General features: G+C 44.7%; 47 protein-coding genes, 2 tRNA genes and 1 riboswitch (1 of these 50 only partly in view). Of the genes, 34 read left to right on the top strand and 15 right to left on the bottom strand.

The window, feature by feature from the left end; all coding sequences use genetic code 11:
• Positions 1 to 23 precede the first annotated feature (23 nt).
• Entirely contained in the window at positions 24 to 113 is a 90-nt protein-coding gene (locus HXT59_RS00495; RefSeq protein WP_004268639.1) for a 30S ribosomal protein bS22, read from the top strand.
• A 719-nt stretch (positions 114 to 832) separates the two neighbouring features.
• On the opposite strand, the gene rpiA is transcribed toward HXT59_RS00495, so the two are convergent.
• The 4 genes from rpiA to HXT59_RS00475 all read right to left on the bottom strand — a co-directional run bounded on the left by rpiA (position 833) and on the right by HXT59_RS00475 (position 5,817).
• Positions 833 to 1,531: a ribose-5-phosphate isomerase RpiA gene (rpiA, locus tag HXT59_RS00490; protein WP_004105437.1), complete on the bottom strand. Its 699-nt coding sequence runs from the start codon at positions 1,529 to 1,531 to the stop codon at positions 833 to 835.
• Between the two features lie 346 nt (positions 1,532 to 1,877).
• Positions 1,878 to 2,948, bottom strand: coding sequence for a ribonuclease H family protein (locus HXT59_RS00485; protein ID WP_102155432.1), 1,071 nt, complete (start codon positions 2,946 to 2,948; stop codon positions 1,878 to 1,880).
• 35 nt (positions 2,949 to 2,983) lie between these two features.
• The gene (gene pgm / locus HXT59_RS00480) at positions 2,984 to 4,657 is read right to left on the bottom strand and encodes a phosphoglucomutase (alpha-D-glucose-1,6-bisphosphate-dependent) (RefSeq protein ID WP_012913843.1); all 1,674 of its coding nucleotides are present in this window, start codon (positions 4,655 to 4,657) and stop codon (positions 2,984 to 2,986) included.
• Between the two features lie 35 nt (positions 4,658 to 4,692).
• Positions 4,693 to 5,817 (bottom strand): diacylglycerol/lipid kinase family protein, encoded by a 1,125-nt coding sequence (locus HXT59_RS00475; RefSeq protein ID WP_004110202.1) that lies wholly within the window; start codon positions 5,815 to 5,817, stop codon positions 4,693 to 4,695.
• A 381-nt stretch (positions 5,818 to 6,198) separates the two neighbouring features.
• Here HXT59_RS00475 and HXT59_RS00470 point away from each other — a divergent pair, with 381 nt between their 5' ends.
• The 5 genes from HXT59_RS00470 (at position 6,199) to HXT59_RS00450 (ending at position 15,327) form a co-directional block, all read left to right on the top strand.
• Positions 6,199 to 8,016 carry a L,D-transpeptidase gene (locus HXT59_RS00470; protein ID WP_004110203.1) on the top strand — a complete coding sequence of 606 codons (1,818 nt, stop codon included), beginning with the start codon at positions 6,199 to 6,201 and terminating at the stop codon, positions 8,014 to 8,016.
• Entirely contained in the window at positions 8,013 to 9,497 is a 1,485-nt protein-coding gene (locus tag HXT59_RS00465; RefSeq protein WP_064622129.1) for an App1 family protein, read from the top strand. Before HXT59_RS00470 ends, HXT59_RS00465 begins: the two co-directional genes overlap by 4 nt.
• An 89-nt stretch (positions 9,498 to 9,586) precedes the next feature.
• Positions 9,587 to 12,067, top strand: coding sequence for a S9 family peptidase (locus HXT59_RS00460; protein WP_116431918.1), 2,481 nt, complete (start codon positions 9,587 to 9,589; stop codon positions 12,065 to 12,067).
• 169 nt (positions 12,068 to 12,236) lie between these two features.
• Positions 12,237 to 12,947: a Crp/Fnr family transcriptional regulator gene (locus HXT59_RS00455; protein ID WP_004110206.1), complete on the top strand. Its 711-nt coding sequence runs from the start codon at positions 12,237 to 12,239 to the stop codon at positions 12,945 to 12,947.
• 58 nt (positions 12,948 to 13,005) lie between these two features.
• Positions 13,006 to 15,327: a transglycosylase domain-containing protein gene (locus HXT59_RS00450; protein ID WP_421783902.1), complete on the top strand. Its 2,322-nt coding sequence runs from the start codon at positions 13,006 to 13,008 to the stop codon at positions 15,325 to 15,327.
• A gap of 143 nt (positions 15,328 to 15,470) precedes the next feature.
• Here HXT59_RS00450 and HXT59_RS00445 read toward each other — a convergent pair whose 3' ends face one another.
• A complete protein-coding gene (locus HXT59_RS00445; protein WP_102703361.1) occupies positions 15,471 to 16,625 on the bottom strand; it encodes a quinone-dependent dihydroorotate dehydrogenase in 1,155 nt (384 codons plus the stop codon).
• Positions 16,626 to 16,828: 203 nt separating this feature from the next.
• On the opposite strand from HXT59_RS00445, the gene HXT59_RS00440 reads away from it, so the two are divergent.
• The 15 genes from HXT59_RS00440 to rsmD all read left to right on the top strand — a co-directional run bounded on the left by HXT59_RS00440 (position 16,829) and on the right by rsmD (position 34,128).
• On the top strand, positions 16,829 to 17,686 hold the full coding sequence (locus HXT59_RS00440; protein ID WP_064621441.1) for a DeoR/GlpR family DNA-binding transcription regulator: 858 nt from the start codon (positions 16,829 to 16,831) through the stop codon (positions 17,684 to 17,686).
• Between the two features lie 529 nt (positions 17,687 to 18,215).
• Positions 18,216 to 18,860 (top strand): peptidase, encoded by a 645-nt coding sequence (locus HXT59_RS00435; protein WP_421783899.1) that lies wholly within the window; start codon positions 18,216 to 18,218, stop codon positions 18,858 to 18,860.
• A 413-nt stretch (positions 18,861 to 19,273) separates the two neighbouring features.
• The gene (rpsF, locus tag HXT59_RS00430; protein ID WP_004574062.1) at positions 19,274 to 19,570 is read left to right on the top strand and encodes a 30S ribosomal protein S6; all 297 of its coding nucleotides are present in this window, start codon (positions 19,274 to 19,276) and stop codon (positions 19,568 to 19,570) included.
• A gap of 150 nt (positions 19,571 to 19,720) precedes the next feature.
• Positions 19,721 to 20,302 carry a single-stranded DNA-binding protein gene (locus HXT59_RS00425; protein WP_119504582.1) on the top strand — a complete coding sequence of 194 codons (582 nt, stop codon included), beginning with the start codon at positions 19,721 to 19,723 and terminating at the stop codon, positions 20,300 to 20,302.
• 135 nt (positions 20,303 to 20,437) lie between these two features.
• Positions 20,438 to 20,686 carry a 30S ribosomal protein S18 gene (gene rpsR, locus HXT59_RS00420; protein ID WP_004105399.1) on the top strand — a complete coding sequence of 83 codons (249 nt, stop codon included), beginning with the start codon at positions 20,438 to 20,440 and terminating at the stop codon, positions 20,684 to 20,686.
• 16 nt (positions 20,687 to 20,702) lie between these two features.
• Positions 20,703 to 21,149, top strand: a complete 447-nt coding sequence (rplI, locus tag HXT59_RS00415; protein ID WP_004110231.1) for a 50S ribosomal protein L9 — start codon at positions 20,703 to 20,705, stop codon at positions 21,147 to 21,149.
• A 334-nt stretch (positions 21,150 to 21,483) separates the two neighbouring features.
• Positions 21,484 to 22,632 (top strand): mevalonate kinase, encoded by a 1,149-nt coding sequence (gene mvk / locus HXT59_RS00410; RefSeq protein WP_421784328.1) that lies wholly within the window; start codon positions 21,484 to 21,486, stop codon positions 22,630 to 22,632.
• Positions 22,633 to 22,767: 135 nt separating this feature from the next.
• Positions 22,768 to 23,865 (top strand): diphosphomevalonate decarboxylase, encoded by a 1,098-nt coding sequence (mvaD, locus tag HXT59_RS00405; RefSeq protein ID WP_119522406.1) that lies wholly within the window; start codon positions 22,768 to 22,770, stop codon positions 23,863 to 23,865.
• A gap of 9 nt (positions 23,866 to 23,874) precedes the next feature.
• Entirely contained in the window at positions 23,875 to 26,214 is a 2,340-nt protein-coding gene (fni, locus tag HXT59_RS00400) for a type 2 isopentenyl-diphosphate Delta-isomerase (RefSeq protein ID WP_421783897.1), read from the top strand.
• A 128-nt stretch (positions 26,215 to 26,342) separates the two neighbouring features.
• Complete coding sequence (gene rpmB, locus HXT59_RS00395) at positions 26,343 to 26,537, top strand: 50S ribosomal protein L28 (protein ID WP_012913853.1); 195 nt, start codon at positions 26,343 to 26,345, stop codon at positions 26,535 to 26,537.
• A 103-nt stretch (positions 26,538 to 26,640) separates the two neighbouring features.
• Positions 26,641 to 29,049, top strand: a complete 2,409-nt coding sequence (locus HXT59_RS00390; protein WP_421783895.1) for an ATP-dependent DNA helicase RecG — start codon at positions 26,641 to 26,643, stop codon at positions 29,047 to 29,049.
• 289 nt (positions 29,050 to 29,338) lie between these two features.
• Positions 29,339 to 30,487: a PfkB family carbohydrate kinase gene (locus HXT59_RS00385; protein ID WP_421783893.1), complete on the top strand. Its 1,149-nt coding sequence runs from the start codon at positions 29,339 to 29,341 to the stop codon at positions 30,485 to 30,487.
• 320 nt (positions 30,488 to 30,807) lie between these two features.
• Positions 30,808 to 31,746 (top strand): nucleoside hydrolase, encoded by a 939-nt coding sequence (locus HXT59_RS00380; protein WP_033888576.1) that lies wholly within the window; start codon positions 30,808 to 30,810, stop codon positions 31,744 to 31,746.
• A 118-nt stretch (positions 31,747 to 31,864) separates the two neighbouring features.
• Positions 31,865 to 33,289 (top strand): MFS transporter, encoded by a 1,425-nt coding sequence (locus HXT59_RS00375; RefSeq protein WP_004110247.1) that lies wholly within the window; start codon positions 31,865 to 31,867, stop codon positions 33,287 to 33,289.
• Between the two features lie 254 nt (positions 33,290 to 33,543).
• The gene (gene rsmD, locus HXT59_RS00370; protein ID WP_012913858.1) at positions 33,544 to 34,128 is read left to right on the top strand and encodes a 16S rRNA (guanine(966)-N(2))-methyltransferase RsmD; all 585 of its coding nucleotides are present in this window, start codon (positions 33,544 to 33,546) and stop codon (positions 34,126 to 34,128) included.
• 715 nt (positions 34,129 to 34,843) lie between these two features.
• Here the strand turns inward: rsmD and trmD are convergent.
• From trmD to cysS, 7 genes are all read right to left on the bottom strand, one after another.
• Entirely contained in the window at positions 34,844 to 35,710 is an 867-nt protein-coding gene (gene trmD / locus HXT59_RS00365) for a tRNA (guanosine(37)-N1)-methyltransferase TrmD (RefSeq protein ID WP_012913860.1), read from the bottom strand.
• Positions 35,711 to 35,751: 41 nt separating this feature from the next.
• The gene (gene rimM / locus HXT59_RS00360) at positions 35,752 to 36,351 is read right to left on the bottom strand and encodes a ribosome maturation factor RimM (RefSeq protein ID WP_012913861.1); all 600 of its coding nucleotides are present in this window, start codon (positions 36,349 to 36,351) and stop codon (positions 35,752 to 35,754) included.
• 1 nt (position 36,352) lies between these two features.
• Positions 36,353 to 36,586: an RNA-binding protein gene (locus tag HXT59_RS00355; protein WP_004105376.1), complete on the bottom strand. Its 234-nt coding sequence runs from the start codon at positions 36,584 to 36,586 to the stop codon at positions 36,353 to 36,355.
• A 2-nt stretch (positions 36,587 to 36,588) separates the two neighbouring features.
• Positions 36,589 to 37,059, bottom strand: a complete 471-nt coding sequence (gene rpsP / locus HXT59_RS00350; protein ID WP_033888579.1) for a 30S ribosomal protein S16 — start codon at positions 37,057 to 37,059, stop codon at positions 36,589 to 36,591.
• Positions 37,060 to 37,175: 116 nt separating this feature from the next.
• Entirely contained in the window at positions 37,176 to 38,351 is a 1,176-nt protein-coding gene (locus HXT59_RS00345; RefSeq protein ID WP_102703369.1) for an endonuclease/exonuclease/phosphatase family protein, read from the bottom strand.
• Positions 38,348 to 40,018, bottom strand: coding sequence for a signal recognition particle protein (ffh, locus tag HXT59_RS00340; RefSeq protein ID WP_004110266.1), 1,671 nt, complete (start codon positions 40,016 to 40,018; stop codon positions 38,348 to 38,350). Before ffh ends, HXT59_RS00345 begins: the two co-directional genes overlap by 4 nt.
• Before the next feature lie 106 nt (positions 40,019 to 40,124).
• Entirely contained in the window at positions 40,125 to 41,762 is a 1,638-nt protein-coding gene (gene cysS, locus HXT59_RS00335; protein WP_421783891.1) for a cysteine--tRNA ligase, read from the bottom strand.
• Positions 41,763 to 41,955: 193 nt separating this feature from the next.
• On the opposite strand from cysS, the gene HXT59_RS00330 reads away from it, so the two are divergent.
• The 6 genes from HXT59_RS00330 (at position 41,956) to rpmF (ending at position 46,654) form a co-directional block, all read left to right on the top strand.
• Entirely contained in the window at positions 41,956 to 43,293 is a 1,338-nt protein-coding gene (locus tag HXT59_RS00330; RefSeq protein WP_004110271.1) for a nicotinate phosphoribosyltransferase, read from the top strand.
• 234 nt (positions 43,294 to 43,527) lie between these two features.
• On the top strand, positions 43,528 to 43,857 hold the full coding sequence (locus HXT59_RS00325; RefSeq protein WP_004110275.1) for a DUF3039 domain-containing protein: 330 nt from the start codon (positions 43,528 to 43,530) through the stop codon (positions 43,855 to 43,857).
• 127 nt (positions 43,858 to 43,984) lie between these two features.
• The gene (gene coaD, locus HXT59_RS00320) at positions 43,985 to 44,533 is read left to right on the top strand and encodes a pantetheine-phosphate adenylyltransferase (RefSeq protein WP_012913867.1); all 549 of its coding nucleotides are present in this window, start codon (positions 43,985 to 43,987) and stop codon (positions 44,531 to 44,533) included.
• 15 nt (positions 44,534 to 44,548) lie between these two features.
• Positions 44,549 to 45,586: a hypothetical protein gene (locus HXT59_RS00315; protein ID WP_004110279.1), complete on the top strand. Its 1,038-nt coding sequence runs from the start codon at positions 44,549 to 44,551 to the stop codon at positions 45,584 to 45,586.
• A 2-nt stretch (positions 45,587 to 45,588) separates the two neighbouring features.
• A complete protein-coding gene (locus tag HXT59_RS00310; protein WP_004110281.1) occupies positions 45,589 to 46,275 on the top strand; it encodes a YceD family protein in 687 nt (228 codons plus the stop codon).
• Positions 46,276 to 46,459: 184 nt separating this feature from the next.
• On the top strand, positions 46,460 to 46,654 hold the full coding sequence (rpmF, locus tag HXT59_RS00305; protein WP_004574042.1) for a 50S ribosomal protein L32: 195 nt from the start codon (positions 46,460 to 46,462) through the stop codon (positions 46,652 to 46,654).
• Positions 46,655 to 47,358: 704 nt separating this feature from the next.
• On the opposite strand, the gene rnc is transcribed toward rpmF, so the two are convergent.
• Positions 47,359 to 48,189 (bottom strand): ribonuclease III, encoded by an 831-nt coding sequence (gene rnc / locus HXT59_RS00300; RefSeq protein WP_285089465.1) that lies wholly within the window; start codon positions 48,187 to 48,189, stop codon positions 47,359 to 47,361.
• Between the two features lie 127 nt (positions 48,190 to 48,316).
• Here rnc and HXT59_RS00295 point away from each other — a divergent pair, with 127 nt between their 5' ends.
• From HXT59_RS00295 to HXT59_RS00285, 3 genes are all read left to right on the top strand, one after another.
• Complete coding sequence (locus HXT59_RS00295; RefSeq protein ID WP_410310212.1) at positions 48,317 to 50,431, top strand: ABC-F family ATP-binding cassette domain-containing protein; 2,115 nt, start codon at positions 48,317 to 48,319, stop codon at positions 50,429 to 50,431.
• Positions 50,432 to 50,497: 66 nt separating this feature from the next.
• Positions 50,498 to 51,259 (top strand): ribonuclease PH, encoded by a 762-nt coding sequence (gene rph / locus HXT59_RS00290; protein ID WP_012913873.1) that lies wholly within the window; start codon positions 50,498 to 50,500, stop codon positions 51,257 to 51,259.
• A 22-nt stretch (positions 51,260 to 51,281) separates the two neighbouring features.
• Entirely contained in the window at positions 51,282 to 51,968 is a 687-nt protein-coding gene (locus HXT59_RS00285; RefSeq protein WP_012913874.1) for a non-canonical purine NTP pyrophosphatase, read from the top strand.
• Between the two features lie 13 nt (positions 51,969 to 51,981).
• Here the strand turns inward: HXT59_RS00285 and HXT59_RS00280 are convergent.
• Together HXT59_RS00280 and HXT59_RS00275 are read right to left on the bottom strand one after the other, a co-directional pair.
• Positions 51,982 to 52,062: transfer RNA gene (locus HXT59_RS00280), tRNA-Leu, on the bottom strand.
• Positions 52,063 to 52,132: 70 nt separating this feature from the next.
• Positions 52,133 to 52,205 (bottom strand) — tRNA-Thr (locus tag HXT59_RS00275).
• Positions 52,206 to 52,558: 353 nt separating this feature from the next.
• On the opposite strand from HXT59_RS00275, the gene pgi reads away from it, so the two are divergent.
• From pgi to HXT59_RS00255, 4 genes are all read left to right on the top strand, one after another.
• Entirely contained in the window at positions 52,559 to 54,253 is a 1,695-nt protein-coding gene (pgi, locus tag HXT59_RS00270; protein ID WP_248893131.1) for a glucose-6-phosphate isomerase, read from the top strand.
• Between the two features lie 171 nt (positions 54,254 to 54,424).
• Positions 54,425 to 54,585: riboswitch (M-box (ykoK) riboswitch) on the top strand.
• A gap of 104 nt (positions 54,586 to 54,689) precedes the next feature.
• Complete coding sequence (locus tag HXT59_RS00265; RefSeq protein ID WP_004110294.1) at positions 54,690 to 54,836, top strand: hypothetical protein; 147 nt, start codon at positions 54,690 to 54,692, stop codon at positions 54,834 to 54,836.
• A gap of 259 nt (positions 54,837 to 55,095) precedes the next feature.
• Positions 55,096 to 56,844, top strand: a complete 1,749-nt coding sequence (locus tag HXT59_RS00260; RefSeq protein ID WP_102703374.1) for an ABC transporter permease — start codon at positions 55,096 to 55,098, stop codon at positions 56,842 to 56,844.
• Positions 56,845 to 56,924: 80 nt separating this feature from the next.
• On the top strand, positions 56,925 to 57,671 hold the start of the coding sequence (locus tag HXT59_RS00255; RefSeq protein ID WP_421783888.1) for a nitrate/sulfonate/bicarbonate ABC transporter ATP-binding protein. Its footprint extends 768 nt past the window's final position; only the first 747 of its 1,515 coding nucleotides appear in the window; it begins with the start codon at positions 56,925 to 56,927; the stop codon falls past the right edge of the window.

Genomic DNA, 57,671 nt, shown 5'->3' with positions numbered 1-57,671 from the left:
TTACATAGGAATGGAGGCTTCAGATGGGTTCTGTCATCAAGAAGCGCCGCAAGCGGATGAGCAAGAAGAAGCACCGCAAACTGCTGCGTAAGACTCGTCACCAGCGCAAGTAATTTTCTTGCTATGCGTTGATGCGTGTCTGAACGTTTAGGCACGTAAGACTTTTTTTGAAGCGTCGGTTTTCCGGCGCTTTTTATTTATTTATATATTTCGCGGATTGTCTTGCAAATATTCGTGTGGTAGAGATTTGAGATTTTTCGCACTGAGCGCGGCGAACGTCAGAGCCGCAGGCTGCTGATTCGCCAATCGAAGAAGAAAAATCGAAAAATCTCTGCGATAAGGCACGGTTATTAACGAATTAGCATGCAGAGTTTGGGGGATTTCTTTACGAGCACTAAAAGAGGACTGGGCGCATTGACTTGCCGGAGCGCTTAAAGCGTAGCGCGCGGAGGCACTTCAATGCGGAAACTCGCTTAAGTTGGAAGTCCAGTGGACTTCCAACGCGAGTTTCGCAAGCGAGCGTAATAAAACGCGAGCGTATCGTTAAAAAACGTTTAAGAATAAAGCGCCCGAAGGAACGCTCGCGCGGTCTAGGTGCGCTCGCTACTGAGCTTGCGTTGAAAGCACACCGTGCTTTCAACTTGAGCAAGCTCACGCTCCGAGTTGCTTTCGCGCGCACAATGCTGCGCTCAAGCAGGTCGTAGCGCATGCGAGGAGAGAAATCCCCCAAAACTCGCGCCACACCAAACAAAAACTCGCGCAACAGTAATAAAAAAGTAGAGCCCGCGTTTGCGGACTCTACTTTCGTTTTATTTAGTTGCGATTAGTTTCGCTACTTATTTGGGTTGGTAAGCGTGCGAGGACCGTTAGGGTCGCCGACGATCACAGTGTCAACCATGTTCAAGAACAAGCCGTGTTCCACAACGCCAACAGTTTCAATCAAATCTTTCGCCAACTCCTGTGGATGCTCAATGCGCTCCATATGCAAATCAACCACAAAGTTGTTCTCGTCAGTGCGTACTTCCTTGCCGTCAGCATCGAGACGCAAAACTGGCTTATATCCGCGCTTTTCGAACTTACGAATCACCTGAGCAGATCCAAACGGAATCACCTCAACAGGAAGTGGGAACTTGCCAATCGTGTCGACTACCTTGCTTGCGTCAACAATCCACACAATGCGATCGGAATTAATAGCTACAATCTTTTCCCAAAGAAGAGCTGCGCCGCCGCCTTTAATACCGTTGAAATTCTTGTCAACTTCGTCAGAACCATCGATTGTAACGTCAATGTGATCCACTTCGTTAATGTCGAGAATCTTAATTCCGTAGCCTTCTGCTTGCTCTTGTGTGCGACGAGAAGTGGTGACTCCTGTGAAGCTCAAGCCTTCTTCCTTAACTCTGCGACCAAGCTCGTCAACCAAGAAGCGCACTGTAGAGCCGGTGCCAAGACCAACCATCATTCCATTCTTTACAATCTTTGCGGCTTCAATGCCTGCTGCTTTTTTAAGCGCATCTTGTTGTGCTTTATCCATTATCCCTGCTTTCTTGTTTTTGTTATTCCCGAGTTCGCCGATGAACTTCCATCGCTATTTGCGGGAGAGGCGCTTATGCTTTTATGCGTGCCTCGTTTTCGTACATTTCCATATTAGTCTGCGTGCAGATTTTTTGAACGGAGCTGGGCGCTCGCACCCTCCAAACGCGGGCGTGACGACCTGCTTTCGCGCTCAAAGTGTAACGCGCGAAAGCAACTCGGAGCGTGAGCTTGCTCAAGTTGAAAGCACGGTGTGCTTTCAACGCAAGCTCAGTAGCGAGCGCGCCTAGACCGCGCGAGCGATCTACTACGTTTGGAGCTCAACGCCGAGCAAATTCCAAAGTAACCTATGAAAGGTAGAAGGCGGTTGGAGATAAATGCAAGGTGCCGTCTGGTTCTACGTAGCCGTTTACGTTGATTGTGCCGGAAATAAAGCGCGCTTCGCCGTTAAAACTTGGGCTTGTGTTTGGTGGTGGAGTAAATTGCAGCACGCCAGAAACACTTAATCCTTGAACTGGTTTAGATGCAGTTTGCGTAACATTTTGCTTTGTTTTTGGAACTTCTTGAACAATAGTTATAGCGTCTTGCTGGTGTGCATCTTGTTCATTTTCTATTGATAGTGCATCTTTTTCGCTATTTTCTAACGTTTCACGCTTTGTTTCACGCGCTTGTTCGCGCGCTGATTCATTTGCAGATTCAGTTAGATCACTAGTGTTTTTACTATTTTGTGCAGAAAAATCAGGATTAATATCTTCGCCAACTGTGCGTTCAAGATGGTATTTTGCATGAGAAATTTTGCCGTCTAAAAGCATTTTCGCATCACTTGGCACATTCGTACCTTTTGCATATTCAGAAGCAAGAAGCGACTTCCAGCCTTCTAAAGGCAAGTATCCGTCCTTCAAACCATTTCGGCAATCTTCCGCATATCCGCGCGCTAATGTATCAACTTTTTCGTTTCCTTCGTTTCCTGCGTGACCCTTAACCCACACGAATTTTACGGCGCCTTCGCGCTTAGTAATTTCCGCGTCGATTGCTCGAATCAGCTCGGCATTTTTAACAGGTTCATTTTTAGAGTTTTTCCAACCGTTCTTTTTCCATCCGTGAATCCACGTAGTTGCGCAGTTTATAGCGTATTGTGAATCACTTTCGATTGTGAGCGGCTCTCTTCCAGGATGTGCTCGTAAAGCTTCCAAAACCGCGCATAATTCGCCAATTTGATTTGTGCCATTAGTTGCGCCTCCAGCATCTGCATTGCCTGTGTGATGATGTTCGTTAGAGCTACCAGACTCGTCAATGTGATCTGCCCACGCCCAACCCATTGAACCATTTGGGTTTCCGAGCGCGGAACCGTCTGTTGAAACAACAATCATGACAAAACCTTTCAAAAATGCGCCGGCTGCAGACTGCAACCAGCGCAATTAGTAGATTTCTTTATTTACGCAAGATTATTACGTTACGCTAAAGCCTTGTCGACTACAGCAGTAGCTTCCTCAAGCACCTTGTCAAGTGCTTCTGGAGAAACGAAGGATTCTGCGTAAACCTTGTAAATATTCTCGGTACCAGATGGGCGAGCAGCGAACCAGTTGTTCTTCGTCGTCACCTTCAAGCCACCAATCTTTGCGCCGTTTCCAGGAGCTTCTGTAAGCTTTGCGGTAATATCTTCGCCGGCAAGCTTGGTTGCTTCCACGTCGTTGCCGCTCAAAGCTGCGAACTTCTGCTTCTGCTCAAGCGTGGTTGGGGTATCAACGCGCTTATACCAGCTTTCGCCAAAGCGCGCAACCTGATCCTGGTGAAGCTGAGCTGGGTTCTTGCCAGTCTTTGCAGTAATTTCCGCAGCGAGTAAATCAGGAATCAAACCATCCTTATCGGTGGTCCACACGCGACCATCTTTGCGCAAGAAGCTCATGCCGGAGCTTTCCTCGCCGCCGAAAGCAACTTCGCCGCTAAAGAGTGGGTCAACGAACCACTTGAATCCAACAGGAACTTCCACAAGCTTTGCGTTAATAGAAGCAGCTACGCGGTCAATCAAGGAAGAAGACACAAGCGTCTTGCCGATTGCAGTATTCTTTGGCCAATCTGGGCGAGCGCCGCCGAACAAGTACTCAACGCACACTGCAATGTAGTGGTTCGGGTTCATAACACCCCAGTTAGGGCACACAATTCCGTGGCGGTCAGCATCTGGATCAGTGCCGCCAACCAAATCGTACTTATCCCAAGCGCCAGCGTTAAGCTGATCAACTAAGCCCTTCATTGCGTAAGGGGAGCTTGGGTCCATACGAATCTTGCCATCGTGGTCAATAGTCATGAATCGCCAAGTTGGGTCAACTTCTGGACGCACAACGCCAATGTTCAGGCCGTACTTTTCGTTCATAAGTGGCCAGTAGTTTACGCTTGCGCCGCCGAGTGGGTCAATTCCCAAACGTACGCCGCTGGAACGAATCACGTCGAAGTCGATTACGTTTGCCAAGTCGCTTACGTAATGTTCGCGGTAATCGAAGCCTTCAACCAAATCAGACTTGATTGCTTCCTCGAAAGGCACGCGCTTTACGGACTTGTAGTTGTCGAGCAATTCGTTTGCGCGGTTTGCAATCGCATTAGTTACGTCTGCAGGTGCAGGGCCGCCGGTTACAGGATCGTACTTAAAACCACCGTCGGTTGGAGGATTGTGCGAAGGAGTGACAACAATGCCATCAGCCAAGCCGTCTCCGCTAAAACGCTGAGTGCCGTCGGCTGCGCGATTATGAGTCAAAATAGCTTGGGACACAACAGGAGTTGGCACGAAGTCGCCGCGAGAATCCACGCGAACGTGAACTCCGTTAGCAACCAAAACCTCAATAGCGGTTTTTTGAGCAGGCTCAGAAAGAGCGTGCGTATCGCGACCAATATAAAGAGGGCCAGTTACGCCAGCGCTCTTGCGATATTCAGCAATAGCTTGCGTAATAGCCACAATATGAGCTTCGTTAAACGAAGTTTTCAAAGCGGAACCACGATGACCGGACGTGCCGAAAATCACGCGCTGTTCTGGAATGTTGGAATTTGGAACTTCATCATAGTAAGCGCCAACCAAAGCGTCGACGTCGACTAGATCTTCTGGGGTGGCGGGCATTCCCGCATTTTTTGCTACCATAATTTTTTATTTTGCCACGGCGCTTGTATTTTATATTATTCACTCACAGTAACGCTGGTTTTTACGCTTGCTGGCACGCGCACGCACAGGGCTTGTTTGTCAACAGTGAAGCGCAAATGCTTTGTGTAACCCAAAATGTCGCCGTCCACCTGCACTGGCGCCGCTTTTTCCAACTGCACTTCCGCGCTAAATCCTTGCGTTTGGTCAATTCTGGAGCCTGCGGATAGCGACTCCTGCTGCAGAGCGTGACCGGTTACGGTTTGGTGTACTACTCCGCGGAATAAATTAGCCCAGCCGATTAATCCGCCCGAAGTGTCAATAATTTCAAAGTCGAGCACGCCGTCGTCGTAAGCGGCTTCTGGCATTAGCGAGAACATAGGAATTTGCCCGCAGTTTCCTGCCATAAGGGTTCGGAAGGTGAGTCCTTTTAGTACGCTTTCGTCGCCGTTTGATCTTTGTAAGGTAACGGTTGCACGATACTTCGGCATAAACAAATGTTTAACTCCGGCCACAAAATAAGCAAGCCAACTAATGTTTTTCTTTAGCTTCGGGTCTGTGTCGTCAATCATAAGCGCATCAAAGCCAATTCCGGCAATAATCAAAAACGCATGGCCGTGGTCCTCTTTCGGATTGTCCAGAATCGTTACTCGCCCAACATCAACCTGCCTAGATCCATGCGAAGTAGCCACGCGCAATGCAGCTTCCACATCGTTTACAGGTATGCCCATGTTTCTTGCAAAAAGATTTCCGGTGCCAATAGGAATAATTCCCATAGCGTGTCCTTTGCCGCTTACTGCGCTCGCAACTGTTCTAACTGTGCCGTCTCCGCCAACTGCCACAACAACGTTCGCTCCGTTGGAAAGTGCTTCTTGTGCGCATTCACGTCCGTCTTTATCTAACTGAGTGTCTATTATTTCGTAAGTTAGTTTGCGCTTGTCGCAATAATTTTGAATACTTTCGCGGTAAGATTCTGCCTGCGGCTTTGAAGGATTTAGAATAAACGCGTAATGTACAGAGTCGCCGTGTCGTTTTGCGAGTTTTTTCGCTAAATGATGCCGTTTCATGGCGCGCGTAACAATCATGATGACGAATGGAGCGAGTACAAGCGCGAATACAATCATCATAAGAGCAATAGTCGCTTGAATAGGCATAATTGGCATACCCTCTATTCTTGCACATTATTTCTATTGCTACGATAAATTTTGCTTAATACTGTGAATATTTACGTTTTTTACACATTTGTATAGTATGTATTGTTTTTATAAATATCGTTTATTGCTTGTATTAGATGTTTATTAGTTACTCATCAGGTGTCGGCTAGTTGCTAGTTAATTGTGCATTTTGCTGCTTTTGCTTGTTCTTTGCTCGTTTTTCACGTGTATTATTCGCATTAATTCTGTACTAAATATTTAGTTAGTTATATAGCTAGTTATGTAACCAGTTATGCTCTCCTGCTTCGCTAATACTAATTTCGTGCGTCGCTAGTGGTAAACTATGCAAGCGTGTCTGTCGCATATAATTATTAAGCAGAGGTTTTGAATATGGCTGAATTACAGCAAAATTTTGAGGGAGATGAATCCCTCAATATTACACCTAGTAATATGCCTGATGATGCTAGTGACGATACTGTTGCTTTTATGCAGGTTCCTCAAAGTCATGTAGAAGATCAAATAGCTGATAATTCTGTTAATTATGAGGGAACTCTTGCTGATAATTTAGGCGAAGTCGCCGATGAAGAAGATACTTCTGGAGACATTGTTGACGATATCGTTGAAGATATTGCGGGTAATAAGAAGAATGTGTTTGGTAATAATGCTGCATCTTATGGCATGTATGCAAATGCAACTCCTGCCGATTCAACTGCAACCGATTCATTTAGAGTAGTAGAGCCGAAAGCAAAGAAACATCGTACGAATCGTTCCGCACTGGCGTTGATGTATTCGCTTCTTATCTTTGTTATTTTGTTAGCAGCAGCATTTTTTGCACTTCATTTGTATTTCAACAATCGAGTTGCTCCAGGTGTTGATTTTGGTGATGCTTCTATTACGCGCAATCTCACTGGCTATCAGGAAGATTCTGTAAGCAAGACTGTTCAGAATGCTGTGGATCATAGCGAATTAGAAATTAGTGACGATCAAGGAAATAGTATTGATGCAGATTTGAGTCAGCTTGGTGTCAAGATTGATAAGAACGCAACTGTAAAAGCTATTATGAATGCTAAGCGAGATAATTTATTTACTCGTATTATGCCTTGGGTTCATCAAACTGTGAGCTTGAAAGCTGTACGTGATGATTCTGCTTTGGATTCGTACTTATTGCATAAGTTTATTCGTGAGAAGGATCGTGCTGTACCTTATAGTGCAGTTTTCGACAAGGATTCTGAATCTTACAAGGTAGAGGATGGCATACCTGGTCGCACTATAGAAACTATGTCTGTTCGTGAAGCAGTAAAAAAGTTAATTGCTTACCCTGGTAAAACAGTAAAAGTTTCTGTTACATCTCGACGCACTGACGCTCCTATTAAGCTTGATGCAGCGCAGAAACTTGTAAATGATTTAAATAAACTTCTTGAGAAAAAAATCACGTTTAATAACGGTGACGGTAAAGATTTTACGGTTCCAAAAGAAGCGATTGCGTCTTGGATCAGTATAAAAGCAGATACGACTCGCCGTAAGCTTTCTTACACAATTGATGCAGATAAAGCAGATTATTATTTGTCTCAAGTTCTTCCAAAAGAACTTAATCAGCAAAAAATTAATCAAGAAGATGCAATTGATAAAGAAGGTAGGTTTATTTTCACAACGCTTAAAGGTTCTAATGGTGTTGAAATTAACTATTCCAATAGTGTTGCGAAAAAGGCTGTAGAATCTTTGCGCAATGGCAATGATTTCAAGATGGCTGTTCCTGCGAAAATCACTAAGTTTACCGTTGAAAAGAAGCTTGTTGAAATGCGCATTGTTGTTGACAAAACAACCCAAACGGCTTCTGTTTATAAGAATGATGAACTTGTAAAAACATTCCCTGTTTGCACAGGTAAGCGCGGTGCTGATGATTCAGCTTCCGGCACATTCTTTATTTACTTGCGTTATGCTTCACAAGATATGCGCGGTAGGAACGGCGATGGCTCTCCTTACTTCTCTCCTGGAGTGCGTTGGGTTAGCTATTACCATGGTGGAGAAGGCTTCCACACTGCTTCTTGGAATTATAAGGGTATTGCAACTGGCGATGCTGCAAATCACGGCTCTCATGGTTGCATAAACATGTATGAGCAGGATGCTCGCTGGATTTTTGAAAATTGCCCACGTGGCACTATTGTACAAATTGTTGGCACGACTCCAGATGGTCCGGTACGCGAATGAGCGAATCTGTGGGTAACTCACTTAACAAAGATGAACGCGCCGAAGAACTTTTGCTTTCTGCGCGTTCTAATCTTGAGTGTGTGCAAAGTCCACAATCTACTCCGAAGTTAGCTGCGTCTAGACGAATTAGCAGCGCGCCAATTCCTGTGCATGTTACTGCGACATTGTTTGACACTCCGTCTAAAGCTGAGTGTATTGACAATAAGCCATTGCTTGTGCGTTTTGGTCGCAGGCTCGTTACGTCTATTGTCGGCATGTGGATGCGTCTTGCTGGTCGTGTTGCTCGTCGTCTTGGCTGGTTTCCAAGTGTTGAGCCATATATTGGGTATGGAACGCATAGATATGCTCGCTTGATTTGCAGAACTGTGTATGCTCCAAAGCTTGGTCATCATTCTGCTCTAAAACGCGGAATTTACGCGATGCTTGTTGTTCCTGCTGTGCGTGTGCGCGTGGCTTTGTCTATTGACGGTATTCCTGTAGAAACAGCTCAAATTGGCGATTCTGAAATATACGATAAGCCTGAAGGTTCGCGCGATGGTAGTGCAGAGTATTGTATTTCTGACCGTGCAGGGTATTTAGATTTAATTACTGAGCGCGCTTTAGAGCCTGGTCGTCACGTTGTTTCGTATTCTGTTAGTGACCGTGAGCCTGTAAAAGCGAGCTTGTTTGCTATTGACGCAAATGTTCCTGTTGGTGTTATTTCGGACGTTGACGACACTATTATGGTAACTCAAGCGCCTTCGCCAATTCGTGCTGCTTATAACTTGCTTATTATGAATCCTGCTCATCGTTCGCCAGTTACTGGAATGTCTGAGTTTTTCCAGTCTTTAGAGCGTTTACGTGACGATATTCCATTTTTCTATCTTTCTACTTCTCCGTGGAATGTTGAGGCTTCAATTCGTCACTTTATTGATCGCGAAAAGTTTCCTGAGGGTCCTCTTCTTCTTCGTGATTTGGATCCACGTCCTAAAACTTTTATCCCAAACGGACCGCAGCATAAATTAGAATTTGCAACTCAGCTTATGGATGATTTTCCGGGTATGCGTTTTGTGCTTATTGGCGATGATGGTCAAAAGGATCCTTTAACGTATGCGAATATTATTCGTAAGCATCCAGGTCGTGTGCTTGCAGTAGGTATTAGGCAATTGCGTAAGCATGCTACTGTTGAGGATTTTCGTCGTAAATTATCTCGTGATTTTGCGGTTGCTTTAAGTGCGTCTAAGCGTGCATATGTTTTTTCGGATGCTCTTGATACTACGTGTGAAGCTGCGCAAGAAATTCCTACTATGGCGATCGAAAAATTACATAATGCTAACGAGTTTTCTGGTGATATTGATGATTTTGATGATGCTCAAATGCGCATAATTGAAGCAGAAGGTGCTGTTGGTACTTTGCAAGGCGTGCCATTTTTTGCAGCTCCTCAAGGCAAAGATTTAGCTAAAGCAATGCTTCCGTTTATAGAGGAAGCGATTGCGAAATAGTATAAAATAATTGCAAAATAATTTTGTAATATTAAAGAATTGCAGAAAATATTTCGTTACTAATATATAAAAGCTGAAGAAAATACTTAATGAAAATTAAAAGAGGTGTAGCTATGAATAATCAAGATTTTGCAAAGCCAAAAGCGGCAGAACGCATACCGTCGACGCGTGAATTCCATGGCGACACTTATATAGACGAATATGCTTGGATGAAAGATCGCAATAATCCTAAGCTTATGGAATACATCAATAGTCAAAATGCTTATACTGAACAGCGTGTAAAGCACTTAGAAAACTTGCGTTCTACATTATTTGACGAGTTGCGCTCAAGAGTTCAAGAAACAGACATGTCTGTTCCTGTGCGCATGAATAATTACTGGTATTACGTGCGCACTGAAAAAGGCAAACAATACGCTGTGCAATGCCGTATGAAAGTCAAAAATAGTGACGATTGGAATCCGCCAACTATCGACAATTCTGCAAAACCTGGCACAACTGATGGTGAAGAAATTTTATTTGATGCAAACCTTGAATCTGAGCACTCTGGTGGCAAGTTCTTTAGAGTCGGTGGAATGGATTTGAGTACCGACGGTTTGAGAATGCTGTACGGTGTCGACACTCAAGGCGATGAACGCTTTAACTATTTTATTCGTGACTTTTCTACAAAAACATGTTCTTGGTTGCAGTTAGAAGAATCGTGGGAAAATCTTGCTTCTGCTTCACTTTCTCCAGATGGAAAATGGGTGTTTTATGTAAAGCTTGATGATGCTTGGCGTCCTTATCAAGTTTGGAGGCATAAGGTTGGCACTAGCGTTTCTAATGATGTAAAAGTTTTTGAAGAAACTGACGAGCGATTTTTTGTTGACGTGTATGAAAGTTTTGACGAACGATACATGATGATCAGCAGTAGTTCAAAGACTACGTCGCGCGTGCTTATGCTTCCTTTGAGCAATCCTGAAGGCGAATTCCGTATGGTTATTGAGCCGGTTGAGGGGGTGGAATACGATATTTCTTTCGCTTGCTTTGAGAATGCTGGCGAAAATGGTGAAGATATTCCAATTGCGATTGTGTGCCATAACGCTAAAAATCCTAATTTTGAAATTGACATTATTGATATGAGAGGAAATTCCGGCAAGTTTGATGAGCATATAACGTATAAGCTTTCGGATGGAGTATGTGTTGCGTCGGGTTCTCCTTATGGTTGCGAGCAGGGAGATGCTTGGCAACAAGGTGCTGGAAGTGAGCCTATTACAAAGCCTTATAATTCGCCTCAAAATCCTGAAATATTGCAAAATGCAGTTGGATTGAGCATAAGCGGATTGTCAATGTACAAAAATTATGTGGCACTAGCTTATCGTTCTCAAGGTTTGCCGCATTTGGCTGTAATGAGCAAGAAGCGCGCTGTTGAAGATTTTTTGCAAGCAAAACCGTGGCGTTTTTGCGAAGTGCGACCGCTTTCTTCCCAGCTTGCGAATCAATTTACGGATCAACTTTCTTCTCAACTTGTGGATCAAGCGCAAGCCGAATCACGTGCTGCGCTCGCAAATATTTCACAAGAAGAAATCAACAATAATCGCCTATTGAGTATTTCTATGACTGGAAATCCTTCGTACGAAGCTCCGCGTATGCGTTACGCTTTTGGTAGTTATGCGACTTTAGGTCAACTTCGCGAGTTGGATCCTTTAACAGGCGAAGATGTGTTGCTCAAGCAAGGTAAAATTTTAGGTGAATTTAATGAGCGCAATTATGCTGAAAAGCGCGTTTGGATTACTGCTCGAGATGGTGAGCGTGTGCCAGTGTCTCTTGTGTGGCGTCCGGATAAAATTTCTCAAACTGACTCAATGTTTATTACTGGTTATGGAGCGTATGAAGTTAGTTCAGACCCTACTTTTTCTGTCGGTCGCTTGAGTTTGCTGGATCGCGGCGTGTTATATGCGCAAGTGCATGTGCGAGGCGGCGGCGAAATGGGTCGTGCGTGGTATGAACAGGGTAGGCGCGTCAATAAAAAGCATACTTTTGAAGATTTTGCTGATGCCACGCGTGCTTTGCAAAATGCTGGTTTTGCTTCCGCTTGTCATACTGTTGCAAACGGTGGTTCAGCAGGAGGCTTGCTTATGGGTGCTATAGCAAATATGGCTCCGGAATGTTATGCAGGAATTGAAGCAGACGTGCCTTTTGTAGATGCCCTTACGTCTATGCTCGACTCTTCTTTGCCGCTTACTGTAACAGAGTGGGATGAGTGGGGCAATCCACTCGATGATCCTGAAGCTTATGCTTATATGAAATCGTATACTCCTTACGAAAATGTGCCTTGCGTAAAAATGGAAGATGGTCGCAAAAAGTTAGCTGATTTTCCGAAAATCTTAATCACGTCCTCTATTCACGACACGCGCGTGCTTGTTACGGAACCTTTAAAATGGCTCGCTAAATTGCAAGCTTCTGGAGTTGACGCAATTGCTCGTATTGAAACTGACGGTGGTCACGGTGGCACTTCTGGCAGGTACAGGCAATGGCAGGAGTTAGCTTATGAAAACGCATGGTGCCTGCATGTTATGGGTATAAACAGTTAGTTGGAAGCGGCAGAAACTTTACTGCGTTGTAAAGTAAATGTCGTTTCCACGCCTTTCGTGATATCATGGGTCAAGTGATGTGCGTTTTTCGCTTGCGTTTGCGCTCATTTACATACAGGTAGTTCAATGGAGATATCTACTTATTGCTTAATGAAGGGGTAGAGCAGCAATGGCAACACTCAACGTTGACAGCGATGAATTTTCACTGCAACATACCGCATTGTTTAAGCAAGTTCCAGCTGATCAAGTAAAAGAATTGATGCAGTATTTACAAGAATCAACATTTAAAAAAGGTTCTGCAATTTTTAATGAAGGCGATACTGACCATCGAATGTACTTGCTTGAGCGTGGAAGAGTAAAATTAGTTCGTCATTCAAACGACAATCGTGTGCAATTGTTAAGTATTCACACTCCTGGCGAAATTCTAGGCGAAATTCCCGTTTTTGACCCTAGCGGCGGTCCTCGTACAGCTTCAGCAATATCTATTACCAACAATACTAGAGTTTTATGGCTAGAAAATGACGTGTTATTCCATTGGTTAAACAATCACCCTAGTGTTGCAGTAGATATGCTTCAGGTGCTTGCAGCGCGCATGCGAGCAAATAATGAGCGAATTTCCGATTTAGTTTTTATGGATGTTCCTGCTCGTTTAGCAAAGACTTTGCTGAATTTAGCTTCAAGATTTGGTGAGCCTATGAGCGATGGCTTGCTTGTGCCGCATGATTTAACGCAAGAAGAGCTTGCGCAACTTGTTGGCTCGTCACGCGAAACAGTTAACAAAGCACTTATGGATTTTGCAAACAGGGGTTGGATTATGCGCCAAGGCAGGTCAATTATTATCTACAAGCCTGGCATGCTTATTCGTCGAGCTGAACGTTAAAATGCGAATGTTTATGATGCTAGTTTTCAAGTAGAGGCAAACCTTTAAAATAGTACGCATGCCGAAAAAGAATTCACTGACTGTTCGCCGTGTGTTAGCGCTGTTCCTTACCTACATCACTTTGTGTGTTGCAGGAGGTATTGCAGCAAGTATTATGTTTGTTCCTGGCGTAATGAGCGTGAATAGTGTAGTGAAAACAGTAGTGCCTTCACTTCGCGTTGACGGCATCGATTTTGATGTTACCGCGTTGCCGCAAAAATCGCGACTTTACGCTTCTGATGGCAAAACTATTATTGCAACTTTTTATGCTCAAAATCGCACTGTAGTGCCGCTTCGACGCATATCGCAATATATGCAGCGAGCAATGGTTGCTCGTGAAGACCGTCGATTCTTTGAGCATTCCGGCGTAGATATGCAAGGTGTTATTCGCGCATTCGTGCAAACATTCGTTAAAAAGGGAGATATGCAAGGTGGCTCTTCCCTAACTCAGCAATATGTAAAAAATGTGCTTATGATTAAGGCTCGCGAAAATAACGATTCTTTAGCTGAGTATCACGCTTCTGAAGGCACTATTGCACGTAAATTACGCGAAATGCTTATTGCAATTCAAATGGAGAAAAAATACTCTAAACTTGAGATTTTGCAGGGATATTTAAATATTGCGCAGTTCGGTAGCAATAATATTTACGGCGTAGAAACTGCAGCTCATCGCTACTTCAATACGAGCGCTGCAAAACTTAATCTTGTGCAATCAGCAACTATTGCTGCAATTACAAAGAATCCTTCGCGTTATGATCCTTCTATTGAAACAAATCAGCCTGAAGCGCAAAAGCAGCGCAATATTGTACTTGATTTAATGCTTCGTCAAGGTTTTATTACTAAGAGCGAGCATGATTCCGCTGTTGCTATTCCTCTTAAAAGCACTCTTAGTATACAGAGGGAAGTTTCTAAAATTGGATGTCAAGCTGCAGGAGATGCAGCATTCTTCTGCGATTATGTGACGAAGAAAATTTTGCACTCTCGTGAGTTTGGTAAAACTGCTGCCATGCGCGAAAAGTTGCTTACTGAGGGTGGTCTTGATATTTACACAACTATGGATTTGCGTGCTAGTAAGGCTGCTATGAAAGCTGCTAGGGATACGATTCCTGTAAATGATAAGAGCGGTTTTGAGGTTTCAATTGCGGCAATTAAGCCTGGAACTGGTGAAGTTTTGGCGTTTGGTAGCAATCGTATTTATGATGCTACGGATGCTGCAAAATCAGATCCTACGCATACTGCTTTGAACTACGCTGTAGATGAGCGCGATGGTGGCGGTCTTGGTTGGCAAATTGGTTCTACTTGGAAGCCAATTAATATGGTTGCGTGGATGCTTGCTGGAAAGTCAATTAATCAGCCTCTTCGCACTTCTATGCTTTATAATAATGCTGATTTTAATTGCAGCAAATTCCGCGGAGTTGGTAGTTGGTCAGTTCAAAACTCTGGTGGTGGCACAACTAATCCGGAAACTCCTTTGCAAGGTCTTGTGCGCTCGCATAACACCACTCAGGCTTCTATGGCTCAGCAAATTAAGCTGTGTTCAATCGCGGATGCTGCTCGCATACTTGGCTACCACAATTCGCCTCTTGGTCAGGAAAGCGTGTATTCTGCTAACTCGCTTAATCCGCCTATGACGATTGGTTCTGTGCAAGCTTCGCCTTTAACTGTGGCGAATGTGTATGCAACTATTGGTGCTGATGGCGTGGCGTGTGATCCTATTGCTATTAAGCGAGTTGTTGACAAAAACGGTAAGCGTTTGAAAGTTCCTAGTGCGCATTGCCATCAAGCAATTCCAAAGGGAATCGCTCAAACTGCTGCTTATGCGCTGAATCAGGGTGTTGTGCAACCTGGCGGCGAGGCTTCAACTACACAACTTGATGGCGGTCGCAAGACTTTCGCAAAAACTGGTACTAACGAGCAGTACTACATGACTACAGCTGGTTTTGTGCCGTATCAAGTTGCTTCGTTTGTGGCAGTTGGTAACGCTGAATCACAGAAAAGCTTTAATGGCATGACTATTAACGGTCGCACAATGGCAGCTTGGTACGGTATGTATATTGCAACCCCAGCGTGGAAACAGTTTATGAACGACTATTTGAAAGCTGCTAACATTCCTGTTGACAACGATTATGGCAAGCCTGATCCAAAGTATACTGCCGGTGGAACTCTGCCCGGCACGCCTAAAAATACTGTTAAAACTGATCAGCAGAAGCGAGATGAAGACGCCAGAAAGCAGGCAGCACAAGAACAGCAGGAAGAAGCTAAGACGCAAAAGAACACGCAAGATCAGTACGGCACTGCTCGCCGCGACGACTATGGTGATTCAGAAACTGATAATTACTAAATGGTATTTGTTAACTCGTAATTGCTAGTTAACTTACTAAATACTAAGTTGTTTTGTGCTGTTCCTTATACAAATAAACCCTTACTTATGCTACTTGATTGTGAGCAAAGTAAGGGTCATTTTTAGCGCAAATACGCACTGTGCTAGTTCAAATCCGCACCAACTGCGTCTGCAACATGCTCAAAGCCGTCGCGCTTCAAAAGATCCGCAAGTCCGCGTTTCAGCGTCGTAATTTGTTGCGGTCCTCTGTACATAAGTGACGTAATAAACATAACCAAGTCAGCGCCTGAGCGAATCTTCTCATATGCTTGCTTTGGCGTAAATACTCCGCCAATGCCTGCAATAGCAAAACGTTCACCAAAAGCTTTGCGCGTGCGTCGAATAAGATCGTTGCTTGCGCTGTAGGTAGGACCTCCAGAAAGTGCTCCTTGCCAATCTTCCGGAACATCAAGTCCTGCGCGATTCTTTTGCAAGTTTGCAATACTTACTCCGTCAACTTTATGTTCGGCAAGTACGTCAAGCAGAGATTTGAACTGTTCCCAACCGCCGTGTAAATTAAGCGGCATCTTAACTAACGTTGGCTGAGGTCGCTTAATAGTGTCAAGATCAGTGAATAATTTGTCAAGTGCTTCCGGCTGACTAAATGGTTCACCCACACGCGTGTTCGGGCATGAAATATTTACTTCAATTATTGAGCTTTTTCCGGCTGCACGTTCCATAGAAATATGGTAGTCTTCAATTCCTTCTTCCAAGTCGCCAACTAAGTCGTCGTTTGTGCGCGCAATAGAAATAGACATATTCATAGATTTTGCGTGCGTCCAAGCTTTCTCGGCTCGTGCAACAACGGCTTCGCTGCCATCGTTTGCTAGTCCTGCGTGTACAAGAATAGAGTCATATTCTGGAAGGCGATGATACCAAGGTTTTTGATTTCCTTCGCATGGTCGGCTTGTGGTAGAGCCAACTGTTTCAAATCCAAAGCCGGCGTTGTCTAGCACGGTTGCCATTTGGCAATTTTTATCTAGTCCTGCACTTAAGCCAAACGGGTTTGCAAAATTCACACCCATGACATTAGTTTCTAGCACCGGGTCTGTGTAGTTAAGCATTTCGCGAAGAAGCCACATTAACCCAGGAGTGCGCTCGCTAAATTTGCAAAAATTAATCATGCGATCATGCGCTTCGTCTGGAGGAATGTTAAAAACGAAATGCGGTTTAATAATGTGTTTGTATGAGAATGTAAAAAGGTCTGTCGTTGTTTTATTGACGACATTGTGCAATGAGTGTTCAGAAACGTAATACATATTTATATAGTAGGGCATTATTGTTATATACGCCATTCCTTAGTGTATTTTGTGCGTTTTCTTCCTTAGTACGCGTTCGTTTTTGTGCGATTTTTCACAAAACCTGCTTTACTTGACAACAAAATGTGCGTTCTTTTCGTTTTAATGCCCTGAAACGCTCAATTACGTTTGTTTTTTGCGTTTACGTGTGCGATAATGTTCGTATGATTTCTTCACAGCGTCAACATTTGATTTTAAGTCGTCTCCGTACGCGCGGTGCTGTTCGCATTACTGCGCTTTCTAAAGAACTGAACGTTTCTGCTATGACGGTTCGCAGGGATATCGCAGAGCTTTCGGATCGTGGGCTTTTAAAGCGCGTTCACGGCGGTGCTGTAACGACTAATACTCTGCTTTCGGAGCCGCTGTTTTCTGTAAAGTCGCAAATGGACATTGGTTTGAAGGATGCGATTGCGCGTTTGGCTGTGGACTATGTTTCTCCTGGGGATGTGATTGCTATTGGCGGCGGTACCACTGCTTATGTGTTTGCGCAGCATTTGCTCGAGTCTCGCAGGGCTTCTGGCATTACGATTTTGACTAATTCGATTCCTGTTGCGGAGCTTGTGCAAGCTTTGGAGTCGAAGGATGTTGAGGTTATTGTTACTGGCGGCGTGATTACGCGTTCCAATTCGCTTGTTGGGCCTATTGCAGATAAAGTTGTTGCTTCTCTTCGTGTGAATACCGTTTTTCTTGGCACGCATTCTGTGTCTCTTCCTCGCGGATTCCTTATGCCAAATTCTTTGGAAGCTGCTACTGATATGGCGTTAATGGATATTGCGGATCGCACGATTATTTTGACGGATCATACTAAATGGAGTTGTACGTCGCTTTCGCTATTTGCTCGTTTTGATCAGGTTGATACTGTTATTACCGACGATGGTTTGGATGCTGATTCTCAGCTTCGCACGCGTGAGCTTGTAAAGGATTTGGTTTTGGCACCTGTTATTGACGAGCGAGATGTTCTTGATGCATCTAATGGTGACGATTTAGCAAATTCTGAAGATTCTGACGATTTGCTTGATTAGTATTTTGCAAGTATTTTTGCAAAGTTTGATTTTGCGCGCTGATGATTTTAATGCCCGAGTGAGTTATTTACTCGGGCATTTTGTTCTTGCTGTTTGGTTTGGTTTCAAGTGTGCCGATGTTTAAACAAATTTTGCTATGTTTAAATAAAGCGTGCCGATGGTTAAATATTGCGTTTTTTGTTGTTTTATAAGGCTGTTAGAGAAATCACAAAACTCAAACCTTAAAGAAAGCTGAAAAAATGTTAAAAAAATCCAGTATATGGCGTGTCGCGTAATTTTTATCAAAAAATACAGAAAAATGCCGTAAATATTTCTGCTTTTTAATGAATATAACGAATATTTATTAAGATTTTTTGTATTTTTGATGCTGAGAAACCTGAATTTTAGTGTTGAGTTTTCTGAGAGCTTGCGGTAAGTTTTAACTCAGTTACCGGTTGAATCCCTAGTTCACTGGTACGAGCGGGAAACCGCAAATGGCAAATTTTTCTTCGTGTACCTAGCACGAAGGAGAAGAAGAAAGGAAAATATTATGTTGAATAAGAAGGCTATCGCCGCATTCGCTGCTGGCGCCACCCTCCTCTCTGGTTTCGCTTTTGCTGTCCCAGCAATGGCTGAGGCTCCTGCAGCTCCTGCAGCTCCTGCAGCTCCTGCAGCTCCTGCAGCTCCTGCAGCTCCTGCAGCTCCTGCAGCTCCTGCAGCTCCTGCAGCTCCTGCAGCTCCTGCAGCTCCTGCAGCTCCTGCAGCTCCTGCAGCTCCTGCAGCTCCTGCAGCTCCTGCTGAACCTACTTATAATAAGTCATTCTATAAGACTGAGACCTTTGAAGAGCTTGATGCTCGTTTGGCTAAGGAGAAGGCAGAGAAGGAAGCTAAGGCTAAGGCTGAAGACGAGAATGATAAGTATGAGCATTCTCCATTTGGCAATAAGGACATGGATTACGCGAAGTGTGTGAAGCTTTACGGTAAGGATTCTCTCGAGTGCAAGGCTGTCGCTGACTACCTCAAGCGTCATGGTCAGAAGGTTGATGACAAGGCTAACGACAAGAAGTCTGATAAGAAGTCTGAAGCTAAGAAGGCTGCTCCATTGGCTAAGACCGGTGCTGCTGTAGCTTTGGCTGCTGTTGCTGCTTCTGTGCTTGCTGGCATGGGTGCTGCTCTTCGCAAGATCCGTCACTAAGCTGAAATCTGATTCAGTGATGAATCATTTGGGCTTTAGCTTATTGGTTGATTGTTGAGTCGGTTTTTCTGTGAATTACTTAGTCTAGTGTGCTAAAAGGTGCGCTAGACTAAGTTTTTTTTATGACAATTTTGTGCTCTGTACGCTCGTGTTCACGTCTTCGTCCTCTTTTTACGCAACTGTAAAGTTTCTGTCGTTATTTGCTGGTTTCGCGGCTTTTTCTTTACGCTGCTGTAAAGTTTCTGCCGCCTGACACCATCGTTTAAGCGCGTAACTCTCGTCGTCACGAGCGTGCTGTAAAATAGCAAAGTTGTGTGCGGTTTTGGTGCTTATCATCAAACATATCGCGCATATTTTGCAAACACACTCCTGCTGTGGAAGGTCCACAGCCGATAGTCCGAAGGAGGTGGGTGATGTCTGCACATAAGTATGAACTGATGTTCATTGCAAATCCTGAGCTGGATGAGCACGGTCTTAAGAAGTTGACCGAGCAGTATCTTGAGCTTGTCACCAACGAGGGCGGTTCCGTTGACGGCACCGATTACTGGGGTCGCCGCAAGTTTGCCTACGAAATTGAAGGCAAAACCGAAGGTAACTACGTTGTGGTGAACTACACTGCCGAGCCATCTGTAAGTGACGAACTTGACCGTGTTTTGAACCTTAATGAATCTGTAATCCGCACGAAGATTCTTCGCAAGGACGCTAAGTAAAAACTAGCAAAACTAAGTAAGCTCTAGTGAATTAAATAAAAACTAGTTAAGCTAAATAAATACGTAAACAACCGCGCATAAGTTGCGCACAAAATTGCCAGTAATCACTGATATGTGATTACGAGTAAAGCGAGAAAGAAAAGGCACGATATGGCAGGTGAAACAATTATTACCGTCGTGGGAAATCTCACTTCGGATCCTGAATTAAGGGCACTTTCCAACGGTGCTTCTGTTGCGAGCTTTACCATTGCATCCACACCTAGAACGTTTAATCGTAATACGAATCAGTTCGAGGATGGGCCTGCATTATTTATGCGTTGCTCAGCGTGGAGAGACTTGGCAGAACATTGTGCAAACAGCCTTTCTAAAGGCACGCGCGTGATTGCTCAAGGCAGGTTGTCGCAGCGTTCGTATCAAGCGCAAGACGGCTCGAATCGCACAGTTGTTGAACTTACGGTTGACGAAATTGGTCCATCTTTGCGTTATGCAACTGCGCAAGTTAACCGCCAAAGCTCTTCAACAGGTTTTGCTGGTGGCTCGCGCGCATCAAATGCTGCTGGTGCAGGTTATGCTGGCGGAGCAAATTATGCTGCTAGCCAGGCTGCTTCTCAGCATGCTGCAAGTTCTTCAGCGGCTGATCCGTGGAGTGCTGCTGCGCCAACAAACGATAGTTTTTCAACTTTCGGTGCCAATTCTGATTTTGGCGGCGATTCTGAAGAACCCGAGTTCTAGCGTTTTAGTTGAGCTATAGATAGCGTATTTATTTGTTTATTTATGCACTTATTTACGCGCTTACTTAATCCTTATAAATACATCATCAGTTACATGTTATGCAAAAAGCATAACGGATTTGAGAGAGGACATCTTATGTCACGCAAAAGGCCGCAACCACCGGTCAAGCCTTTCAAGAAGAAGCCAAATCCTTTGAAGGCTGCCAAGATTACTGAAATTGATTATAAAGACGTTGCTTTGCTGCGCAAGTTCGTTTCTGACCGCGGCAAGATTCGTTCCCGTCGTATCACCGGCGTAACCGTGCAGGAACAGCGCAAGATCGCGAAGGCAGTGAAGAATGCTCGCGAAATGGCTTTGCTTCCTTACGCCACTACCGGTCGCTGATTGAGAGGATAGGAATATGGCTGAAACCAAAGTTATTCTTACCAAGACTGTTGCCAACCTCGGTCACTCTGGTGACGTTGTTGAAGTTAAGGCTGGCTATGCTCGCAACTACCTGATTCCTCAGGGTCTTGCTTTTGCATGGAACAAGGGTGCTGCTTCCCAGATTGAAGCAATGCGTCGCGCTCGTCTTGCCAAGGCTGTTGCCACTCGTGAAGAGGCAGTTGCAGCTAAGGCTCAGATTGAAGGCACCGTTGTGGAGCTTTCTGCTAAGGTTTCCGAATCCGGCAAGCTTTTCGGTGGCATTTCTGCCGAGAAGATTGCTGCCGCTTTGGCTTCCAAGGCTCAAGTTGAGGCTCGCGCAATTAAGGTTGCTACTATTAAGACCACTGGTGAGTTCCCAGCAACAGTAACGTTGCATCCGGAAATCACCGCTTCCTTCACTGTTAAGGTTGTGGCTGAGTAAGTAGCTTTGTGAATTTTACAAAACATGTTGCAGCGAGCAGATTCTTGCTTTTAGTGGTTTTTGCTTTTAGTGGTTTTCTGCTTGTAATACATGTGGATTGAACTTAAGCATTAGCTCTGCGTTTGCGTTGTATTGAGTTTTCTCATTGCGATGCTGCGCAGAGTTTTTTTATGCTGCAATATTTTGAAAATGTGAATGTGTTGTAAGTGTCACGTGCGTAACGTAGTTTTTTAAGTTCTACTCGACTAAATTAGAACAGTTGGAAAATTGCGAAATCATAAAGGAGATGCAAACTGTGCTGGAAAGCAAATATGAACTGGCCGACGAGCTTAGTATGAACGCAAAAGCGCAAGATGCCAGCATATCTGCTATTCGCAATGACGAAGAGTATGCTTGTAAAAATTCCGTAAGCGCAAATCTTGAAAACGCAATAAAATACAGCAATCACAAAGGATACGGCGAAACTTGCGCGAAGGTTATTCTTTTTGGCGAACATTCCGTGGTTTATGGTCATTCTGCAATAGCTTTGCCGCTTAAAAACTTGCGTATGCGCGCTGTCGTAACTAATTGCAATGAATCTTTAGTACCTGTATCGTGTAAATCTTTAGCATCTGCATCACGCGAATCTTTAGCATCTGCATCACGCGAATCTTTAGCATCTACGACGAATCTCGATTCACATATAACTCTTTCGTGCCTTGACTTTACTGGCAAACTTTCCGAAATTCCTACGCGCTTTAATAGCATACGAACAGCAATTCGCGCGTCGCTAGAGTTTGCAGGGTGGAGCGGTGAGAATTTGCACATTTTTACCGAGTCTGATTTTCCAGCAGAACGAGGTCTTGGCTCGTCTGCGGCTGCTGCTGGTGCTATAATTCGTGCGATTCTTGACTATTATGGCGTTTCAGCTAGCGATGATGAGATTTTTAAGTTGACGCAGACTGCTGAGTGCGTGGCTCACGGACGTTCTTCAGGCTTGGATGCCACTGCAACCGCTGCTTCCTGGCCTGTGCGTTTTAGTCGTGGCTGTTTTGATCGCATGGAAATTAACATGCGTGCGTGGCTTGTTTTGGCGGATTCTGGATGCAAAGGAATGACTCGCGAAACAGTTGAAGCTTTGCGTTCTCGTTTAGAATCGAATCCTGTTGAAGTTGGAGCGCAGCTCAATAAATTGGGGGAGATTGCGGCTGTTGCAGAAGATGATTTGGCGTTTGGTCGTATTGAAAATATGGGTAAGCAAATGACTTTCGCACACCGTATTTTGGCGGATTTGGGCGTAAGTACTGCGAAACTTGACACTTTGGTAGATGCTGCTTGCAAACATGGCGCGTTGGGTGCAAAACTTACTGGCGGAGGTGGTGGAGGATGTGTCATTGCGCTGGCTGATAGTGAGGATGCTGCTAAGCGAGTGAGTGAAGCTTTTAAAAATGCAGGAGCTTGCGATACTTGGATTGTGAATATAGGTGATTCTGCAATAAATTGAATCTTATTTTTACTTGAAATGTAGCATAAACTTTACAGTTATTTAAAGAAAAGAAGCTTGTGCGCACTGTTTTGCTAAAACATTGACTAGCACATTAACAAACGAGAATTACGTATCTGCCGCAAAAGGAACAGTATGCAAAATGTTGAAATTCAGCCAAAAATAACGTTTGACGCTAGTCTTTCACCCAACTCAGCTTTTGCTAAAGCAAACGCGAATATTGCGCTGATTAAGTATTGGGGTAAGCGCGATGAAAAGCTGATTTTGCCTTATACTTCCTCGCTTTCGCTCACCCTTTCTGATTTGTTTACAACTACAAGCGTAAGTTTTGCGAATAATCTTGAACAAGATACTTTTACTTTAGATAATGAAAAGATTTCGCCGTCTGCAAAAACTTTTCGTCGCGTAGTCGCTATGCTCGATTTGGTGCGTGAAATTGCAGGAATTTCAACGAAAGCAAGCGTTATTTCGCATAATATTGTGCCAACTGCTGCCGGTCTTGCATCGAGCGCGTCTGGTTTTGCAGCTCTTGCGTCTGCTGCCTCGTACGCTGCTGGATTAAACCTAACTCCACGAGAACTTTCTAGACTTGCAAGACGTGGTTCTGGTTCAGCTTGTCGTTCGATTTTTGGAGGACTTTCAATTTGGCATGCAGGCTGCGACGACGAAACGTCTTACGCAGAGCCTATTGAAAACGCACAAGTTACGCTTAAAAATTTAAACCTTGCTATGATTGTTGTTACTTTGGACGATAGTAAAAAGCCGATTTCTAGCCGAGAAGCGATGCGCAGAACGGTTGAAACTTCGCCAACGTATATGCAATGGGTTGAGCAGTCGAAAGACGATCTTGAAATTGCTAAAAACGCAATTAAGCAAGCAGATATTGAGCAATTGGGTGAGGTTGTTGAACGCAATGCTTTTGGAATGCACGAAACTATGCATAATGCTGTTCCGTCGGTGAATTATTTAACTAGCAGCACGCATATTGTGCTTGAAGCGGTTAAAAATATGCGAAAAGATGGTTGGCTGGTGTGGTCTACGATGGATGCTGGTCCAAATGTGAAGGTGCTTACTTCTGGAGATGATGCTTATCGTGCGATGTGTCAGTTGCGCTCGCGAGTTGAGGATGGTTTACGTAATTCTAGCGTTTTTTGTAATACAGAATATTGCGAGCCGAAATTTGCGATTGCGCTGCCAGGTGACGCTGTGACGGTGAGTACGAGTTTAAAATAGGCGGATAATATGACTCAAGTGCGCTCTAGTGCCCCAGGAAAGCTTTATATTGCTGGCGAGTATGCTGTTGTTGACGGCTGTGCTGCAATTGTTGCTGCTGTTAATCGTTATGTAACAGTTAGCATAAGTGATGAAACCTTAAACGAAGAGTTACGCGAAAATTTGCAGAAAAATGCGCCTAGCAACAGAAATTATTGTGGTGTAATTACCTCAGATGGTGAAAAATATGAACCGCTTCTTTGGGCGCGTACATCCGACGGAAGTATTGAAATACAAAACGACGGAAAATATGCTTATGTGCTCGCTGCAATGTGCGTAGTCGACGCTTATGCTAGTGAGAAATGTGCGCCAAATATTAACCGCAAAAGTTACAATGTGCATATTTCTAGCGAACTTGATGATGCAAAAACTGGTAGAAAATACGGTCTTGGATCTTCTGCTGCAGTAACTGTTGCGGTTATTCGCGCGTTGTGCAAATGGTATGATTTGAATCTTTCGACTCCGGAAATTTGCAAGCTAGCGTTGATTGCGTCGTCGAGTGTTAAAAAATCCGGAAGTGGTGGAGATGTTGCTGCCAGTTCTTATGGCGGTTGGATTATGTATCGCGCGTATAACCGCGAGTGGCTTGAAGCTGAGCTTGCGTTAGTAAAATCCGGATGCTCTGATTTCGATGAGTTGTTGCACAAAAAGTGGCCACGACTGGAAGTTAAGCGTTTAAATGTAGATAAGTCGCTAAAACTTTTAGTCGGGTGGACTGGTTCTCCTGCGTCTAGCGCAAAGCTAGTAAGGAGCGTAGAAAATAGCGTTAAAACTAGTGCTGAAGGTAGTACGGAAAGTAGCGTCAAAACTAGTGCTTTTGACAATAAAAATCAACTTTTTACTTACGAAGATTTTTGCAAACAAAGTGAGATTTGCGTGCAAAAACTTGCGCGCGCAATTGAAAAGTTTGAAATAAGCGAAATTTCTAGCGGTTTTGCTCAAAATCGTGCGTTGTTACAAAAATTAAGTGCTCTTACTGGAACTGTTATCGAAACGCATGAACTTACAAAATTTATTGAAATTGCGACTTATGCCGGTGTTCCTGCAAAAACTAGCGGTGCAGGTGGGGGAGATTGTGCAATTGCGCTGTCGACAATTTATGACAATAATGTAATTGAAACTATGAAATCTACTTGGGAAGCCAATGGAATAAAGCCATTGAATATTGATGTTACGGAAATTTTTGGAACTGGTAAGCCTTCTGAAAATATTGTATTAGACGCGTTTGCTAAGAGTCGCGAACCTAATGCACAATCTGCTCAATCTTGCACAATACAAAACCGCAAAGACGCGCATATTGCGCTTGCGGACAAGCAGTATAAAACTCGTGCAGATTCAGATTTTGACAAAGTGCGTTTTGTGCCGAATGCTTTGCCGCAAGTTGCGCTTGAAGAAATTGACGCTAGCGTGAACGTGCTAGGAAGCGAAGTATGCGATTCTGTGCATTGGTGCTCGCCGATATATATTAACGCAATGACCGGCGGAAGTGATGCTGCTAAAAAAGTGAATGCAAGTCTTGCTAGAGTTGCTGCAAAAAATTCTGTTGCTATGGCGAGTGGATCTTTGAGTGCTGCTCTTCGAGACGAAACTTTACTCAGCACTTTCAGTGTCATAAGAAGCGAAAATCCACATGGATTTGTGATGGCAAATGTTAGCGCTGGAACTAGTGCGTCTGATGCATTGCGTGCTGTAAACATGATTCATGCGAATGCGTTACAAGTGCATTTAAATGCTGCACAAGAGTTGGTTATGCAAGAAGGCGATCGCGATTTTCGAAATTGGTTGTGCAATATTGAGTCTATTGTCAGTGCGTGCGAAGCACTAAGCGTGCCTGTGATTGTGAAGGAAACTGGATGCGGAATTTCTGCTAAAGATGTTCATCGTCTTAAAGATGTTGGAGTGCGCACTGTAGATGTTTCTGGTCGTGGCGGAACTAATTTTGTAACAATAGAGAATGCTCGCAGGAACTTAGGCGACTGTGATTATTTGGCTGATTGGGGTCTTACTACTGTTGAGTCGCTGGTTGACATACGCAAGTGTGATTCGTTAAAAAATATGGAAGTTTTCGCAAGTGGAGGAGTTCGCACGCCTTTGGATGTTGTGCGTGCGTTGGCTTTGGGTGCTTCTGCAGTTGGTGTCGCTGGCGAGTTTTTGCATACGCTTATGCATGAAGGTGAGGATGCGCTTTCTTTGCAAATTGATAACTGGCAGAAGCAAATTAGGGTGATTATGGCTCTTCTTGGATGCAAGACAGTCAAGGATTTACAAGAAAAGACTGAGTTCGTGCGCGCGGATTGTCTTGGTAAGTGATATACTTGTGTAGTTGTGCGTTCAAGCGTGCTTATTTGTTTATGCAATGTGCGTAAGTAATTTGCGTAAGTAGTTCGTGTGTTTGAATGACGCAAGACTTGCAAGTCAAAGAAAATAGGAGTCCAATTATGGCAGCTCGTTGCGCAGTATGTGGCAAGGGACCTCAGACTGGTTTCACTGTTTCACATTCGCATATCCGCAATAAGCGCACCTTCCGCCCGAACCTTCAGCCGGTTCGCACCACCATTGATGGCGAGAACGTTCGCCTTCGTGTGTGCGTGAAATGCATTAAGGCTGGCAAGGTTCAGCGCGTTGAGGCGTGATTCGCGCATTGTATTGCGTTTAAATTGTAAGGCCCTGAGTGTTGCTCGGGGCTTTTTTGTATTTGCATATTTTTTCGTGCGCACGTTATATTCCTGATTGCGAATGATTTATAATCGAAATATGCTAAATACGCCCACGAACTCAGCCAAAATGCATACTTCGCTTTGTGCAATAATCAGCAATAAGCGACGCGTTTCTGCATTAAAATCTTTGGGCATAGTCACAGTCGAAGACGCGCTAACTTACTACCCATTTAGAGTCACAAGTCCACTGAGAATTGCGAACTTAAAAGATGTAAAAATTGGCGAAGAAGTGGCTTTCTATGCGCAAGTTCAGTCAATTAACGTTGTGCCTATGAACGCTCGTCGCGGTTTTAGAATCGAAATTAACGTTTTGCAAGATATGCAAGTGGTAGCTCAGCTTATTTATTTTTCTAAAAATCGTCAATACGCTCAGTGGCTTTCCGCAAAGATGCATGTTGGCGAAATGGTTGTTGTTGGCGGCATGTCTAGCGCTTTTAATGGTAAATTGCAATTTACGCATCCTCAAATTCTTACTGTATCTGCTGCAGAAGAAAGCGATAGCTTGCATCAATCTCGCGATACTGTAAGAAGCGTGGAAGATGGTTTGGTGCGTATGAGCGCTCCTATGCCCGTGTATCATGCAAATTCGCGAATCTCTAGTGAGCATATTCACGAAACAATACTTTCTATGCTGTCTGCACTTTCTGAAGATTCTGCATCTTCCGCAGCTTCCGCATCTTCCGCAGCTTGCGCTACTGAATCCCTGCAAATCCCAAATATTACGCCTGAATCAGTGCTAAAAAAACGTAACCTCATGACTAGAGCGTCAGCAATATACTCAATTCATAATCCGCAATCAGTTGACGAATTTTATAAAGCTGTTGACTCGTTGCGCTATGAAGAAGCTTTTATTTCCCAAGTAGCTGTATTGCGATCTCGTGAAGATTCTAAAGATAATCAAGCAAAATCTTGTAATAATTCTCTTATAAGAAATGAATTTGTGGAAAGTTTGCCGTTTGAGCTTACTGCAGGTCAAAAAGATGTAATTGATGAGATTGTACGTGACATGCGTGAGCACCATCCGATGCGTCGCTTGCTTCAAGGTGAAGTTGGTTCCGGAAAAACAGTTGTTGCGCTCGCTGCAATGCTCGAGGCAGTTGGATCAGGCTATCAGGCTGTGCTTGTGGCTCCTACTCAAGTTCTGGCGTCTCAACATGCCGAAAATTTGCGCCAAATGATTACGCGCGCGAATCTAAAAGTGCCTGTAATCGTCGTAACTGGAGGCATGAGACTTGCGGATCGCAGACGTGCGCTAGCGAGTGTGGCAAGTGGAGAGCCTTCGCTTATTGTTGCAACTCATGCAGCGTTCTCATCGACTTTTAAGCCGACTAATTTAGCTTTGGTAATTATTGACGAGCAACATCGTTTTGGTGTTGAGCAGCGCGATGTTTTGTTGCGCAAAATGAGCGTAGATTCGCATAATAGTGCTGAAAAGTCTTTTACACCGCATCTTTTAGTAATGACTGCAACGCCTATTCCGCGCTCTGCTGCTATGACGTGGTTCGGTGATTTGGATGCTTCGTATTTAACTGAATTGCCTGGAGGTAGAAAACCTATTCGCACTTTTGTTGTGCAAGAATCGGATGCGAATACTATGGCGAGAATGTTTGCGCATATTCGTGCTCGCATTGATGCAGGTGAGCGTGCGTATGTTGTTTGCGCGCATATTGATGATGATTTTAATGAGGATTCTGGTAGTGCTTCTGCTAGTAATTTTGGTAGGGATTTTGATAGCGATGAATCTGAAGCTTTTGAAGATGTTTCGCAATCTGTGCAATCTAATCAATCTGAAGAAAATAACGCAGATTCTTTGCGCAAACTTCATACAGTTAACGGCATTTTGAAGCGGCTTTCAGCTTTGCCGCAATTTAAAGGCGTTACTTTTGCTAAGCTTACTGGTCGCGACGATGATGCTACGAAACGCGAAACGATGGAACGTTTTGCGCGCGGAGATGTGCAAGTTCTTGTAGCTACAACGGTTATTGAGGTCGGTGTTGATGTGCCTCAAGCGAGTTGCATTGTGATTTTTGACGCGGATCGTTTTGGCCTTGCGCAATTGCATCAGTTGCGTGGACGTGTTGGGCGTGGTGGCACGAATTCTTGGGCATTTTTGGTTGCGCAAACTGAGGATGGAAGTCTTGCTCAAGAACGTTTGCAAGTTGTTGAAAATTCGCTAGATGGTGCCGTAATTGCTAAGAAAGATTTGGAATTGCGCAATGTTGGTGATGTTCTTGGCGATAAGCAGTCGGGTGGTCGCTCGAGTTTGAAGATTTTGCGAGTTGTTAAGGATGTGAAGATTATCGCTATGGCTCGTGAAGATGCGTTGGAGACTTTGCAAAAAGACACTCATCTTGTTTCGTTGCCGTATCTTGCAGGTGCAGTGCTTGATTTTACGAGAGGCGGAAGTACGCAAATCGTAAGCAATTAAAATTCTAAAGTTCTGAATTTGCGCGCAAAATATCTTATAAAGATTACAATATTGTATGAATAAAATATCCTATAAAGAAAAGTATAAAGAAAAATTATTGCATATTTATGCACTTAATTTAGTAAAAAATACGGTAAGAAACTATTTTTAATTGATAATTAATATCAACTTTTGTTAGATATAATATAAAAAAACAACAAAATTACATAAATTTACGTGCATATTATGAGAATTGTGAATATCCTAGATAGTAGGCATCATTTGTAATCACAATAGAGATGAGGCGACAATGACCGAACGCGAACAACAAATCTTGACTTGGATTCAACAAAACCCGATGATTAGCCAACAGGAACTTGCAAATCTCGCAGGAATTACTCGTTCAGGTGTGGCTGCTCATATTTCCAATTTAATTCGCAAAGGATATTTACGAGGTAAGGGATATATTGTTACTCCTCCAAGTTATGTGACTGTTGTTGGCGGAATTAGCATGGATGTTCTTGGCATTGCTTGCGGAGATTTGATGGATTACACGTCTAATGCTTCCCGTGTGCGCTATATGCTAGGCGGTGTTGGAAGGAATATTGCAGTCGCGTTGGAACGTCTTAATATTCGCACAAGCATGGTTTCTGTCTACGGTGGCGATCACAACGGAGAGCTTTTCCGCATTGATGCTGCTGCAAACGGTTTAGATATTGGTTATGCGAAGCAACTTCCTGAGTCGATGACTGCTTCGTACATGTATGTTGGTGACGCTTCTGGTCAGCGTTTGCTTGCTTTAGACGATATGAGTATTTACGACCACATGACTCCTGATTTTTTGCGTGAGCGCATGTCCATTATTGAAAATGCTGATATTTTGGTGTTGGATACTAATATTCCGCAAAAGTCAATTGAGTGGCTATGTGACCGTTATCGCCGTCCTATTATTGTTCGTGCAATTACGGATGCAAAAGCTCCTCGAGTGCTTTCTAGATTGTCTCGTATTGACACTCTTATTTTAGATACTGCTGAATCGCAGGCTTTAACTGGCGTTAATGCTGTTGACGAGCGTTCTGCAATTCGCTGTGCGAATGTGCTTCTCAAGCGTGGAGTAAAACGTGTATTTGTAAATGCCGGTCGCGCAGGAGTTGCTTATGGTGTTGCAGATGAGGGAGTGTCGTTCTATCCTGTCCCAGTTAAGCGCATCCAGAGAATGATGCTAACTCGCGGAAATAGCAATGTTGGTGTTGAAGCAGTCGGCAACGACAACGGTTCTAGCGATGCTGCTACTGCGGCGCTTATTTACGCGCGATATAACGAATTTGATTCTTCAAAAACTGGCAGATTTGCGGTTGCTGCTGCAGCTTTGAATACTGAATCTATGCAGCCTGTACATGAGTTGTTTAATCCAGAACTTATTTCTCAACGCATGACGAATATTCATGAGCGCATTTAATTAGTGCTTTTTGCGCTGATTTTATTTCTTTTATTTAATTTACGAATTAATCTTGTAAATTTTTCTTGCATACAATCCTAGGTCTGCTATACTTGTTATTAGTCATTTGTTTAGTTATATAAACAAATGTTAGGTAATTAGTGTTGTATGATGCAATGAAGCGTATGTGCAGCGAAATGCGTAGTGGCGTACGGGCATGGATCATAGAGCAATTTACGCATAAATTAACAGCAGTTAGTAGCAAACGTAATAGCAAAAATAACTGAAAACTATTTACGTAAGTTATTAACAAGAAGTTAGTTATCTACGAAGGAGTAATGATGACTTCAATCATCCTAGATTGCGATCCTGGTCATGATGACGCCATGGCTATTCTGTTGGCACTTGGTAACCCAAATATTGAGTTGCTCGGCGTAACTACAGTTGGCGGCAACCAAAGTCTCGAAAAAGTCACGTATAATGCGCGTGCAACTCTCGAAATGGCTCGTGCAACTCACATTCCAGTTCACGCAGGCTGCGACCGACCAATGGTCCGCCCTCTGGAAGTTGCGGCTTCCGTGCACGGCGAAAGTGGCTTAGACGGCGTAACGCTTCCAGAACCAACGCGACCATTGGACGAAGGCCACGCTGTAAATTGGATTATTGATACGATTATGAGCAACGAACCTGGCACGATTACGCTTGTGCCAACTGGTCCGCTCACCAATATTGCTATGGCAGTGCGCCTTGAGCCACGAATCGTGAGACGTGTGAAGGAAGTTGTGCTCATGGGCGGCGGATATCACGTTGGTAATTGGAGCGCGGTTGCTGAGTTTAATATTAAGGTTGATCCAGAATCTGCGCATGTTGTGTTTAATGAGGATTGGCCTATTACTATGGTCGGCCTTGATTTGACGCATCAGGCACTTTGCACTCCTGAAGTGCAAGCAAAGATTAATGCTATTGGCACGCCTCTTTCTGCGTTTGCTAGCGGTTTGATGGACTTCTTCCGTAAAGCGTATAAGGATAATCAAGACTTTATTGATCCGCCAGTTCATGATCCTTGCACGATTGCTTATTTGATTGACCACAGTGTGGTGGCTACTCGTCGCTGCCCTGTAGACGTTGAAATTAAGGGCGAATTAACAGTTGGTATGACCGTTGCAGATTTGCGCGGACCAGAACCATCCGCAGAAGAATGCCATACGCAAGTTGCAACCAAACTTGATTTCGATAAATTCTGGGATTTGATTATTGACGCGCTGAAGCGTATCGGCTGATTTGTACTAGAATTATTCACGATATTTTGCGCAACAATACTGCAAATTTACCGAAAGAAAATAAAGCGGTAAAGTTGCGCAAAAATAAAATTTATACGAAATTTGATATGAGGCTATTATGACTGAAGTTTCATCTCCAACGCCTTCCATGCTAGACAAGGGTGGGCGATCAATTGTTGCGCTAATGACGGCGCTACTCGTTGCTATTTTTGCTTTCCAGCTCAACGCTTCAATGCTTTCTCCAGCATTAGCAACAATGACAAAAGAGCTTCACGCAACCGATACGCAAATCGGCTTAACTCAAACAGTGTTCTTTACTGCTGCTGCTTTATTCTCACTGTTTTTGCCGCGTTTATCTGATTTAGTCGGTCGTAAGAAGGTGCTTATTGGCATTTTGATTTCAACGATTGCGGGCTGCGTAGTGTCTGCGCTTGCTCCAGATGTGAATATTTTGATGCTTGGACGTATTTTGCAGGGTGCTTCTGGTCCTGTAGTGCCGATGTGCTTGATTATGCTTCGCGTGCGCGTAACTGAAGAAAAGCGTTACGCAAAGCTAATGGCAATTTTGACATCTGTAAACGGTGGTATTGCTGGCGTTGATGCGTTGCTTGGCGGTTGGCTTGCTGGAAAGTTTGGTTTCCGTTCGGTGTTCTGGACTATGGCAGGTATTGCTGTAGCGGCAGTGATTATGGTGATTGTTGCTGCTGAAGAATCTTATGCGGAGGAAACTTCAAAGATGGATTGGTTGGGCGTTGTGACGCTTGGTATTGCGTTCCTTGCAGCATATCTTGCTATTAATGAAATTGATAAGCTTGCAAATGCTAACTTGACTATGGTTGCAGGCCTTGTGGTAGTGGCTGTAATCTTCTTCGCGATTTTCTGGAGAATTGAAGGAAAGATTGCTGCTCCTTTGGTTTCGACGCATTACATGAAGCAGCGTCGCACGTGGGGCTTGCTTTCTTGCACGCTGCTTACCATGACTGGCGTTTTTGCTTTGATGAATGGTGTAGTGCCGCAGCTTGCTCAGGATGCTAAGTTTGGTGCTGGCTTGGGTGCTGACGTGGTGAGCTTTGCAACGTTGACGCCTTACGCAATTATTGGCTTCTTGTTTGGGCCTGTGGCTGGTATGCTGGCTGCCAAGTTTGGTTACCGTTTGGTACTTCGTGCTGGCATTATTGTCAGTGTGATTGGCGTTGTGTTTGGTATGTATGTTGCTAATAATCCATCGGTGTGGTCTTTGGTTGCGCTTTCGCTGGCTTTGGGCGTAAGCTACGCAGGTGTTGCAAACATTATGCTTAACGGACTTGGTATTGTGCTTTCTCCAAAGGATAATCCAGGATACTTGCCAGGCATGAACGCTGGTGCTTTTAACTTGGGTGCTGGCTTAAGCTTCGCAATCCTGTACGCTGTGATGACGAATGTTGCAGGAACTAATGGTGCAACAGGCGGATACATGGCTTCGATGGTTGCGGGCATTGTGTTGCTTGCGCTTGCGTTTGCTTGCTCCTTCTTAATCCCGAATCCTGAAGAAGTAAATAAGTAAGATTGACGCGTGAGTTTGCGTAATCTTAAGTGAATAAAATTAAGCGGTAAAGCTAGGATTTCCTATGCTTTGCCGCTTTTTGCTTTCTACGTGCGACACTCGCTTTACACAGCTGTAAAGCGAGTATCGAAACCGAAAACAAATGCCAGTAAATTCTCCAACAAATGTGTTTAAAACTCATAGACAATACTAAATAATCACAAAATCGCATTGAGTAACAATGACTGTCGGGAGGGGGAGGATAAGCTAGAAGAATGCACATTATTGCTGGACGTTTTAAATCTTTGCCGCTTACTTCAGCGCAGTCGTGTACAAGACCTACTACAGATCGCACGAAAGAAGCGATATTTTCTAGGCTCGATTCGTGGGATGTTATGCACAATGCTCGCGTTCTTGATTTATTCGCCGGCACAGGTGCGTTAGGAGTTGAGGCGCTATCTCGTGGCGCGCGTGAGCTTGTTTCTGTTGAAGCAAATTCGCAAGCGGCTGCGCTGATACTTCGTACGTCGAAAGCGTTGCAGAGTTCAAAGGTTTGGGATTCTGCGCTTTCTATGAGGGTTCTTCGAAAGCGCGCGGAGCAGTTCGTTGCGGATTATAGTGGGGAAGCGTTTGACTTGATTTTTATTGATCCGCCTTATGCTTACGAAACTGCGGATTGCGAAAGTTTATTGACTTCGATGATTGCGAGCGGAGTTGCGAGCGTTTCTGCGGATACGTTGATTGTGTTGGAGCGTAGCGCGCGAAGTGTTTTGCCGACTATGCCTGAGGGCTGGGAGCTGTTTGATACGCGTAATTACGGAGAAACTTCCGTGCTGTTCATTCAGCCTAAGCGCGATTGATCTGATTCGGCTTCGTTACAATCTGTTTTTGTACTCAGGATGTGGCGCGAGTTTCGGGGGATTTCTTTCCTCGCATGCGCTACGACCTGCTTTCACACAGCATTGCGCGCGTGAAAGCAACTCGGAGCGTGAGCTTGCTCAAGTTGAAAGCACGGTGTGCTTTCAACGCAAGCTCAGTAGCGAGCGCACCTAGACCGCGCGAGCGTTCCTTCGGGCGCTTTATTCTTAAACGTTTTTTAACGATACGCTCGCGTTTTATTACGCTCGCTTGCGAAACTCGCTTAAGTTGGAAGTCCACTGGACTTCCAACTTAAGCGAGTTTCCGCATTGAAGTGCCTCCGCGCGCTACGCTTTAAGCGCTCCGGCAAGTCAATGCGCCCAGTCCTCTTTTAGTGCTCGTAAAGAAATCCCCCAAACTTTGCGTGTTTAATCGTTAATAACCGTGTCTATCGCAGAGATTTTTCGATTTTTCTTCTTCGCTTGGCGAATCAGCAGCCTGCGGCTCTGACGTTCGCCGCGCTCAGTGCGAAAAATCTCAAATCTCTACCACACGAATATTAGTACATTGAAGTTAGCGTACTAAACAGGTGGTGGTGTTATGGTGGAGAGATTTTGTGTTGTGCGTGCGGCAGCAATAATGTTAGTGTTCTCTAATCAACAAGTAATTAACGCTAGCATAGCAATACTGTTGCCGGAGTATTTCCGGCTTTTGCTGCTAGCGCGAGTTTTTGCGCGGATGATCGCCAGAAACTTCCCATCCGAGCGACATAAGCGTTTTTCGATCCGCTTTATCTATCTTGTGGCAGTCCAATTTTTCAATCAAATCAGGTCGAATTTCGCTTGTGCGAGATATAGCTTCATCTCGACGAAAACGATCAACTTTGGCGTGATTTCCGGAAGTGAGTATTTCCGGAACGCTTATACCTCGCCAAGTAGTTGGACGCGTGTATTGATGGTGTTCCAAGAGTGCGTCCGATCCTGTGTACGACTCTTCAACAATCGACTCAGGATTTCCCATAAACCCAGGGATTAAGCGTGTAATTGCCTCAAGCATAACGCTTACTGCAACTTCTCCGCCATTTAGCACGTAATCGCCAATTGAATACTCGCGTACGTCAATTCCTTGCGCGCGGTAATATTCTGGAATCCTAGCGTCGTAGCCTTCGTATCTGCCGCATCCAAATACCAAATGATTTGCGTTGCTTAATTCCGTTGCGTCTTTTTGCGTAAATAGTGGGGCAGAAGGGTTCGGGAATATAAGAATTGGTTTAGTTGAGTCTATTTTATTAGTCGCGATTTTTGCTTCTTCGCAACTATCGCACGTATCGCACGTATTTTTTACTTCAGATTTTGGCAAGTTAAGCAGCTCGTCTAAGCATTCCGCCCAAACTTCAGGCTTCATAACCATGCCGGCGCCACCGCCAACCGGCGTGTCATCAACCGATTGATGTACATCGTGAGTCCATTTGCGTAAATTGTATGCGCGAATTTGCAACAAGCCATTATTTTGCGCTTTGCCTAACAAACTTAGGTCTAGCATGCGAAAATATTCTGGGAATACGGAAATAATATCGATGTCCATCATAAGGCACTCTACTACGAAAACTGATAAAACTATGAAAACTACGAAAGCCCCGGAATTAGACCGCCCGGAGGATCAATAGTCAAATACCCGTTTGCAACGTCAACTTCCGGCACAAGTGCCTCAACAAATGGCACAAGCGCAGTCTTATTATCGTCGTCAATCGGATTATTCAAGCGGATTTTTAGCAAAGATTGCGCACCGTCGAGCACATCCACAACTTTTCCAATAGTGCAAGCCGGCAGCCCAAGCTGATTTTCTTCGCACAAGCGCGCTTGTAAACCGACTAAATCCTTAATATACCAAGCATTTTCGGCAGCAAGTTCTTGCGCATCTTCCGCATGTACATACAATTCAGTGCCATTAAGTGCTTCCGCATCGTTGCGATTTTGTGATTCTTCGAATAGTAAAATCCAACGATTTTTGAATGTTCTTGCGTTCTCAATAACGAACTCGCGCTCGCCGTCTGCAGTGCACAATACATTTCCTGGCTCAAAACGTTCGTAAGGCTCATCTGTAAAAATTTGTACAGTAACTTCGCCTTTTAAACCTTGGGCTTTACCGATACGACAAACCCTCAGCAGGTCATTACGACTTTGCTGAGGGTTGTCAAAAGATTGTTGGTCTAATGCCACGTTCATCTCACTTACGTACGTCCATAATGTCAACGCGCACATTGTGGTTGCTCAAAGCTTGCACAACAATGCGAATTGCATTAGCGGTACGACCATTGCGTCCAATAACGCGACCAATATCTTCAGGATTCACGCGTACTCGAAGCAATTCGCCGCGAGCATTTTCGTGAGAACGTACCGACACGTCATCTGGAAAATCCACGATGTTCTTAATGAGATGTTCAACAGCTTGAGCCAGCATGATTACTCAGCCTTTTCCTCGGCTTCGGCAGCTTCCGCAGCTTCAGCTGGGGCTTCTTCGGCTTCGTTTGCAGCGGCTTCAGCTGCAGCCTGAGCCTTAGCAGCGGCTTCAGACTTAGCGGCCTTCAGCTTCTGAGCTTCAGCTTCAACAGCTTCAACGCGAGCCTGTGCGTCTGGACCAGCTTCAGAAGTCTTCAACGTGCCTTCGGCACCGTCGAGACCCTTGAACTTCTGCCAGTCACCAGTGATCTTCAAGAGTTTCAACACTGGTTCGGTTGGCTGTGCGCCAACGCCAAGCCAGTACTGTGCGCGCTCAGAATCAATCTGAATCATAGATGGCTGCTTGTTTGGATCGTAAACGCCGATCTCTTCGATGGACTGACCGTTGCGCTTGTTGCGTGAATCAGAAATGACTACACGGTAGAAGGCATAGAACTTCTTGCCCAATCGCTTAAGACGAATCTTGGTTGCCAAAATGGCTCTCCTTATAACTAGAGTCGTGGAATTTCGTTCGGGTGTGGGGCACTCCTTGCGAGCTTCCACATGTTCCTCACGTGGTCGGGAAGAGGGCGCCGATTCACGCGAATAACTTATCTATTATGCCTGCGCGCTTGGACGTTTTTATCTAGTGATTGTAGGTCGATTGCTGCGATGTATGCTAAGTGATCAGTGCCGTCGACAACTACATTCTTTTGCCATAGTGCGTTAGATTTACAGTTTTTTGCGCAAAATAGCACATGGTCAAGTGTAAGATTTGGCCACTTAAGCCATGTAGGCCATGTGCGTAGACGCTTTCCAAGCGAAAGCGCAACGTCTGTAAATCCGTATTTCAAAAGCGAGCGAAAGCTTGGGTGGTCGACTGTGGAATTAAGATCGCCAGTAACAATAGTAAGAGTTGCTAAATCGCAAGTTTTCGAAGTAGATTCGTCAGCGCATTCGTTAGTGCAATCGGCGAAAGAATCAGTAGTAGAATCAATAGTCGCAAGTGCGCGAATTCCATTACTCCAAGCAGCACACCCACGCATCGGTGACTTTGGATGTGCAGAAGCAAATTTCACCAAAACTTTTTCATTTGCACCAAAATCTAAGCAAGTTGTAACGCTTGGTACGCTTGCAGCTTCAATTTTTACGGAATTATTGCAAGTAGAAATCGCGGAATATTGCGTAAAAATAGCGTTGAATCCGCCGTTATTATGCTCACTTTGCGCACCTACGCACGAAGTTGGAAAAATTTCGTATATTCCAAGTTTTTCAAGATTTTTTACTAAAGACTCGCTTAATTCTTGTAAAAGTAACGTATTTACGTGATATTTTTTCGTTATTTCTATTATTTCGGATGCACTCGCTTTTCCGTATCTGCAGTTAAGAGTCATCACGCGTATTTCTTGATGCCGTTCCTTGCAGCTTTTGCGCGACGATTTGCTTTCGTGCAACCTACGCAATCTTTCAAACCAGTACGGCGTATGCGACTTAAGCGAAATCAAAAATAGCGCAGCGTAAGCAACGCATAAATATCCGTAAGATTTCGCGTAAGATTGTGCTAAATTAAGCGATTTCGTTACTTTCTCTGCGCAGCATGTATACAGCAAAAAAGCGCCAAAATTACACAAAAACAGTGCTCCCACAACGTAAGTTGCAAGTGGAAGCAACGCAATAACATACGGAAGTGGGTTATATTTATCCGCACCTGCTGGCAGCCAACGCATCAGCTGCCACAAAAGAAGCGGCACAAATATAACCCACAAAAACGCCAATACTAAAATCATCGACCGAATAAGCCAGCTAATCCGCCGCCAAAGTTAGGTGGCAGTTGATTATCTTGATTTGCGTCTTCGGAATTCATAAGTTCCTTAAGTCCTTCAGGAAGATTCTGAAGATTTGGTTGCTGTGGCTTTGCAAAAGCAGAACCTGCAACATCGTCGCTAGTAGATTCGCCAGAAAGACGCTCACGCAACGCGCGCTCTTCAGCTTCCCTGCGCATTGGATTTCCGGACTTTCCGACCTTCTTCTTGCCTTTCTTGTCTTTGCGCTTCGACTTACTGCCGGCTCCACCGAATCCAGGAATGCCGCCCATGCCAGGCATTCCAGCTCCACCGCTCATTCGCTTCATCATTTTTGCAGCCTGTTCGAAACGTTGCAAAAGTGCATTAACTTGCGAAACGCTCACACCTGATCCGGCAGCAATTCTCGCGCGGCGAGATCCGTCAATAATCTTTGTATTTCTACGCTCTTGAGGAGTCATAGAGCGAATAATCGCCTCAGTGCGGTCAATTTCCTTATCGTCAAACTGCTCAAGCTCTTGACGGTGGGCAGCCATTCCAGGCATCATACCCAAAAGCTTCTTCATTGAGCCAAGCTTACGAACTTGCTGAAGCTGCTCCAAAAAATCATCCAAACCAAAGCTGCCTTCAGCTATTTTTGCAGCAGCCTTGCGTGATTCTTCTTCGTCGAACTGCTTCTGTGCGTGCTCAATAAGCGTCAAAATATCGCCCATATCGAGTATGCGTGAAGCCATTCGATCAGGATGGAAGATTTCAAAATCCTTCAAACCTTCACCTGTAGAGGCAAACAAAATCGGTTTTCCAGTAACGCTTGCAACCGAAAGTGCAGCACCGCCTCGAGCGTCGCCATCAAGCTTAGAAAGCACAACGCCGGTAAAGTTTACGCCATCGTTAAAAGCTTGAGCAGTGCGAACAGCATCTTGACCAATCATTGCGTCAATAACAAACAGCACTTCTTGCGGTTGCACGGCATCGCGAATATTGCGTGCCTGCTTCATGAGCTCTTCGTCAACACCCAAACGACCTGCGGTATCAATAATCACAGTGTCATACATTTTTTCGCGCGCATAATTAATAGAATCGCGCGCAACCTTAACCGGGTCGCCTTTAGTGAACCATGGCAAAGAAATCGCACTTCCGCCTGTTTGTACGCCCTTTTCTGGAGCAAATACAGGAACTCCTGCGCGCTCGCCAACAACTTGCAGCTGCGTGACTGCATTAGGTCGTTGCAAATCTGCTGCTACAAGCAAAGGAGTATGGCCTGCATCCTTCAGCCAGTAGCCTAGCTTTCCAGCAAGCGTAGTTTTACCCGCACCTTGCAAACCTGCAAGCATAATTACAGTTGGAGGATACTTCGCAAAATTAAGCTGCCTATCTACACCTGCGCCCAATACTTGCGTAAGCTCGTCGTTTACAATTTTCACAACTTGCTGAGCTGGGTTTAAAGCGTGCGAAACTTCCTCACCAAGAGCGCGCTCGCGAATTCGAGCAGTGAATGAGCGGACTACTTCCAACGCAACGTCTGCGTCGAGAAGTGCGCGGCGAATCTCGCGAATTGTGCCGTCAATATCGGATTCTGATAGCTTGCCTTTGCTGCGCAAATGCTTAAAAGCATTGGAAAGGCGGTCTGTTAACGAACTAAATGCTGCCATAGTTTTCCATTCTACCTGTTGTTGCTAACGTAACTTTAGTGCAATTGCTAACTTGATTTGCTAATTAATACTTTCGCGTTTTCTTTTGCTTTTGCGTTACTTTCGTTTATTGCAAATGCCAAGATGATTCTTGCGAAGTATCGACAATTACAATTCCTGCGTTATTTAACGCGTCGCGAATAGCATCTGCAGTAGCAAAATCCTTTGCTTTTCTAGCATCTGCTCTAGCTTTAAGTTGCAAAGTAATTAAAGAGTCCAAAGCTGAGTGTTCTTTGTTTTCCTTGCCGTTTGAGCCTTCTGCAGGCGATTGATTATCGTTCGAAGCCCACGTTTGTGCGTAAGGATCCAAGCCCAAAGTATCTAACATAGCTCGCACTTGCAAAACAGCGAGATATATGAGCTTTTGTACGCTTTCGCTTTGTGCTTGTGAAGAATCTTTGCTGCAGTCGTCAATAAGAGTATTTCCTTGACGAATTGTAGTAAATATTTCTGCGATTGCGCCAGAAACGTTAATGTCATCGTTCATAGCGCGAGTGAAATCTTCCGGAAGCTCGTCTGCGTTAACAGAGCGCACTTCTTCGCAAGTTGGCTTCTTGTCAAGCAATCTGTCAGCTCTCTCGAGGAAGTTCATAATGCGATCATAAGCCGATTTTGACTCCACCAAAGCTTGGTCAGACCACTCCAACATTGCGCGATATTGCACTGCTCCCAAAGCATATCGCACAACCCAAGCCGAATTATTTGCCAAAACTACTGGTACGGAAAGACCATTTCCCAACGATTTTGACATTTTTTCACCTTTGGCGGTAACCCATGCTGAATGCATCCACACATTGGCGCTTTCCCATCCAGCAGCACGCGTTTGTGCCATTTCGTTTTCGTGGTGAGGGAAACGCAAATCCAGGCCGCCTCCGTGAATATCGAAATCATTTCCAAGATAACGATGGCTCATAGCAGAGCATTCAATATGCCAACCAGGGCGTCCCTCGCCAAAAGGAGTTTTCCAGCGTGCATCCGGCTGATCGAAATCGCAAGGTGCTTTCCAAAGTGCGAAATCCCTAGGATCGTGTTTGTCTGGTGAAGTGTCTGCAGGATCTGTTGGATTGTAAATATCGTTTTCGGCAGCGTCTACGCTTGGACCTTTCGCGTCTGCGATAGCTGCGGCTTCATCTGCGCAAGTTTCATTTTGGTTCTGATTTTGGTGCGTTAATTCGCCGTAATGCTCCCAACTTGGCACGTCAAAATAGACATTTCCAGTAGGATTTCCGTCATTGTCTTTAATAACATATGCGTGACCGCGTTCGATTAAGCGTTCAATCAGCTCAACCATGTCTGTAATATGACCTGTTGCGCGCGGCTCAACTGTTGGCGCAAGCACTCCTAAAGTATTGTAGGATTTTGTAAATTCGCGCTCGTAAATATATGCTCGTTCCCACCAATTTTGCCCTGATTCGTTGGCTTTTTTCATAATTTTGTCGTCAATATCTGTGACGTTTCTAACAAACGCGACTTTGTATCCTAAACGCAGCATCCAGCGACGGATTATATCGAATGCAATCGCTGCGCGAATATGACCAATATGCGGAGAACTTTGCACTGTTGCGCCGCACACGTACATGCCTACTTGACCATGCTTTTTAGGTACGAAAGTGTTCGTTGAATGTGAAGCCGTGTTGTATAAGTGCAGGTTTTCTGCGGCTTTAGTAACTTTTGCAGTCTCTTCGTTCAAACTCTTATTAAGCATAATTGCTATTATAAATGCTTCTTTATACTCAGAGTGACTTTGAGAAGTTGTATTTCGTGCGTCGGCTCTTTAGTTAGCGATACAATTATTGCGATTTGGTTTTAGATTTAGCTTTAGTAATCCAATTAGATTCATATCTATTACCTGTCTATTACCTAGCTGTTTTTATTTTGTTCGTTACGAAAGGAATATCATGGCTGAGATTTCATCTGCTCTTATGACGGACATGTATGAATACACTATGCTTGACGCTGCTCTTAAGGACGGCACTGCAAATCGCAAGTGCGTTTTTGAAATTTTTACGCGCCACTTGCCTCAAGGTCGTCGTTACGGAGTCGTTGCCGGCATGGGTCGCATTTTGGAAGAGCTGCAAAAATTCCATCTTTCGGAAGATGATTTGCGTTTCTTAAGTGATCGTAAAATTGTTAGCGCAGAAACCATTGAATGGCTGGAAAATTTCCGATTCCACGGTAAAATTTCCGGTTATCGCGAGGGGGAGATGTTCTTCCCGAATTCGCCAATTTTGCAGGTAGAAGGTACTTTTGGTGAGTGCACTTTGCTTGAAACTGTGCTTCTTTCTGTGCTTAATTACGATTGCGCGGTTGCCTCTGCCGCAGCACGTATGGTTTCAGCCTCCGCAGGTCGTCCTTGCATGGATATGGGCGGCCGTCGCACAAACGAATATTCTGCAGTTGCTGCATCTCGCGCAGCGGTTATTGGCGGTTTTAAGGGAACCGCAAACTTGCTTGCTGCAAAACTTTACGGATTGAAGGCAATCGGAACCGCAGCTCACTGCTTTACTCTTGTTCACGACACTGAGCGTGACGCTTTCACTTCTCAAATTGCCGCTCTTGGCAAAGGCACTACGCTTCTTGTTGACACTTATAATATTGAGGAAGCTGTAAAGACAGCTGTGGAAGTTGCAGGCCCTGATCTTGGTGGAATTCGTATTGATTCTGGAGATTTGTGCGCTTTGGCTCGTCGCGTAAGAAATCAGCTCGACGAGTTGGGTGCTAAAAACACAAAGATTACAGTTACTAATGATTTGGACGAGTATGCTCTTGCTTCCTTACAAAATGCGCCTGTGGATTCTTACGGCATCGGCACAATGCTTGTAACCGGCTCCGGTGCTCCAACTTGCGCAATGGTTTATAAGCTTACTGAGCGCGAGGGAGCAGATGGTGTAATGCAACCTGTTGCTAAGCGTTCTAAGAATAAAGCGACTGTGCCTGGACGTAAGTTGGCGTATCGTTCATACGATTACAGCAACGATTCTTGCGGTGTAGCTGATTGCGAACGCGTGATTTCTGGTTCGGAAGTTGCGCTCGCTCAGTTTAAGCCTAAGGATTCGTGGGAAAATCTGCTAGTTGATTACATGGTCGACGGTGAAGCTGACGAACAGTTTATGGGTCACGATGCGATTATGCGCGCACAGGATTATTGCGCTTCTGCTTTGAAGCGACTGCCTTTGGCTGCGCAAAGTTTGATGCGCGGAGACCCTGCAATACCAACAGAAATTCAAGTACTGTAAAAGTACTATAAATTAATCTTTTTAAAACTAAACTTTACTAAATAACTAAATAAGATTCGCAAATAATTTTCGCGAATAATTCGTAAATAATTCATGCGTAAAGACTAACGTCTCTGACAGCTTTTTTGAGCGTTTGTTGCGATAATGCTTTATGCTTGATTTTGCTAATAAAATTCAATTAAATTTTAGTGCGCTACGAAATTCGTTACACAATGCGTTACGAAAGGATGCGATATGTTTTCATCTTTAGAAGCAGATAATGCGTTAGATGCTGTTATGGAATCTGGTTCGCAATCCGCAGATCCAGATTCTGGTTCCGGCACAAGCACTTCTGTTCTAGAACGTCCAGAAGTTGACGAAGATGCTCGTCTAGATGATGGTGGTAATGCAGATCGTTTTGCGCACTATGTGTCAAAAGACAGAATTGAAGAGTCGCGCTTAACTGGTCGACCAGTGGTAGCTTTATGCGGTAAAGTGTGGATTCCTCGACACGAAGCAAATGACTACCCAGTTTGCCCTGAATGCAAGCGCATATACGAGGAATTAGGAAAGTTTAATTTTTAAGTAATTATGCTGCGTATTTAAGTAGTTTATATTGCGTATTAGCGTTACTTCTATCTTTAACGATAAAAGTAACGCTATTTTTTTAATATATTTTTGTTCTGAGCGCAATGGGTGATAATCTAAAAGCATGACTATAGCTGTGTGCCCCGGCTCGTATGATCCAGTCACTGCCGGCCATTTAGACGTAATACAACGTTGTACGCATCTATTTGATGAAGTACATGTGCTAGTTGCGGTAAATGCCGCAAAGACTCCGTTATTTTCTGAATCTGAGCGCGTAAAAATTATTCAAGAAGCAATAAATAATTTGCCGCAATCTCAAAATAGCTTCAATCGCGATTGCAAAATAGTAGTAACTTCAACAGCTGGTTTGATTACTGACTACTGTACAAAAGTTGGTGCTACAGTAATCGTAAAAGGCTTACGTCAAAACGGTGATTATGAGGCAGAACTTGGAATGGCACTAGTGAACCGCAAATTAGCAGGTATCGAAACGCTTTTCCTACCTGCTGATCCTGTGCTTGAGCATGTTTCAAGCTCTGTGGTTAAAGATGTTGCTCGTCATGGGGGAAATGTTACTGGCATGGTTCCAGATAACGTAATACCCTTATTAAAAAAGCTTTTTAGTGAGCAATCATTAGGCGTAGATAATAATTCATCTATGCTGAACAATTGAACAGGAGAGTAGAAGATGACAAATAAAAATGAACTTACTGACGTGACTTCTGGATTATCTAGTGAAGGAGACGACACGATGGAGCGTGAAGTGCAAGTTGATCGCAATCAAAAGCTTCCATTACATCCGGTTCTCGCAGATGAAGAAGATGCTCAAGACGGCGTTGTAAATACAACACATTCCGACGTGCGAAGTGCGCGTGAAGGCGACCTATTAGTTGATGCAGATGCTGACAATACAGAAACGTCATCTGTTGCGGCAGTTGGAAGTGTTTCTGCTGCGGAAGATGTGCGAGATAATGGCGTTGATAGTGCAAATCAGAACAAGAAAAATAGCAAAGCAGCTTCTTCGCCAGCATCATTTTCTCCTTTCCCTCTTCCAGATTTACGAGAGCGAGAAGATGGTGGCGTTATCGACTTTGAAGAAAATGAATCTGAAACTTCAAAAGTAGCTGCAGAAACAATAAGCGATGAAGCGCGTTCAAAGAGCCGCGCTGAATTTACTACAGTTTACGACATTATTGACGCAATGGAAGCAACTCTTTCGGAAGCCAAGAATGTTTTGTTTGCTGCAGGAATGGTAAAAATTGATCGCGATGAGTTCGTTGACCAGTTAGCGCGTTTGAAAGATATGCTTCCTGTGCAATTGGAGCGAGCTTCTGCGTTAATGCGAGAAGCAGAGCGACGTTTGCGTACAGCGCAAGCACAAGCAAGCTCTATTGTTTCTTCAGCGCAATCTCAATCTGCAGAAATAATTGAAGAAGCGCAAGAGCGTGCTCAATTTTTAGCAGGTCAAGAAAACGTAACGGCTTTAGCAAAACAGAAAGCTCGCGATATTCTCGCTACTGCGCAAGCAAAATCAGACAAGCTTACGCAAGGTGCGGATCAGTATTGCGCGACTGTTATGGAAGGCTTAAAGCAGCAGCTAGATAAATTAGAACAAGATGTGCAAGCGGGTCAGCGAGTGTTGGAAGATCGTCGTCGAGCTGCAGCGCACGTACAAAATGACATTAGCTCATCATTGTATGACGATGATGAAGAGGAAAGGAATTAGTAATGGCTTCGCATCCATCCCAATCACCATGGGCGGTTCCAGTAGCGCAAATGGCTGCGCGCGCTGGTAGTAGCATGTCGTTGCATCGCGTATTTCCGGCGCCGGAAGGTATTGGAGATTACGTTATTGGCGTAAAGCCAGGCAGTGATGTTATGGTTGATGGCGATTTTGATGCTGTGGTTGACGGCTTAATGTTTCAGGGCAGTATTACTGCCCCGGTGCATGCAGAATGTACTCGATGCTTGATGCCGCTTCGTCGCGATTGGAAAGTGGATGTGTGCGTATTCTTTCCATATGCTGACTCGCGTTCTAATCGTTCGGATAATCGCAATACTCGTGGCGATGCGGATGAAGCTGAATCGCAAATTTGGGATGAAAATGACGAGTCGGGCAATGTGTATCCGCTAGTTGCGGGTGGTGATTTTGCGGATATTGAGGCTCTTATTCGCGACACGATGGTAAGTGAGCTGCCGTTGCAACCGTTGTGCGAGCCGGATTGTCGCGGACTTTGCTCTCAGTGTGGCGAAAACTTAAACGAGCATCCAGATCATCATCATGACGTTACGGATATTCGTTTTGCTGCTTTAGAGGATTTGAAAGCTCAGCTTGAGCAGAATGAAAAGCGCGACGACCTGCCTGAGCGCTGCGATTTAGCGCGCGAAGGCAACTCGGAGCGGAAACTCGCTTAGGTTGGAAGTCCAGTGGACTTCCAACGCGAGTTTCGTAGCGAGCGCTTAGAGCGCGAGCTTTTGCGCAAAACAGATTTCGCTTAAATCTCACTCAAGTTCACGTAAATTAGTAATTTGTACGGCGCTTGCTGTAATATACAGAACGCTTAAGCTCAATCGATTGAACGAAATAGAGGAAAGAATTATGGCACTGCCTAAGTACAAGACCTCGCGTGCTAATACGCATTCGCGTCGCGCTAATTGGAAGGCGTCTGCCGTGCAGACTGTGACTTGCCCGAACTGCGGTTCTCAGGCATTCCCACACATGGCTTGCCCATCTTGCGGAACCTTCCGTGGTCGTGTTTATCGTGAAGCTATTCGCTCCGAGCACACCAAGTAGGTTTTATTAATAGAAACCCTGCCATCGACGGGTGGCAGGGTTTTTCTTTTTCTTGCGTATTGTGGCTGTGAGGGGTGGGTGTTGCTTGCGCGACGACCTGCTTTCGCGCAGCATTGTGCTCGCGAAAGCAGGTCGGAGCGTGAGCTTGCTCAGGTGGAAAGTCCAGTGGACTTTCCACGCAAGCTCAGCCGAGCGGCAATTAGCCGTGAGGACAGCGCTCCGCTCTTGCTTGTTGTGGCGCGAGTTTTGGGGGATTTATTTCCTCGCGCGTCCCGTCCTTCGTCGCTCTAGCTGTTAAAGACTTTACTGTCTGCTTTGTTTTTAAAAGAACGTTGCTTCCTCAGTCCTCTTTTAGCGCTCGTAAAGAAATCCCCCAAACTCTGCGTGTTTAATCGTTAATAACCGTGCCTTATCGCAGAGATTTTTCGATTTTTCTTCTTCGCTTGGCGAATCAGCAGCCTGCGGCTCTGACGTTCGCCGCGCTCAGTGCGAAAAATCTCAAATCTCTACCACACTAATATTCGTACCTCTTAAGCAACACCCACCCCTCACTACTCAGAAAATAGTTAGTGTTTTTTTGTGGTGCGGTAGTTATTTTTGCTGTAGTGATGGCAGAGCAATACTGCTAGCGTTCTTTGATTGATAGTCGCTTATCGTATTCGAAGTATCGATGACAAAGTTCGCAAATCAGGTAAAGTTCGTAGTTACTTACGCGCGTCGAGTGCGTGCCAAGCGATTTCGGCGGCTGCGAGTTGCGCTTTTCGTTTGCTAGAGCCACTTCCGACTCCCAACACTTCGTCGCCATCCTTATGTGCCAAAACCGCGCGAGCTTCAAATACTGGAGCGTATTCTGGCCCAGAAACAGCCATTCGATACTCTGGATCTTCCAAACCCATATCGTGAGCTTTGACAGTAAGCGAAGTCTTCCAATCGAGAGCTGGTCCTTCAGTTAGCACTTCCGCCAAAGTGTCGTCAATCAAACGATGCACAACTCTGCGAGCTTCATCAATTCCATGTTCAACAAAAGTTGCACCAATAAGTGCTTCAACAATATCGCACAAAATTGAATCTTTATTATTTCCGCCCTGCTCCATTTCTCCGCGACCGAGAAGAATATACGCGCCAACATGCAGCTTTTCGCGCGCAACAGCAGAAAGCGCCCATTCAGACACAGCTTTCGCTCGCATCTTCGCAAGCTGACCTTCAGTCATGTCTGGGTGTGCAGAAAACAGCGTTTCTGTAGAAACTAACTCAAGCACAGCATCGCCCAAAAACTCAAGTCGCTCATAATTTCGTGTGCCAGGATGCTCGTGCGAGAACGAGCGGTGGGTGAGTGCTTCTACCAAAAGATCCGGCGAAATAGTTGTGCCTAAAGCGTTTAAAAGTTCCTGTGTTGGGTCTCCAGGACGTGTTTCACCGCCATCTAATCTCAAAACTCCATCTTCGTTGTGTTGCACATGCGAGTTGTTTTGATTATTTTGATTGTGTTTGCTCTGCATATTCTGTTGATTCTGTTGATTGTTCTGAGTTTTCATAGCACGTATTATTATAGTCCTACTACCAACACAAGCGCTTTTAAGCTTCGCGTTCGCATTTGCGATTGCATTTTTCCATATTCCTTCTATATCCTTTCGTATAAGTGTTCAGCTATATTTGTGGATTATGCCTACGTATGATTTGGGATTAGAACGAGTTTCGCTAGAATTTGCTACAAAAACGATTTTTAAAGACGTTACTATTGGAGTTTTTGAAGGTGACAGAATCGGTATTGTTGGAAAAAATGGCGACGGAAAGTCAACGCTACTTCGACTACTTGCCGGTAAAATGCAGCCTGATTCTGGTCGCGTTACGAAGCGCGGAGGGCTTACTTTTGGCATGTTGGACCAGCGCGATCCATTGGACGATAACGCAACTGTGCGCGAGGCTGCTCTTGAAAATCGCGAAGATTACGAGTGGGCTGCAGATCAGCGTTCGCGCGAAATTGTAGAAGCGCTTCTTGGCGGCATAAATTTGGAAGCGAAAGTTGGAACGCTTTCTGGAGGTCAGCGCAGGCGCGCAGATTTAGCAAGATTATTGTTGCACGACTGGGATATTTTGGCTTTGGATGAGCCTACGAATCATTTGGACGTTGTGACGATTCATTGGCTTGCAGAGCATCTTCTTCACCGTTGGCAGGACGGTCAAGGTGCGCTTTTGATTGTGACGCACGACCGCTGGTTCTTGGACGAGGTTTGCACTTCGATGTGGGAAGTGCACGACGGCGTAATTGATCCTTTCGAGGGTGGTTACAGCGCTTATATGATGCAACGTGTAGAGCGCGAACGCCAAGCGGATGTGCGCGAAGAGCGTCGCAGGAATTTGGCGAGAAAAGAGTTAGCTTGGCTTTCCAGGGGTGCTCGTGCGCGTTCTACTAAGCAAAAGTTCCACGTAAAGCAAGCGCGCGAGCTTATTGCAGATGTGCCGCCGCTAAGAGACACTCTTGAATTGAAGAAAATGGCAACTTCGCGTCTTGGTAAGCAAGTTGTTGATTTAATTGACGTTACGCAAATTTTCGATAACGCTCAGCAGTTAAAAAATATCGATCCGGATATTGCAGAAAACGCATCTTTAGGTGAAGATAATGCAGAAAAATCAAATAAAGTCGATATCGTAGAATCTGCTTTTGCGCAACCAACTCACGTGGGAAGCGTTACTATTGCCGTTGACGAAAATCAAGAAAATTCTCTTGAAAATTCTGCGGAAAATACTTCGGAAAATACTGCTACGAGCGTAGAAAACATTGCAGAAACTTCAGCTGCATCGCGCAAAACTATTACTGGACGCATGATTTTAGACGATGCAACTTGGCTTATAGGTCCAGGCGATCGTTTTGGAATTGTGGGTGCGAATGGAGCAGGAAAATCAACATTATTAAACATTATTGACGGATCTCTAAAGCCTACGCTTGGACACGTAAATATTGGCAAGACTGTAAAATTTGCCGTGCTTTCGCAGCGGCTAGAAGAGCTTGAAAAGCTTGGAAAATATAAAGTAAAAGAAGTTTTAAGTCGCTATAAGCCTAGCTATATTATTGATGGCAAAGAAGTGACCCCAGGTCAGCTTATGGAAAGGCTTGGTTTTAAGCCCGAGCAGCTTATGACACCAATTGCGGATCTTTCGGGCGGTCAAAAGCGACGTATGCAGCTGCTGCTGATTTTGCTAAACGAACCAAACGTGCTGATTATGGATGAGCCTGGAAACGATCTCGATACTGACATGCTTGCAGTTATGGAAGATTTGCTCGATACTTGGCCTGGCACTTTGATTGTTGTTTCGCACGATCGCTACTTGCTTGAGCGCGTAACAGACCAGCAATTTGCGCTTATTGACGGCAAAATTCGTCACCTTCCAGGCGGTGTAGATGAGTATTTGCAAATTGTAGAAAAGCTGCAACGCGATCACGAAAATAGTAGTGGTACTACTGGTACTGTTGGCGCTTCAAGTACTGCGAATGCTTCGAGTGCTGCAAATTCTACAACTAAAGAAAGTTCAGAAAGTACAGTAATTGAGCCCAAACTTACCGGCAAAGCCTATCACGATGCTGCAAGGCGAGTTTCAGCAATCGAGCGAAAACTTACAAAGCTTGAAGAAGAAAAGTCGCAAATTGAAGCGCAAATGGCTGCGCATAACCCAAGTGACTTTGTTGGACTTCAATCTCTTAACGAAGATCTCCAAAAAAACGAGCAAGAAGCAAGTGCTCTTGAGGATGAGTGGATGGAGCTTTCTGAGCAGCTTTAGTACAAAATTGCTGCGTGCTAAGAAGATGAAATAGAAGATAACAGCCACGTGCTAAATTTGTGAGGTATGACTCAAATCAAGGATATGTTGGAATCTGTAAAACCAATTCGCGTTGACGGTCGTGATGTTGACGAGCTCCGACCTGTGCACATAACACGTAAATTTACTGATGTTCCTGAAGGCTCTGTGCTTATTGAGTGTGGCAATACGCGCGTAATGTGCACCGCAACTTTTACGGTTGGTGTGCCTCGTTGGCGTAGAGATTCCGGTTTGGGTTGGGTAACTGCCGAATATTCTATGCTTCCTAGAGCAACAGCTGAGCGAACTGATCGCGAATCTGTGCGTGGAAAAATTGGTGGTCGCACTCACGAAATTAGTCGTCTTATTGGTCGCTGCTTGCGCGGTGTAGTCGATATGAAAGCGATGGGTGAGTGCCAGATTCAAATTGATTGCGACGTGTTGCAAGCGGATGGTGGAACTCGTACTGCTTCCGTAACTGGAGCTTATGTAGCTTTGGTAGATGCGCTTCATTGGGCAGAAAAGAATGGTCATATTCGCTCTGCTGCAAATGTTATTAAGGATTCTATTTCCGCTGTTTCTGTAGGCGTTATTAACGGCACTCCTATGCTGGATTTGCCTTATGTTGAGGACAGTCAAGCTATGACAGATATGAATGTAGCTATGACAGGTTCCGGTACTTTCATTGAAATTCAGGGCACTGCAGAACATCGTCCATTTAATCGCGACGAATTAAATACGTTACTTGATTTGGCAACTAAAGGTAATCGCGAATTGCAAGCTGCTCAAAAAGCCGCTTTAGCAAAATAGAAGAGATTGAAGGAGAACGGGCGTGAAGCTTATTGTGGCAACACATAATGAGGGAAAACTCGTTGAAATCAAGCAAATTTTAGAGGAGCAATTGTCGAAACTTGCAGACAGTTTCGAGTTGGTAACTGCAGGTTCTCTTGGCTTGCCTGATCCTGTGGAAACTGGCGTGACTTTTGAACAGAATGCTTTGCTCAAAGCGCGTGATGTTGCTGCAAGAACAGGTTATCCCGCTATTGCAGACGATTCGGGTCTTATCGTTGATGTGCTTGGTGCTGCCCCTGGTATTCTTTCTGCTAGGTGGAGTGGTGTGCATGGAGATGATAAAGCTAATAATGAGCTTCTTTTGCGCCAACTTTCTGATATCCCAGATCAATGTCGTACTGCTCGTTTTCGTTGTGCTGCAGCTCTTGCTATTCCGGATGGGTGCAGTGAGGTTCCTGAAGGCAGTGTTATGTCGCATTCTCACGGCTTTGAGACTGTTCGAGTCGGAGAAATGGTTGGTCACTTGTTGCGCGAGGCGCACGGAATTAATGGTTTCGGCTATGATCCGCTATTTGTGCCAGATTTTCAGCCTATTCGCGATGGTGTGCAAATGAAAGGTTTGACTAGTGCAGAGCTGACTCAAGAAGAAAAGAATGCTATTTCGCACAGAGGTAATGCTTTGCGCGCACTTTTGCCGGAGTTGCAGGCATTATTTATTACTGAATAAGCGAAAAATTTCGTGCGCGAGATGGGACTTGAACCCACACGTCGTAAGACACAGGAACCTAAATCCTGCGCGTCTACCATTCCGCCACTCGCGCATAGACTCATATAAACAATCGAGCGAATAAAAACAAATCAAAAGTATTAATACACTCGAGTGAGTCAGAGAGCCACTTGACAGAATCGAACTGTCGACCTTCTCATTACGAGGGAGACGCTCTACCGACTGAGCTAAAGTGGCATGTTGCCCGAGACGCATTCGCGACTCGCGCACAAATCAAACACTATATATCATATTTTTGAATTTGTCCAATTTGGCGCGTCGTGCAACAGATAATGCTCCAAATGTGAGATAATTTCCTCGCGTTTGGAGTGATAAACCACAGATAACCCTCCAAATGCAGGGTAGGTTGCGCGCGTTTGGAGCACTGCACATCCTCAAACTACAAATTTTTATGTGTAAATTATCAGTGTGATTGTGTTCATTTTTGTGTTAAGCTTCGCGTGTTTCTGTCTGCTTTTGTGAGTATCTTGTGAATTGGACTATAGTGACGGTTGCTGTCACGTCAGTTGAAGAAATGAAAGGACCTTACAATGGCCATCAATCCGCCAGTTGACGCCGTAAAAACCCCAGAGTGGGCTGCATTGCAGAAGCATTACGACGAGTTGCAATCAGAAGGCGTTTGCCTGAAGAAGTGGTTTGCCGAGGACGCAAATCGCGTGGATAAGTTGAGCTTCGAAGCTGGAGATCTCCACTTCGATCTTTCTAAGAATTTAATTAAGCCTGAAACTCTTAAGCTTTTCGCAAACCTTGCAAAGGCAGTCAAGCTTGACGAGCGCACTAAGGCAATGTACACCGGCGTGCACATTAACAATACTGAAGATCGTGCAGTTTTGCACACTGCTTTGCGTCGTCCTGCAGAGGATGCTGGCAAGTTCATTGTTGACGGTCAAGATACCGTTGCAGACGTGCGTGAAGTGTTAGGTCGCATTTACGATTTTGCTAACGAAGTTCGTTCTGGCGCTTGGAAGGGCGTTACCGGCAAGAACATCAAGACTGTTGTAAACATTGGTATTGGCGGTTCTGATTTGGGTCCAGTCATGGTTTACGAAGCCTTGAAGCCATACGCTGACGCCGGCATCAGCGCTCGCTACGTTTCTAACATTGATCCAAACGATATGGCAGAAAAGACCAAGGATTTGGATCCAGAAACCACTTTGTTCATCATTGTTTCCAAGACCTTCACCACTTTGGAGACTTTGACCAATGCTCGTACCGCTCGCACTTGGTTGCTGAACAAGCTTCAGGAGTGCGGTGCTATTGACGGAAGCGACGCAAAGAAGGCTGAAGCTGTTGCTAAGCACTTCGTGGCTGTTTCCACCAACCTTGAGAAGGTTGAAGAGTTCGGCATCAACCCAACCAACGCTTTTGGCTTCTGGAGCTGGGTTGGCGGCCGCTACTCTGTGGATTCCGCTGTCGGCACTTCTTTGGCTGTTGTCCTCGGTCCAGAGCGCTTCGAAGAGTTCTTGAAGGGCTTCCACGCAATCGACACCTACTTCGCTGAGACTCCATTCGAGAAGAACGTTGTTGTGCTTCTTGGTATGCTCAACGTTTGGTACCGCAACTTCTACAAGGTTGCTTCTCACGCTGTGCTTCCATACGATCAGTACTTGCACCGCTTCCCAGCTTATTTGCAGCAGCTCACCATGGAATCCAACGGTAAGTCTGTGCGCTGGGACGGCACTCCTGTAACAAGCGAAACCGGCGAAATCTTCTGGGGCGAGCCAGGCACCAACGGTCAGCACGCTTTCTACCAGTTGATTCACCAGGGCACTCAGCTTATTCCAGCTGATTTCATTGCTTTCGTGAACACGCCAAATCCTACTAAGGATGGCGATCAGGATGTGCACGAGCTCTTCTTGGGCAACTATCTTGCACAGACTAAGGCTCTTGCTTTCGGCAAGACTGCTGATGAAGTTCGCGCTGAAGGCACTCCAGAGGAGATTGTGCCAGCTCGCGTGTTCAAGGGCAACCGTCCAACCACGTCCATTTTCGGCGATGCTTTGACTCCATTTAGCTTGGGTGAGTTGATTGCTCTCTACGAGCACATCACCTTCGTTGAAGGTACCGTGTGGGGCTTGGATTCCTACGATCAGTGGGGTGTGGAGCTTGGAAAGCAGCTTGCAAAGCAGATTACTCCTGCAATTTCTCAGGATGATGAAGCTTTGGCAGCTCAGGATGCTTCTACGCAGAGCTTGATTCGCTTCTATCGCGCTCATCGCAAGTAAGATAGTAGTCATATAAGCAATCGTTTTTAGTGATTGTTGGTTTATAAGTCTCTTGGCGTTAATTCGTCAAGAGACTTTTTGTTTAGCATCTGTCGCTGAGTTTTATAGGTCTCAAGTGCATTGCAATGTGTTTTGCTGCATATTGACACAACTGCAACAATAATTTATAATGAGCACGGTCGGTAGGTAAGGCTACCACGGGGATAAGGGTTGCTGCCGCAACACAGTGGAGACACTGCACGCTGGTTAACAGTCGTTGTCGAATTTAAGGCTTCGACTAATGCAACGCCACCGCCCTGCGAAGCTGAAGCTTGAACGACGTGGCACGCTTAACATGCATTTGTGTGTTTTGGTGCGTCTCTGTTCTCTTGTAAACCTCCGATTCAATGATGAAGATTTGCGCCGGCAGCGCACTAACTTAAGGAGGTGATTTGCCGTGAAACATGACAGTAAAAGCCATAATTCTAGTACTCGTACTGATGAAGGCTCCGACACTATTGGCAGTAGTAGTTCGGATGTTCCTCCTGAATATATGAAGCCGGCAATCATCGAATTTAGGTTGCAAAACTTGCGAAATATATAACTTACGAATACAACTTGCGAAATATAATTTACGAAGTTAAAACGTGAGTTCTAGTTATTTGCGCCTGTAACGTAATCAATGGTGATACGGCTACGCAAGAATTTACACAAGAAAAGTTACGCAGATCTTTACGCAAGAATTTACGAAAATCTAAATAGAAATCCGCATAGAAATCTCAATAGATATCTGCGTAATAAATGAATAGAAATAAAAAATACACGAAGGTGAACCCACTTATTGCCTATTCGAGGACTTTATTATGACCGTATTTACAACTTCGCGCAAAGAAAGCGCAGGTGTGCAAGTCGACGAGAACACTCGTTTCTGGTCGGATATTATTGTGTGCGTTGGCATTATTGCCGTTTTTGGCGTAACTGCCTTCCTTATTCAGCGCATAAATCAGCCGATTGGTCCAAGTGGCATACCATCTAAGGTATCCACGGACTTAATCAATCTGCCTTACTACACTTTGCGCTCAGTATTTCGCATGCTGATCGCATTAGTTGCATCTCTTATATTTACTATTGTTTATGGCTCTCTTGCAGCTCGCAGTCGTAGGCTTGGCAAGGTGCTTATTCCTCTTCTAGATATTTTGCAATCAGTTCCAATTCTTGGCTTCCTTTCGGCAACTGTCACTATTTGGTTGGTAATTTTTCCTGGATCAATGCTTGGTGTTGAAGCCGCTTCGATTTTTGCTATTTTTACGAGTCAAGCATGGAATATGACTTTTTCGTTCCACCGTTCGCTGCTCAGCGAGCCAAAGGAACTGGATGAGGCAGTTCGTAGTTTGCAACTCACGCATTGGCAACGTTTCTGGGTGCTAGACATGCCTAACGCAATGATTCCGCTGCTTTGGAATTGTATGATGTCTGTTGGAGGCGGATGGTTCTTCCTTACAGCTTCGGAAATGATTTCCGTAAATAATCACACTTATGCTCTTCCTGGCATCGGTAGTTTTGTGGCACAAGCTGCTGCTGAAAATAAGCTTGGTCTTATTTGGTGGGCTATTTTGTCGATGGTGATTGTTGTTTTGGCACTTGACTTCTTCTTGTGGAAACCGCTTACAGCTTGGGCTGAGCGTTTCCGCATTACGCAAAGCGCATCTGATAATGAGCGTCACAGTGCTATTTTGACTCTTATTCGTCACTCTCATGCAGATGAAGTTATTAGTAAACTGTTTTTGCCAATTCGCGAGTGGCTTGAAAAAATAACGCGCCCATTCGGTCGCACAGGCTCCAAGTGGCCTCATAAGGCTGCTCAGCATAAGCTTGGTGATTGGGTATTTAACGTTATTATGATAATTATTGTGGCTGCTGGCGCCGCCCATATGCTTTACTTTGTGTATACAACTGCGGGTTTGCATGAGTTTATTACTGCAGGCATGCTTGGTGGCATCACTTTTATGCGCGTTGCTGCGTTGATTTTAATAAGCTCGCTTATTTGGGTTCCTGTTGGTGTTGTAATCGGCATGAATCCTAAGATTTCGCGTATTATGCAGCCTATAGTGCAAATTCTTGCTAGCTTCCCAGCAAACTTCATCTTCCCGTTTGCTATGGCTTGGTTTATGGCCTGGCATATTGATCTTGGTTGGGGAAGTATTATTTTGATGGCTCTTGGTACGCAATGGTACATTTTGTTCAATGTTATTGCAGGTGCTAGTGCTATTCCTGATGATTTGCGTGAAATGACGCGCAGCTTCCGCTTGGATCGTACTTTGCGATGGAAGACGCTTATTTTGCCGTCTATTTTCGGTTCATGGTGCACTGGCGGTATTACAGCTGCAGGCGGTGCTTGGAATGCTTCGATTGTGTCTGAGATTGTGGAATATGGAAAGAACCACATGGAAACTCAGGGTTTGGGCGCATATATTACTAATGCAACCACTTTAGGAGATTCTGCGCGCACTTTAGTTGGCGTAACTGTTATGAGCTTGATTGTCGTTTTAAGCAACCGATTATTCTGGTCGCCAATGCAACGTATTTCCGAAAAACGTTACGTATTGAATTAGATCGACTAACAAATCGACTAATAAATTTACTAATAAATCGCTTAAAATAACAAAATTTTATGAAAAAGATTGGCAAAATTATGAATACTTTAAAGAGCAATGCAAAAAAAGTGCAATCCTCAATTACAAGCGATATTATCGATGCAAAGCACATCAGTCAAAGCTTCACTTCTGACAGTGGCACTACTCAGCACGTTTTGCACGATATTTCTTTCACTCTTCGCGAAGGTGAAATCGTGGCAATATTGGGACGCTCTGGTGCTGGAAAATCAACTTTCCTACGCACAATGGCTGGTCTTGTGCAGCCAACAGAAGGCACAGTAACGTATCGCGGACGCGAGCTGACAGGTCCAAACCCAGGGGTTGCAATCGTATTTCAAACCTTCGCTCTTATGCCGTGGCTTACAGTACAAGACAATGTGGAACTTGGCTTGCGTGCTAGAGGTGTTAGTAAAGAAAAGCGTACTGAGCTTGCTTTAGCTGCAATTGACGCAATCGGTTTGGACGGCTTTGAAACAGCGTATCCTAAGGAACTTTCCGGCGGTATGCGTCAGCGAGTTGGTATTGCGCGCGCGTTGGTGCTGAGACCGGATGCATTGTTTATGGACGAGCCGTTCTCTGCTCTCGATGTGCTTACTGCTGAAAACTTGCGACAGGAAGTTCTTAAGTTGTGGTCTAGCGAGGAGCGAGATATTAGGTCTGTGCTTATTGTGACGCACAATATTGAAGAAGCTGTGCAAATGGCTGATCGCGTTGTGGTTCTTGGATCTCATCCAGGTCACTTAATTGCTGATGTGAATGTTGATTTGCCTCGTCCTCGAGATAAG

The organism is Gardnerella sp. KA01001 (genome assembly GCF_049244025.1).
Taxonomy (GTDB): Bacteria; Actinomycetota; Actinomycetes; order Actinomycetales; family Bifidobacteriaceae; genus Bifidobacterium; species Bifidobacterium swidsinskii.
The sequence above is the reverse complement of the archived record's forward strand: the minus strand, read 5'-3'. Positions and strand labels throughout refer to the sequence as shown.

Bases quoted from the DNA above. Each gene is read 5' to 3' on its own strand.
- HXT59_RS00455 (WP_004110206.1), top strand. From the start codon at position 12,237: ATGGCAACACTCAACGTTGACAGCGATGAATTTTCACTGCAACATACC.
- HXT59_RS00315 (WP_004110279.1), top strand. From the start codon at position 44,549: ATGACAAATAAAAATGAACTTACTGACGTGACTTCTGGATTATCTAGT.
- HXT59_RS00345 (WP_102703369.1), bottom strand. From the start codon at position 38,351: ATGATTTTAGTATTGGCGTTTTTGTGGGTTATATTTGTGCCGCTTCTT.
- rpmF (WP_004574042.1), top strand. From the start codon at position 46,460: ATGGCACTGCCTAAGTACAAGACCTCGCGTGCTAATACGCATTCGCGT.
- ffh (WP_004110266.1), bottom strand. From the start codon at position 40,018: ATGGCAGCATTTAGTTCGTTAACAGACCGCCTTTCCAATGCTTTTAAG.
- HXT59_RS00450 (WP_421783902.1), top strand. From the start codon at position 13,006: ATGCCGAAAAAGAATTCACTGACTGTTCGCCGTGTGTTAGCGCTGTTC.
- HXT59_RS00295 (WP_410310212.1), top strand. From the start codon at position 48,317: ATGCCTACGTATGATTTGGGATTAGAACGAGTTTCGCTAGAATTTGCT.
- HXT59_RS00375 (WP_004110247.1), top strand. From the start codon at position 31,865: ATGACTGAAGTTTCATCTCCAACGCCTTCCATGCTAGACAAGGGTGGG.
- HXT59_RS00355 (WP_004105376.1), bottom strand. From the start codon at position 36,586: ATGCTGGCTCAAGCTGTTGAACATCTCATTAAGAACATCGTGGATTTT.
- HXT59_RS00435 (WP_421783899.1), top strand. From the start codon at position 18,216: ATGTTGAATAAGAAGGCTATCGCCGCATTCGCTGCTGGCGCCACCCTC.
- pgm (WP_012913843.1), bottom strand. From the start codon at position 4,657: ATGGTAGCAAAAAATGCGGGAATGCCCGCCACCCCAGAAGATCTAGTC.
- HXT59_RS00440 (WP_064621441.1), top strand. From the start codon at position 16,829: ATGATTTCTTCACAGCGTCAACATTTGATTTTAAGTCGTCTCCGTACG.
- HXT59_RS00310 (WP_004110281.1), top strand. From the start codon at position 45,589: ATGGCTTCGCATCCATCCCAATCACCATGGGCGGTTCCAGTAGCGCAA.
- rplI (WP_004110231.1), top strand. From the start codon at position 20,703: ATGGCTGAAACCAAAGTTATTCTTACCAAGACTGTTGCCAACCTCGGT.
- HXT59_RS00325 (WP_004110275.1), top strand. From the start codon at position 43,528: ATGTTTTCATCTTTAGAAGCAGATAATGCGTTAGATGCTGTTATGGAA.
- pgi (WP_248893131.1), top strand. From the start codon at position 52,559: ATGGCCATCAATCCGCCAGTTGACGCCGTAAAAACCCCAGAGTGGGCT.
- cysS (WP_421783891.1), bottom strand. From the start codon at position 41,762: ATGCTTAATAAGAGTTTGAACGAAGAGACTGCAAAAGTTACTAAAGCC.
- HXT59_RS00475 (WP_004110202.1), bottom strand. From the start codon at position 5,817: ATGCCAATTATGCCTATTCAAGCGACTATTGCTCTTATGATGATTGTA.
- mvk (WP_421784328.1), top strand. From the start codon at position 21,484: ATGAACGCAAAAGCGCAAGATGCCAGCATATCTGCTATTCGCAATGAC.
- rph (WP_012913873.1), top strand. From the start codon at position 50,498: ATGACTCAAATCAAGGATATGTTGGAATCTGTAAAACCAATTCGCGTT.
- HXT59_RS00425 (WP_119504582.1), top strand. From the start codon at position 19,721: ATGGCAGGTGAAACAATTATTACCGTCGTGGGAAATCTCACTTCGGAT.
- HXT59_RS00465 (WP_064622129.1), top strand. From the start codon at position 8,013: ATGAGCGAATCTGTGGGTAACTCACTTAACAAAGATGAACGCGCCGAA.
- HXT59_RS00495 (WP_004268639.1), top strand. From the start codon at position 24: ATGGGTTCTGTCATCAAGAAGCGCCGCAAGCGGATGAGCAAGAAGAAG.
- rnc (WP_285089465.1), bottom strand. From the start codon at position 48,189: ATGAAAACTCAGAACAATCAACAGAATCAACAGAATATGCAGAGCAAA.
- rimM (WP_012913861.1), bottom strand. From the start codon at position 36,351: ATGAACGTGGCATTAGACCAACAATCTTTTGACAACCCTCAGCAAAGT.
- HXT59_RS00385 (WP_421783893.1), top strand. From the start codon at position 29,339: ATGACCGAACGCGAACAACAAATCTTGACTTGGATTCAACAAAACCCG.
- HXT59_RS00470 (WP_004110203.1), top strand. From the start codon at position 6,199: ATGGCTGAATTACAGCAAAATTTTGAGGGAGATGAATCCCTCAATATT.
- mvaD (WP_119522406.1), top strand. From the start codon at position 22,768: ATGCAAAATGTTGAAATTCAGCCAAAAATAACGTTTGACGCTAGTCTT.
- trmD (WP_012913860.1), bottom strand. From the start codon at position 35,710: ATGGACATCGATATTATTTCCGTATTCCCAGAATATTTTCGCATGCTA.
- rpsR (WP_004105399.1), top strand. From the start codon at position 20,438: ATGTCACGCAAAAGGCCGCAACCACCGGTCAAGCCTTTCAAGAAGAAG.
- coaD (WP_012913867.1), top strand. From the start codon at position 43,985: ATGACTATAGCTGTGTGCCCCGGCTCGTATGATCCAGTCACTGCCGGC.
- rpmB (WP_012913853.1), top strand. From the start codon at position 26,343: ATGGCAGCTCGTTGCGCAGTATGTGGCAAGGGACCTCAGACTGGTTTC.
- HXT59_RS00445 (WP_102703361.1), bottom strand. From the start codon at position 16,625: ATGTATTACGTTTCTGAACACTCATTGCACAATGTCGTCAATAAAACA.
- HXT59_RS00390 (WP_421783895.1), top strand. From the start codon at position 26,641: ATGATTTATAATCGAAATATGCTAAATACGCCCACGAACTCAGCCAAA.
- fni (WP_421783897.1), top strand. From the start codon at position 23,875: ATGACTCAAGTGCGCTCTAGTGCCCCAGGAAAGCTTTATATTGCTGGC.
- rpsF (WP_004574062.1), top strand. From the start codon at position 19,274: ATGTCTGCACATAAGTATGAACTGATGTTCATTGCAAATCCTGAGCTG.
- HXT59_RS00380 (WP_033888576.1), top strand. From the start codon at position 30,808: ATGACTTCAATCATCCTAGATTGCGATCCTGGTCATGATGACGCCATG.
- rpiA (WP_004105437.1), bottom strand. From the start codon at position 1,531: ATGGATAAAGCACAACAAGATGCGCTTAAAAAAGCAGCAGGCATTGAA.
- HXT59_RS00460 (WP_116431918.1), top strand. From the start codon at position 9,587: ATGAAAATTAAAAGAGGTGTAGCTATGAATAATCAAGATTTTGCAAAG.
- HXT59_RS00330 (WP_004110271.1), top strand. From the start codon at position 41,956: ATGGCTGAGATTTCATCTGCTCTTATGACGGACATGTATGAATACACT.
- HXT59_RS00260 (WP_102703374.1), top strand. From the start codon at position 55,096: ATGACCGTATTTACAACTTCGCGCAAAGAAAGCGCAGGTGTGCAAGTC.
- rsmD (WP_012913858.1), top strand. From the start codon at position 33,544: ATGCACATTATTGCTGGACGTTTTAAATCTTTGCCGCTTACTTCAGCG.